62 protein-coding genes, 1 pseudogene and 2 other annotated features (1 of these 65 cut by a window edge) are annotated in these 57,671 nt (G+C 36.2%); of the genes and pseudogenes, 12 read left to right on the top strand and 51 right to left on the bottom strand.

Annotated elements, in window-relative coordinates; translation table 11 throughout:
* Positions 1-379 precede the first annotated feature (379 nt).
* From rplT to A6J74_RS21560, 17 genes are all read right to left on the bottom strand, one after another.
* Positions 380-736 (bottom strand): 50S ribosomal protein L20, encoded by a 357-nt coding sequence (gene rplT / locus A6J74_RS21650; protein WP_001138362.1) that lies wholly within the window; start codon positions 734-736, stop codon positions 380-382.
* 37 nt (positions 737-773) lie between these two features.
* Positions 774-974, bottom strand: a complete 201-nt coding sequence (rpmI, locus tag A6J74_RS21645) for a 50S ribosomal protein L35 (RefSeq protein ID WP_001125945.1) — start codon at positions 972-974, stop codon at positions 774-776.
* A 21-nt stretch (positions 975-995) separates the two neighbouring features.
* A complete protein-coding gene (gene infC / locus A6J74_RS21640) occupies positions 996-1,499 on the bottom strand; it encodes a translation initiation factor IF-3 (RefSeq protein WP_000973214.1) in 504 nt (167 codons plus the stop codon).
* Between the two features lie 62 nt (positions 1,500-1,561).
* Positions 1,562-1,682 (bottom strand) — a sequence feature (ribosomal protein L20 leader region).
* 210 nt (positions 1,683-1,892) lie between these two features.
* Complete coding sequence (gene thrS / locus A6J74_RS21635) at positions 1,893-3,830, bottom strand: threonine--tRNA ligase (RefSeq protein ID WP_000786076.1); 1,938 nt, start codon at positions 3,828-3,830, stop codon at positions 1,893-1,895.
* Positions 3,831-3,877: 47 nt separating this feature from the next.
* Positions 3,878-4,106: a binding site (T-box leader), on the bottom strand.
* Between the two features lie 31 nt (positions 4,107-4,137).
* Entirely contained in the window at positions 4,138-5,019 is an 882-nt protein-coding gene (gene ytxC / locus A6J74_RS21630; protein WP_000569605.1) for a putative sporulation protein YtxC, read from the bottom strand.
* A 276-nt stretch (positions 5,020-5,295) separates the two neighbouring features.
* Positions 5,296-6,234, bottom strand: a complete 939-nt coding sequence (gene dnaI / locus A6J74_RS21625) for a primosomal protein DnaI (RefSeq protein WP_000400118.1) — start codon at positions 6,232-6,234, stop codon at positions 5,296-5,298.
* 33 nt (positions 6,235-6,267) lie between these two features.
* Entirely contained in the window at positions 6,268-7,668 is a 1,401-nt protein-coding gene (locus A6J74_RS21620) for a replication initiation and membrane attachment family protein (protein ID WP_001171837.1), read from the bottom strand.
* 292 nt (positions 7,669-7,960) lie between these two features.
* Positions 7,961-8,422, bottom strand: a complete 462-nt coding sequence (nrdR, locus tag A6J74_RS21610) for a transcriptional regulator NrdR (protein ID WP_001203687.1) — start codon at positions 8,420-8,422, stop codon at positions 7,961-7,963.
* A 287-nt stretch (positions 8,423-8,709) separates the two neighbouring features.
* A complete protein-coding gene (speD, locus tag A6J74_RS21605) occupies positions 8,710-9,093 on the bottom strand; it encodes an adenosylmethionine decarboxylase (protein WP_002003660.1) in 384 nt (127 codons plus the stop codon).
* A gap of 388 nt (positions 9,094-9,481) precedes the next feature.
* Positions 9,482-10,510, bottom strand: coding sequence for a glyceraldehyde-3-phosphate dehydrogenase (locus tag A6J74_RS21595; RefSeq protein WP_000198973.1), 1,029 nt, complete (start codon positions 10,508-10,510; stop codon positions 9,482-9,484).
* 109 nt (positions 10,511-10,619) lie between these two features.
* Positions 10,620-11,222, bottom strand: coding sequence for a dephospho-CoA kinase (gene coaE, locus A6J74_RS21590; RefSeq protein ID WP_000219292.1), 603 nt, complete (start codon positions 11,220-11,222; stop codon positions 10,620-10,622).
* 54 nt (positions 11,223-11,276) lie between these two features.
* Complete coding sequence (ytaF, locus tag A6J74_RS21585; protein ID WP_000281731.1) at positions 11,277-11,909, bottom strand: sporulation membrane protein YtaF; 633 nt, start codon at positions 11,907-11,909, stop codon at positions 11,277-11,279.
* Positions 11,910-11,981: 72 nt separating this feature from the next.
* Positions 11,982-12,812, bottom strand: coding sequence for a DNA-formamidopyrimidine glycosylase (gene mutM, locus A6J74_RS21580; protein WP_001114490.1), 831 nt, complete (start codon positions 12,810-12,812; stop codon positions 11,982-11,984).
* Positions 12,813-12,824: 12 nt separating this feature from the next.
* Positions 12,825-15,458, bottom strand: a complete 2,634-nt coding sequence (gene polA, locus A6J74_RS21575; RefSeq protein WP_000412836.1) for a DNA polymerase I — start codon at positions 15,456-15,458, stop codon at positions 12,825-12,827.
* 281 nt (positions 15,459-15,739) lie between these two features.
* Positions 15,740-17,503, bottom strand: a complete 1,764-nt coding sequence (gene phoR / locus A6J74_RS21570; protein WP_001032137.1) for a sensory box histidine kinase PhoR — start codon at positions 17,501-17,503, stop codon at positions 15,740-15,742.
* Complete coding sequence (gene phoP / locus A6J74_RS21565; RefSeq protein ID WP_001065218.1) at positions 17,496-18,215, bottom strand: two-component system response regulator PhoP; 720 nt, start codon at positions 18,213-18,215, stop codon at positions 17,496-17,498. The genes phoR and phoP overlap by 8 nt, the downstream gene beginning before the upstream one ends.
* 159 nt (positions 18,216-18,374) lie before the next feature.
* Entirely contained in the window at positions 18,375-18,611 is a 237-nt protein-coding gene (locus A6J74_RS21560) for a hypothetical protein (RefSeq protein ID WP_001267375.1), read from the bottom strand.
* A gap of 100 nt (positions 18,612-18,711) precedes the next feature.
* Between A6J74_RS21560 and A6J74_RS30500 the strand changes: the two genes are divergently transcribed.
* Positions 18,712-18,843, top strand: coding sequence for a hypothetical protein (locus tag A6J74_RS30500; RefSeq protein WP_001241584.1), 132 nt, complete (start codon positions 18,712-18,714; stop codon positions 18,841-18,843).
* 56 nt (positions 18,844-18,899) lie between these two features.
* Here A6J74_RS30500 and A6J74_RS21550 read toward each other — a convergent pair whose 3' ends face one another.
* The 5 genes from A6J74_RS21550 to A6J74_RS21525 form a co-directional block, all read right to left on the bottom strand.
* Entirely contained in the window at positions 18,900-19,373 is a 474-nt protein-coding gene (locus A6J74_RS21550) for a MaoC family dehydratase (RefSeq protein ID WP_000914174.1), read from the bottom strand.
* A gap of 216 nt (positions 19,374-19,589) precedes the next feature.
* Positions 19,590-20,528, bottom strand: a complete 939-nt coding sequence (mdh, locus tag A6J74_RS21545; protein ID WP_000153227.1) for a malate dehydrogenase — start codon at positions 20,526-20,528, stop codon at positions 19,590-19,592.
* Between the two features lie 19 nt (positions 20,529-20,547).
* The gene (gene icd, locus A6J74_RS21540; protein WP_000206907.1) at positions 20,548-21,840 is read right to left on the bottom strand and encodes an NADP-dependent isocitrate dehydrogenase; all 1,293 of its coding nucleotides are present in this window, start codon (positions 21,838-21,840) and stop codon (positions 20,548-20,550) included.
* A 160-nt stretch (positions 21,841-22,000) separates the two neighbouring features.
* Positions 22,001-23,116: a citrate synthase gene (citZ, locus tag A6J74_RS21535; protein WP_000216096.1), complete on the bottom strand. Its 1,116-nt coding sequence runs from the start codon at positions 23,114-23,116 to the stop codon at positions 22,001-22,003.
* Between the two features lie 421 nt (positions 23,117-23,537).
* Positions 23,538-23,999, bottom strand: coding sequence for a DUF441 domain-containing protein (locus A6J74_RS21525; protein WP_000625507.1), 462 nt, complete (start codon positions 23,997-23,999; stop codon positions 23,538-23,540).
* Positions 24,000-24,432: 433 nt separating this feature from the next.
* Between A6J74_RS21525 and ytvI the strand changes: the two genes are divergently transcribed.
* Positions 24,433-25,557, top strand: coding sequence for a sporulation integral membrane protein YtvI (gene ytvI, locus A6J74_RS21520; protein WP_001081386.1), 1,125 nt, complete (start codon positions 24,433-24,435; stop codon positions 25,555-25,557).
* Between the two features lie 533 nt (positions 25,558-26,090).
* On the opposite strand, the gene A6J74_RS21515 is transcribed toward ytvI, so the two are convergent.
* The 8 genes from A6J74_RS21515 to dnaE all read right to left on the bottom strand — a co-directional run bounded on the left by A6J74_RS21515 (position 26,091) and on the right by dnaE (position 36,922).
* Positions 26,091-26,480 carry an FxsA family protein gene (locus A6J74_RS21515; RefSeq protein WP_000871649.1) on the bottom strand — a complete coding sequence of 130 codons (390 nt, stop codon included), beginning with the start codon at positions 26,478-26,480 and terminating at the stop codon, positions 26,091-26,093.
* 198 nt (positions 26,481-26,678) lie between these two features.
* Entirely contained in the window at positions 26,679-28,436 is a 1,758-nt protein-coding gene (gene pyk, locus A6J74_RS21510; protein ID WP_001232683.1) for a pyruvate kinase, read from the bottom strand.
* 53 nt (positions 28,437-28,489) lie between these two features.
* Complete coding sequence (pfkA, locus tag A6J74_RS21505) at positions 28,490-29,449, bottom strand: 6-phosphofructokinase (RefSeq protein ID WP_000821156.1); 960 nt, start codon at positions 29,447-29,449, stop codon at positions 28,490-28,492.
* A gap of 128 nt (positions 29,450-29,577) precedes the next feature.
* A complete protein-coding gene (accA, locus tag A6J74_RS21500; RefSeq protein ID WP_000818790.1) occupies positions 29,578-30,552 on the bottom strand; it encodes an acetyl-CoA carboxylase carboxyl transferase subunit alpha in 975 nt (324 codons plus the stop codon).
* Positions 30,540-31,409 carry an acetyl-CoA carboxylase, carboxyltransferase subunit beta gene (gene accD / locus A6J74_RS21495; protein ID WP_000942864.1) on the bottom strand — a complete coding sequence of 290 codons (870 nt, stop codon included), beginning with the start codon at positions 31,407-31,409 and terminating at the stop codon, positions 30,540-30,542. Before accD ends, accA begins: the two co-directional genes overlap by 13 nt.
* A 185-nt stretch (positions 31,410-31,594) precedes the next feature.
* The gene (locus A6J74_RS21490) at positions 31,595-32,239 is read right to left on the bottom strand and encodes a FadR/GntR family transcriptional regulator (protein ID WP_000204451.1); all 645 of its coding nucleotides are present in this window, start codon (positions 32,237-32,239) and stop codon (positions 31,595-31,597) included.
* A gap of 14 nt (positions 32,240-32,253) precedes the next feature.
* Positions 32,254-33,462: an NADP-dependent malic enzyme gene (gene ystJ, locus A6J74_RS21485; RefSeq protein WP_162148121.1), complete on the bottom strand. Its 1,209-nt coding sequence runs from the start codon at positions 33,460-33,462 to the stop codon at positions 32,254-32,256.
* Positions 33,463-33,595: 133 nt separating this feature from the next.
* Entirely contained in the window at positions 33,596-36,922 is a 3,327-nt protein-coding gene (dnaE, locus tag A6J74_RS21480) for a DNA polymerase III subunit alpha (protein WP_000673710.1), read from the bottom strand.
* Positions 36,923-36,964: 42 nt separating this feature from the next.
* On the opposite strand from dnaE, the gene A6J74_RS21475 reads away from it, so the two are divergent.
* Positions 36,965-37,378 (top strand): YtrH family sporulation protein, encoded by a 414-nt coding sequence (locus A6J74_RS21475; RefSeq protein ID WP_002034291.1) that lies wholly within the window; start codon positions 36,965-36,967, stop codon positions 37,376-37,378.
* Positions 37,375-37,878 (top strand): sporulation membrane protein YtrI, encoded by a 504-nt coding sequence (gene ytrI, locus A6J74_RS21470; RefSeq protein WP_001265738.1) that lies wholly within the window; start codon positions 37,375-37,377, stop codon positions 37,876-37,878. The genes A6J74_RS21475 and ytrI overlap by 4 nt, the downstream gene beginning before the upstream one ends.
* A gap of 51 nt (positions 37,879-37,929) precedes the next feature.
* Here ytrI and A6J74_RS21465 read toward each other — a convergent pair whose 3' ends face one another.
* On the bottom strand, positions 37,930-38,862 hold the full coding sequence (locus A6J74_RS21465) for a DHH family phosphoesterase (RefSeq protein ID WP_000545155.1): 933 nt from the start codon (positions 38,860-38,862) through the stop codon (positions 37,930-37,932).
* A gap of 159 nt (positions 38,863-39,021) precedes the next feature.
* On the opposite strand from A6J74_RS21465, the gene A6J74_RS21460 reads away from it, so the two are divergent.
* Positions 39,022-39,327: a YtpI family protein gene (locus A6J74_RS21460; RefSeq protein WP_001144779.1), complete on the top strand. Its 306-nt coding sequence runs from the start codon at positions 39,022-39,024 to the stop codon at positions 39,325-39,327.
* A 7-nt stretch (positions 39,328-39,334) separates the two neighbouring features.
* On the opposite strand, the gene A6J74_RS21455 is transcribed toward A6J74_RS21460, so the two are convergent.
* Both A6J74_RS21455 and A6J74_RS21450 read right to left on the bottom strand, forming a co-directional pair.
* On the bottom strand, positions 39,335-39,598 hold the full coding sequence (locus A6J74_RS21455; RefSeq protein ID WP_000093555.1) for a DUF3949 domain-containing protein: 264 nt from the start codon (positions 39,596-39,598) through the stop codon (positions 39,335-39,337).
* Positions 39,599-39,752: 154 nt separating this feature from the next.
* Positions 39,753-41,066, bottom strand: a complete 1,314-nt coding sequence (locus tag A6J74_RS21450; protein ID WP_000201581.1) for a DRTGG domain-containing protein — start codon at positions 41,064-41,066, stop codon at positions 39,753-39,755.
* 244 nt (positions 41,067-41,310) lie between these two features.
* Here A6J74_RS21450 and A6J74_RS30075 point away from each other — a divergent pair, with 244 nt between their 5' ends.
* On the top strand, positions 41,311-41,472 hold the full coding sequence (locus A6J74_RS30075) for a hypothetical protein (RefSeq protein ID WP_000976100.1): 162 nt from the start codon (positions 41,311-41,313) through the stop codon (positions 41,470-41,472).
* A gap of 40 nt (positions 41,473-41,512) precedes the next feature.
* On the opposite strand, the gene A6J74_RS21440 is transcribed toward A6J74_RS30075, so the two are convergent.
* Positions 41,513-42,196, bottom strand: a complete 684-nt coding sequence (locus tag A6J74_RS21440; RefSeq protein WP_000868935.1) for a metal-dependent hydrolase — start codon at positions 42,194-42,196, stop codon at positions 41,513-41,515.
* A gap of 149 nt (positions 42,197-42,345) precedes the next feature.
* On the opposite strand from A6J74_RS21440, the gene pepQ reads away from it, so the two are divergent.
* The gene (gene pepQ, locus A6J74_RS21435; RefSeq protein ID WP_000994035.1) at positions 42,346-43,443 is read left to right on the top strand and encodes a Xaa-Pro dipeptidase; all 1,098 of its coding nucleotides are present in this window, start codon (positions 42,346-42,348) and stop codon (positions 43,441-43,443) included.
* Between the two features lie 29 nt (positions 43,444-43,472).
* Here pepQ and A6J74_RS21430 read toward each other — a convergent pair whose 3' ends face one another.
* Both A6J74_RS21430 and A6J74_RS21425 read right to left on the bottom strand, forming a co-directional pair.
* Positions 43,473-43,835, bottom strand: a complete 363-nt coding sequence (locus A6J74_RS21430) for a DUF3221 domain-containing protein (RefSeq protein ID WP_000089306.1) — start codon at positions 43,833-43,835, stop codon at positions 43,473-43,475.
* A 23-nt stretch (positions 43,836-43,858) separates the two neighbouring features.
* A complete protein-coding gene (locus A6J74_RS21425; RefSeq protein ID WP_000831581.1) occupies positions 43,859-44,233 on the bottom strand; it encodes a hypothetical protein in 375 nt (124 codons plus the stop codon).
* A gap of 191 nt (positions 44,234-44,424) precedes the next feature.
* On the opposite strand from A6J74_RS21425, the gene A6J74_RS21420 reads away from it, so the two are divergent.
* The gene (locus tag A6J74_RS21420; protein WP_000941466.1) at positions 44,425-45,252 is read left to right on the top strand and encodes a DUF2785 domain-containing protein; all 828 of its coding nucleotides are present in this window, start codon (positions 44,425-44,427) and stop codon (positions 45,250-45,252) included.
* A gap of 13 nt (positions 45,253-45,265) precedes the next feature.
* Here A6J74_RS21420 and A6J74_RS21415 read toward each other — a convergent pair whose 3' ends face one another.
* The 8 genes and pseudogenes from A6J74_RS21415 to A6J74_RS21385 form a co-directional block, all read right to left on the bottom strand.
* Entirely contained in the window at positions 45,266-45,472 is a 207-nt protein-coding gene (locus tag A6J74_RS21415) for a hypothetical protein (RefSeq protein WP_001248905.1), read from the bottom strand.
* A 63-nt stretch (positions 45,473-45,535) separates the two neighbouring features.
* Positions 45,536-45,652 (bottom strand): annotated as a pseudogene (locus A6J74_RS30800) (anti sigma factor C-terminal domain-containing protein); the annotation flags it as partial.
* Positions 45,653-45,795: 143 nt separating this feature from the next.
* Positions 45,796-46,140 carry a DUF6176 family protein gene (locus A6J74_RS21410; RefSeq protein ID WP_002049183.1) on the bottom strand — a complete coding sequence of 115 codons (345 nt, stop codon included), beginning with the start codon at positions 46,138-46,140 and terminating at the stop codon, positions 45,796-45,798.
* A gap of 2 nt (positions 46,141-46,142) precedes the next feature.
* Positions 46,143-46,931: a GNAT family N-acetyltransferase gene (locus A6J74_RS21405; RefSeq protein WP_001208746.1), complete on the bottom strand. Its 789-nt coding sequence runs from the start codon at positions 46,929-46,931 to the stop codon at positions 46,143-46,145.
* Positions 46,928-47,260, bottom strand: coding sequence for a cupin domain-containing protein (locus A6J74_RS21400; protein WP_000411489.1), 333 nt, complete (start codon positions 47,258-47,260; stop codon positions 46,928-46,930). Before A6J74_RS21400 ends, A6J74_RS21405 begins: the two co-directional genes overlap by 4 nt.
* A gap of 152 nt (positions 47,261-47,412) precedes the next feature.
* A complete protein-coding gene (locus A6J74_RS21395; RefSeq protein ID WP_000540692.1) occupies positions 47,413-47,622 on the bottom strand; it encodes a hypothetical protein in 210 nt (69 codons plus the stop codon).
* A gap of 107 nt (positions 47,623-47,729) precedes the next feature.
* Positions 47,730-48,863 (bottom strand): alanine dehydrogenase, encoded by a 1,134-nt coding sequence (ald, locus tag A6J74_RS21390; protein ID WP_001219394.1) that lies wholly within the window; start codon positions 48,861-48,863, stop codon positions 47,730-47,732.
* Between the two features lie 214 nt (positions 48,864-49,077).
* Positions 49,078-49,869, bottom strand: coding sequence for an SDR family oxidoreductase (locus tag A6J74_RS21385; protein ID WP_002039744.1), 792 nt, complete (start codon positions 49,867-49,869; stop codon positions 49,078-49,080).
* A 147-nt stretch (positions 49,870-50,016) separates the two neighbouring features.
* On the opposite strand from A6J74_RS21385, the gene A6J74_RS21380 reads away from it, so the two are divergent.
* The gene (locus A6J74_RS21380; protein ID WP_001066671.1) at positions 50,017-50,475 is read left to right on the top strand and encodes a universal stress protein; all 459 of its coding nucleotides are present in this window, start codon (positions 50,017-50,019) and stop codon (positions 50,473-50,475) included.
* A 252-nt stretch (positions 50,476-50,727) separates the two neighbouring features.
* Here the strand turns inward: A6J74_RS21380 and A6J74_RS21375 are convergent, their stop codons facing one another.
* Positions 50,728-51,150 (bottom strand): VOC family protein, encoded by a 423-nt coding sequence (locus A6J74_RS21375; RefSeq protein WP_000250790.1) that lies wholly within the window; start codon positions 51,148-51,150, stop codon positions 50,728-50,730.
* A 98-nt stretch (positions 51,151-51,248) separates the two neighbouring features.
* Complete coding sequence (locus tag A6J74_RS21370) at positions 51,249-51,944, bottom strand: hypothetical protein (RefSeq protein WP_001252904.1); 696 nt, start codon at positions 51,942-51,944, stop codon at positions 51,249-51,251.
* Between the two features lie 95 nt (positions 51,945-52,039).
* On the opposite strand from A6J74_RS21370, the gene A6J74_RS21365 reads away from it, so the two are divergent.
* A complete protein-coding gene (locus A6J74_RS21365) occupies positions 52,040-52,219 on the top strand; it encodes a hypothetical protein (RefSeq protein ID WP_000342760.1) in 180 nt (59 codons plus the stop codon).
* 44 nt (positions 52,220-52,263) lie between these two features.
* Here the strand turns inward: A6J74_RS21365 and A6J74_RS21360 are convergent, their stop codons facing one another.
* The 3 genes from A6J74_RS21360 to A6J74_RS21350 form a co-directional block, all read right to left on the bottom strand.
* A complete protein-coding gene (locus tag A6J74_RS21360; RefSeq protein ID WP_000470005.1) occupies positions 52,264-52,605 on the bottom strand; it encodes a DUF3139 domain-containing protein in 342 nt (113 codons plus the stop codon).
* Positions 52,606-52,714: 109 nt separating this feature from the next.
* Positions 52,715-54,103, bottom strand: a complete 1,389-nt coding sequence (gene argH, locus A6J74_RS21355; RefSeq protein WP_000041284.1) for an argininosuccinate lyase — start codon at positions 54,101-54,103, stop codon at positions 52,715-52,717.
* The gene (locus A6J74_RS21350) at positions 54,100-55,305 is read right to left on the bottom strand and encodes an argininosuccinate synthase (protein ID WP_000412333.1); all 1,206 of its coding nucleotides are present in this window, start codon (positions 55,303-55,305) and stop codon (positions 54,100-54,102) included. The genes argH and A6J74_RS21350 overlap by 4 nt, the downstream gene beginning before the upstream one ends.
* 167 nt (positions 55,306-55,472) lie before the next feature.
* On the opposite strand from A6J74_RS21350, the gene A6J74_RS21345 reads away from it, so the two are divergent.
* Positions 55,473-55,790, top strand: coding sequence for a hypothetical protein (locus A6J74_RS21345; RefSeq protein WP_000417202.1), 318 nt, complete (start codon positions 55,473-55,475; stop codon positions 55,788-55,790).
* Between the two features lie 28 nt (positions 55,791-55,818).
* On the opposite strand, the gene A6J74_RS21340 is transcribed toward A6J74_RS21345, so the two are convergent.
* Positions 55,819-56,013: a hypothetical protein gene (locus tag A6J74_RS21340; RefSeq protein ID WP_000910296.1), complete on the bottom strand. Its 195-nt coding sequence runs from the start codon at positions 56,011-56,013 to the stop codon at positions 55,819-55,821.
* Between the two features lie 838 nt (positions 56,014-56,851).
* Between A6J74_RS21340 and A6J74_RS21335 the strand changes: the two genes are divergently transcribed.
* The gene (locus A6J74_RS21335) at positions 56,852-57,514 is read left to right on the top strand and encodes a YitT family protein (RefSeq protein WP_001244520.1); all 663 of its coding nucleotides are present in this window, start codon (positions 56,852-56,854) and stop codon (positions 57,512-57,514) included.
* Between the two features lie 31 nt (positions 57,515-57,545).
* Here A6J74_RS21335 and A6J74_RS21330 read toward each other — a convergent pair whose 3' ends face one another.
* Positions 57,546-57,671: the 3' portion of an EcsC family protein gene (locus A6J74_RS21330; protein WP_001256860.1), read on the bottom strand. It continues 708 nt past the right edge of the window; 126 of the gene's 834 nt are visible here — the last part of the coding sequence; the start codon falls outside the window, past its right edge; the stop codon is at positions 57,546-57,548.

Genomic DNA, 57,671 nt, shown 5'->3' with positions numbered 1-57,671 from the left:
ATTATGTTTCAGTTCTTATGAATAAGTCAGCTATCTACCTCTTTATAAAATAGCTTGTCCTTAATTTACAAATACGTTTCAGTCATCGCTCGTATATTGTTCATCTGATGAAAGTTCCATATCATCTTTCCATTATAGCAGTGTCGTTTCGGCTAGGAAAGATACTCTTCTTTCCAAACGAGCATAATTGAAAAAAGCCAGGAGAATTCTCCTGACTTCATATGCATATTCTTCTATATCGCTATAGTTTTTATGTTGATTTTGTCATATCGATAACGATGCGTCCATAAATCTTTAGAGCTTCATTCACTTCAAACTTCTCTTTGAAAACAAACAAAAAACCTTAGAAGAAAATTCTTCTAAGGTTTCAACTAATTAATTAGTTAATGTTGTTTTTTGCAACTGTTGCTAATTCAGCGAAAGCTTTTTCGTCATGAACAGCTAAGTCAGCAAGCATCTTGCGGTTAACTTCGATGCCAGCATTTTTTAAACCGTGCATTAAGCGGCTGTAAGAAAGACCATTCATACGAGCTGCTGCGTTGATACGTGTGATCCATAATTTACGGAAGTCACGTTTCTTTTGACGACGGTCACGGAATGCATACATTAGAGATTTCATAACCTGTTGGTTAGCAACCTTGAATAATGTATTTTTAGAACCGTAGTAACCTTTTGCTAATTTTATAACTTTTTTACGACGTTGACGAGTAACTGTACCACCTTTTACTCTTGGCATAATATTACCTCCTAATTGTTCTATATATCAGCCGAACTTATTTTAAGTTGTCAAGCATTTGACGAATGCGTTTGAAGTCACCAGCGCTTACTACACCAGCTTTACGTAGTTTACGTTTAGCTTTTGTAGATTTGTTAGCGAATAAATGGCTTGTGTAAGCGTGAGAACGTTTCAGTTTACCTGATCCAGTCTTTTTGAAACGCTTTGCAGCGCCGCGATGAGTTTTTTGTTTAGGCATAGGTATTTCCTCCTCTATCTATTACTTATCGTTTTTCGGTGCTAAAACTAAGAACATACTACGTCCTTCCATTTTAGGCTTAGATTCAATTGTACTAACTTCAGCACAAGCTTCTGAGAAGCGATCTAAAACACGTTGACCGATTTCTTTATGAGTAATGGCACGTCCTTTAAAGCGAATTGACGCTTTAACCTTGTCGCCTTTCTCTAAAAACTTGATAGCATTACGAAGTTTTGTGTTAAAGTCGTGTTCATCAATTGTTGGACTTAAACGAACTTCTTTCATGCTAATTACTTTTTGATTTTTGCGCTGTTCTTTTTCTTTCTTCTGTTGCTCAAAGCGGAATTTACCGTAGTCCATAATGCGGCATACTGGCGGTTTCGCATTTGGAGCAACTAATACTAAATCAAGATTAAGATTTGCAGCTAAGTCTAAAGCGTCATTACGAGACTTGATTCCAAGTTGATCGCCATTTGCGCCAACTAAACGTACTTCACGTGCACGAATTTGCTCGTTAATCATCATATCCTTGCTAATAGTAAGCCACCTCCAAGGTTTTCTCAGAACATATTTTGTAGTCATAGAACCCGACAAAAAAAGTGCGGGCATACGACACCCACACTTGTAAAATCTTAAGTAAGAAATACATTTACCTGCTAACTGCGAATGCGTCCATCAGGTGAGAAGCGGGTGCTTCTACTTGTTCCACAAAACAATATTCTATTATCCTTGATGAGTTTATCATAGGACATGACGTCTGTCAAGAAGACGCGATGTGTTTTACTAACAACAAGAAATATTGTAACAAACAACTAGCATACATGCAATACTTTTTTATGATAAGAGTTACATGGTTATTTTTTCTAGTTTTTCTCTTTTATATTAAAAAGAAAAGCCGCGGTATACCGCGGCTCTTTCTTATCTTTTTCCTTCTACTTTAATCATATCAACAAAAGCATCTAATGCGATTGTTTCTGATTTTTGTTCACCATATTTACGTACGTTTACGCCATTTTCAGTTACTTCATTGTCACCTACTACAAGCATGTACGGAATTTTTTGCATTTGTGCTTCACGGATTTTGTAACCAATTTTCTCTTCGCGAGTATCTAATTCAACACGAATACCAGCACGGCGCAATTCATCTTGTACTTTCTTCGCATAGTCTAAATGCACTTGCGGAGAAACTGGAATTACTTGCGCTTGAACTGGAGCTAACCAAGTTGGGAATGCACCTTTGTATTCTTCAATTAAGAATGCTACGAAACGTTCCATAGTTGATACAACACCACGGTGAATTACAACTGGACGATGTTGTTTTCCATCTTCACCAACGTAAGCTAATTCAAAGCGTTCTGGAAGTAAGAAGTCTAATTGTACAGTTGAAAGTGTTTCGTCTTTTCCAAGAGCAGTACGAACTTGAACGTCAAGTTTTGGACCGTAGAACGCCGCTTCACCTTCAGCTTCGTAGTAATCAAGACCCATTTCATCCATAGCTTCTTTTAACATACCTTGTGCTTTTTCCCACATCTCATCATCAGCATAGTACTTTTTAGTATCTGCTGGGTCACGATAAGATAGACGGAATGAATAGTTCTCTAAACCAAAATCTTTGTACACTTCTAGAGTTAAGTTTACAACACGTTTTAACTCTTCTTTAATTTGATCTGGGCGTACGAAAATGTGCGCATCGTTTAAAGTCATTCCGCGTACACGTTGTAATCCAGATAACGCACCTGACATTTCATAGCGGTGCATTGTTCCAAGTTCCGCAATACGGATTGGTAATTCACGGTAGCTGTGAATATCGTTTTTATAAACCATCATGTGGTGAGGGCAGTTCATTGGACGAAGAACTAACTCTTCATTATCCATTTCCATTGATGGGAACATACCATCACGGTAGTGATTCCAGTGACCAGAAGTTTCATATAGCTCTCTGCTTCCTAGTACTGGAGTGTATACGTGATCATAGCCTAAGCTTGCTTCTTTATCAACGATGTAACGCTCGATAATACGACGGATCGTTGCACCTTTTGGTAACCAAAGTGGTAAACCTTGTCCTACTTTTTGGCTATTAGTAAATAGTTTTAATTCTTTACCTAATTTACGGTGATCGCGCTCTTTCGCTTCTTCAAGCATACGTAAATGCTCATCTAATTCTGCTTTCTTAACAAATGCAGTACCGTAAATACGTTGTAGCATTTTATTATTGCTATCGCCGCGCCAGTAAGCACCTGCAACGCTTAATAATTTAAACACTTTAATTTTCCCTGTAGATGGAAGGTGAACACCGCGGCAAAGGTCGAAGAATTCGCCTTGCTCATAGATTGAAATAACTGCATCTTCTGGAAGATCGTTAATTAAATCTAATTTTAACTCATCGCCGATTTCTTCAAAGCGACGAAGTGCTTCTGCACGTGGTACTTCATGACGAACGATTTCTAAGTTCTCGTTCACGATTTTTTGCATTTCTTTTTCGATTTTCTTGAAGTCTTCAACTGTAATTGCTTCTTCCATATCAATATCGTAGTAGAAGCCATTTTCGATTACTGGGCCAATGCCAAGCTCAAGCTTAACATCTTTATATAAACGTTTTAACGCTTGTGCTAAAAGGTGGGCTGTTGAATGGCGTAAAATGTATAAGCCATCTTCAGAATCTAATGTAATAATAGAAACTGCACCATCTTCTTCGATTGGTGTAACAAGATCAATCATCTCATCGTTTAATTTTCCAGCCACAGCTTTTTTCTTTAAGCCTGGGCTAATAGAAGCTGCGATTTCTTCAGTTGTTACGCCTTTTGGAAACTCCTTCACAGCTCCATCAGGGAAAGTAATTTTAACTACATCTGCCATCACTGGTCACTCCTCTTTTTCTCAAAATAAAAAACACTCATCCCGTAAAAAGGGACGAGTGTTGAATTCGTGGTTCCACCCTTGTTCCAATTAACATGATTGTTAATTGCTCAAGTTCAACATAACGGTGTTGTCCGTTAGCAATTACTAAAAAAATCGTTCACTGCTAAAGTTTAGAGGTGGTAAGTAATAATCCCGTACTAGGAAGCTCACACCCTAAGGCTTCCCTCTCTGAAAATCGTAGAAAACTACTCATGTCCTCATCATGACATTTCAATATATTTCATTTATGTAGGTAATTATATGCTCAAAAACTTAGAAAATCAAGGGCGTTACCTTTATTTTTTAAATTTTTCACATTGCGTTCAAACTCATGTAATCCGTGTATTTGTATCCGTTCTTGAAATACGTTTCGCAAAGTAATAATCATATTATGGTCTTGTTCTTTCGTATACAAATAGATTTTTTTCGGTGAAATAGAAAGAAGTGGTGCAATTACTTTTGTATCAATATATACATCTTTTTGCTTTAGCAAATCTTCATCTATATATTGGACCAATTTCTCCTGTTTTAAACGTCTACCTTTATCATCATAGAAAATAAAACTTTCATCAAAAATAAGATGCATACAGGACAAACGTGACTTTCGATTACTAACTTGTTGCCGGAGCGTCTCAATGAACATTTGATATTCTTGTTCCATCTTATACTCATCAATTGCCACTTCAGTAAGCTTAGCTACCATTTCCCTATATGTACGAAGACGAAAACGAACATATGATGAAAACGAGAATGAGAGCGGATCACAAAGCCAATTATTTAAAGAAGACTTAATATACGATTCAAATGTGTAACGTGTTAACTCACGAGCAACCCCTTTTCTTCTTCCCTTTAAAACTTCTTGTGCTATATGCAATATTTGATGACACTCTTCTTGTTCTTCATAAAAAAACTTTTCTTTTAAAATTGTATAAATCCACTCATTTTGTTTCACATTCACAATGAAATATACCATGACTGGCAATAAAATCTTTTCAATATAGTGTGATTCACATACTGGTATGTGAATTACAACTTTTTGTTCCTGTAAATATACACTCGTTTCTTTATATAACACTTCCGCCCTTTTCAGTAGTTGTTTATATACGTGCATAGCATCATTTTTTTCTTCGAAGCAAATTTCAATCACTTTTGTCCCCCCTTTTATCCCCGCTCTAAAGGATTGTATCTATACGTTACAAATCCTATAAGAGTTTGGCCCGTGGAAGTTCACTCTTAGTAGAATTGCATTTCCTTTCGTTAGAAAATCCACTCGATATGGCTTGCTAATTTTATATATATTAAGGGAGGGAGAAAAAAATGATACAAGCTACTATGAATTTTCCATAAGAACTGTTCGTTTTACAATTCGACTACGCTGAAAAGCATTCAAAACAAAAAAAGAACAAGCTTCTCAGCTTGCTCTTTACTTATGACGGCGGTTTTTCCCACCGATTGTAATTGGTTTCGCTAAATATTTAATTCGTTCCATAATACGGGCCGCTTTCATTTCTTCTGCTTCACCGCGCTGTGTATACGTTAAGTGATGTTCCAACTGTTTGAAATCAAAATTAGACGTAAAGAACGTTGGTAAGTTTTCTAGCATACGGAATTGTAAGATTGCACCGAGTACATCGTCACGTACGAAACTAGACATCGCTTCCGCTCCGATATCATCTAACATTAAAACTTGTACCCGTTTAACCGCATCAATCTTTTCTCCAATTGAATTATCTTGAATCGAACTTTTAATTTCACGTAAAAATTCTGGGAAGTATACGAGCATGGAACTTATTTTCTTTCGAGCAAGCTCATTCGCAATCGCCCCTAAAAGATATGTTTTCCCTACACCAAATTTACCGTAAAGATATAGCCCCTGTACTTTTTTACCCGGTTCATATGTGCTTAAAAATTCATTCGCTGCACCAATTGCATCAATACGTGCATTTAACTCTGAAGGGTCTAAATTTTCCATAGTCGCCTGTAAAATATCCGTTGGCATATATACACTTTGAACGAGTTTTTCATATTTTTTTCTCTCATCATATGCTACTTTTCTAATGCAACGATCGTATTGAATATCAATCATCTTACCTTGGATAACGAGCTTCGGTTCATATCCTTGCAGCATATTTTTACATGTCCCTAGATCCGGACAATCTGAACAACCTACACATTGTCCAATATATTCATATAGCTTCACAAGACTGCGCTCAATCATAGAAGTCGTTACTTCGCCTTTATGCTCGTCTATAAATTCTTTCACACGCGGATGTGCCATCACTTCCGCCTTTAATACTTCATATCTGTTTTTAAAATTTTCATTTTCCATTAATTTTGTAAATGAATTTTGAATATGCTCCATTTTCTCACCTCAAAGAGCGTTCATTCTCTTCTATTAATCACGCTTATATTTTTTCAACACTTCTTCTAGTCGTTTTCGTTCATCTTCTAACGTACTTGTATCTTTTTCCGCACCTACATCATTTTTCACAGTTTCTTTTTCTTTCGGCTCTTCTTTCAACCAATCTGGTACCATTTCTTTTCGTACTGTTTTCTTCGCTGTACGACCTTTTTTCTTCGTCTCAGCCCATTCTTGGTATTGACGGTTTTCTTCTTTTGCTAGCGCCATTGCTTCAGCTACTGTACCGACCTTTTTACGAGCCCAATGCCCAGCAATCTTCTCCACATACGTTTTCGCAAGTTTCATATCTGAGCGTAGCATAACGTAATAAATAAGTACATTCACAACTCCTGGCGTTAATTTTTGATTGATCATAACATCCTCAACAATTTGCAAGTCCGCTTTCGTCGCCTCTGCACCACCAGAAATCTCTTTCAATAGTTGTTTTGGTGAGATTTCTTCTAATTGTTTTATAAGCATCTCTTCTTGCGATGAAGGCTCTTTCTCTTTCATCGTACGTGCAGCGTGTGGCTGTACTCTTTCACTTAATATTGGTAACGCTTGACCATTTTCGAATTGGTACCAATCGCGCGCTCCTTTTCTAAGCCTTTCCATATCAATTGTTTGCATCTCTGTCACCGCACCAAGAACGATATTTTGCATCGATAACACATCCACACCATACACGTAAGCAAGTGTAATGACACATTCTCGCACTTGATCTGTAATCGCCTTTTTAGGAACAAGAGCGGACAATCCGTCTACAAATAAGGAGAAATCAAAGAAATCGTTCCAAACTTTAGGAGCATCTCCCTTTTCATTATTTGGCATCATTGTCGCTTTTGGAATACGGAGTTCTTCTTGCGCATGCTCAAGCTGTCCTGGATTAAACGAATCAAACACCTCATTAAAAGAACGTGTAATATTTTCATAAGAAGCAAAATCAAATTCTTCTTCTAAGAAATATTGTTTTACTTGATTATATTTTGTCCGACTCAATCGATTGTATAAAAAGATACTTAAAACAATATCATCAAAAAACTGCTTTGGAGATAAAGGTGGTTGCAATTCGTATATAAACATTCGAATATCTTTTTCTTTCTTAATATATACCTTTAAAAGCCCAATTGCCTCTAGCTTTACTCGTTCCTCATATATTTCGGGAAGTTGCATTTGCATGGTCACCATAAGGGAATGATGTGTATTCTCTTTTCCAAATACACGATCTTGCTCTAATGCCCCCCATAGCGTCATGTACAAGCTAAAAGCTCTACTACCTATTAACGGCTGATACAACATCGTTAACACTTTTCGGTCGTAATTATGTAGTAGTCCTTTCGTACTTACTTTATAACGATCAATCGGCAATAGCTCCATCCATGACTGTTTTTGCATTCTTGCTTTTCCTTTCTCTCATCCAATCTATCCTCTAATTCATTCGTTCTATCTTCATTATATATTTTATCTCGCTATTTGCGGGCAGTAAGACTCCCGCATCAAAATTCGGCGAATGCACGGAAGTTTGGCAGGAGATACCTTCCCGTAAATGCCCGATTGGTGAAGGCTAATAATCATTTTGGGATGAACAAAATCCCCAATGATTATTAGCGAAAAAGAGCTATTAGCTTACGCTTCTAGCTCTCTTACCTCATTACTTACAGTATGTAAAGAGAATTGAATACAGCTTCTATTCTCTTTCTTTTTGCAGTATATCTTTTAATTCTTCAATAAATACATTTAAATCTTTAAATTGACGATATACAGAAGCAAAGCGTACGTAAGCAACATCATCGATATCACGAAGTTCTTCCATAACAATTTCACCAATCATATCACTTTTCACTTCTGATATACCTAAATTACGAAGTTCACGTTCCACACTTTGTGTTACTTCCTCTAATTGTCTTAAAGATACTGGTCTTTTCTCACATGCTTTAATTAAACCGCGTAAAATCTTTTCTTTATTAAACTCTTCTCGTGTGCCTTCTTTTTTAACAACGATCAGAGGTGACTCTTCTACTCTTTCAAATGTCGTAAAGCGACTTAAACAACTTTCACACTCTCTCCTTCTTCGAATAGAGCGCCCTTCGTCTACCGGACGCGAATCTAACACTCTTGTGCCATTATGAGAACAGGATGGACAACGCAATTCATTCACTCCCTTACAATTTGATTTTTATTTTTCTCTACTTCATTCACGTAAAAATATATATACAATATTATATAACTCATTCTAATGCTCTTACCACTCTAAGTTTAAATACATGATTTCATCATCTATTTTCCCAACAAAATAAGATGGTAGATGTAGCACTAACTTATGTGTGAGAGCTCCATTTAACTAACTAATGAACACGTTATGTTTTTCCTTTTTTATAAACTAAAAAAGAGGTGCATTATACACCTCTTTACATTTTAAATCAATTATGTTCTTTTTTAAAGAGCTTTTGTTTCTCTCTGCTTAATTTCGAAGCTACCAGTGCCTCGAGGAAGCTCGATACTCTCACGCGTTTTCGCGTTTAAACCTTCTGCAATATATTCTGCAGCAACATTTGGATCAATACGATCCCCACAAGTATAAACATCAATACTTGCGTAACCGTGCTCCGGAAAGCTATGAATTGTTAAATGTGATTCCGAGATAATTACTACTCCACTTACACCTTGTGGTGCAAATTTATGGAAAGCAACCTCACGCACTTCAGCACCAGCTCTTAGTGCTGCATCCACAAATAATTGTTCAATATACGGCATGTCATTAAGCTTGTCGAAATCGCAATCCCAAAGTTCAGCGATCACGTGACGACCCATCGTATCCATAGTATCCATTCTACAGTTCCCCCTTGTAAATTTATTCTAACTGTTCGAATTGAAAACTAATTTGCAATTTGGCTTGCTCCACTACCACGGGGGAAAGTTAGTCCAGAGAGGTCCTAACCCTTTAAGTAGTGACTACGTACCTCAGCTCTTAAGTTTACGAGTGTTAGTATACTTTGTTTATTTTCATTTTGCAACAACAGTTTTTTCGATTTTCTGTCATATTTTCCTCTTTACTTTTCCCTAAAAAAAAGAAATGATTCACAAATACAGTAATAACAACGCTTCGTGGTATGTCCACTTTCCAAAATATACTCATATAATTTTTTTCCTTTTCAGAAAAAAATAAAAAAAGAGAGGGCAATATTCACTTGCCCTCTCCCTTATTCACTTAAATATGTTGCACATTTTTTTGTTTCGCTAATTCGTCAACCACTAACGTTACAAGATCTACAACACGACGAGAGTAGCCCCACTCGTTATCATACCAAGCAAGTACTTTTACTTTACGATCACCCATTACCATTGTAGATAAGCCATCAATAATAGCTGAGTGTGTATTTGTATTAAAGTCAATAGATACTAAAGGCTCTTCGCTAAATTCTACAATACCTTTTAACGCACCGTTTGCTACAGTTTTGAATGCATCGTTAATAGCTTCAACTGTCACATCACGTTTTACATCTACTACTAAGTCAACAAGAGACACGTTTGGTGTTGGTACACGAAGTGCCATACCATGAAGTTTTCCGTTTAAATGCGGAAGAACTTTTGCTAGCGCTTTCGCAGCACCCGTCGTTGTCGGAATGATTGATTGTCCGCAAGCACGTGCTCTTCTTAAATCTTTATGTGGATTATCAATATTTTTTTGGTCATTTGTATAAGCGTGAACAGTCGTCATTAAACCGTTTTCAATTCCAAACTGCTCATCTAACACCTTCACAACAGGCGCTAAACAGTTTGTTGTACAAGATGCATTTGAAATAACGGTATGTTTTGTAATATCTAATTGGTCTTCGTTCACACCAACTACAATTGTTACATCTTCATTTTTACCAGGCGCCGTTAAAATAACTTTTTTCGCTCCAGCTTCAACGTGAAGAATTGCTTTTTCTTTTGAATTAAATTTACCAGTTGCTTCAATTACAACTTCAACACCTAGATCTGTCCAAGGCAATTCCTTTGGATCGCGGTTGTTTAAAAGGCGAATCATTTTCCCATCAACTAATAAGTGATCTTCAAATGCTTCTACTGTTCCGTCAAACTTGCCGTGAACTGTATCATATTTAATTAAATGTGCTAACGTTTCAGATGGATAGCTTGCATTGATTGCTACAATTTCGAATGCGCTTTCTTTTATTGCCTGACGAAATACCATTCTCCCAATACGTCCAAATCCATTAATTGCCACACGAGTCATAATATGTTATCCCCCTTGAATGCGTTATACTATTTATCTCCAATCCCAATAATAGTATAACACAAAAAGGGGATATGTCACTAAGCATTTTCATTAATTTCACAATTTTTTAGTCAATAATGTTCCATTTCTTTAAAATTCCCTGTAATTGTGTTTTCGTTCCCATAATTGTGCCATCATTATTTATTACTTCATCCGCATGCTTCACTTTTTCTTCTAACGGCATTTGCGATTGTATACGTGCTTTTGCTTCTTCTTCCGAAAAATTATTTCGCTCCATTAAACGTTTTAATTGCGTATCAGGCGTGACAGCTACAACTAAAACGCGTTCAACGAGACTTGTTAATTTACTTTCAAACAAAAGAGGGATATCTAACACAACCGCTTGCATACTTTCTTTTATGTACATTTCCTTTTGTGCATTCATTTCCTCACGTACTGCAGGATGAACAATTTTATTTAACTGCAATCGTTTTTCTTCATTATAGAAAACAACATTTCCTAATTTCGGCCGATCCAGTTCTCCATCTTTTTGTAACACTTCCGTTCCAAATACTTCTACTATTTTGTTATATGCTGGTTTTCCTCGTTCTACAACTTCTCTTGCAATAACATCTGCGTCAATAACCGGTATACTTAGCCCACGAAACATTTCTGATACCGTACTTTTTCCGCTTGCAATTCCTCCCGTTAATCCAATTACCACTGTCATAATACTTCTCCTCCTCATAATAAAAGGCGCGAAACTAATGTTCCACGCCCATACTTACATTTTCCAAATTCCAATAATAATGAGTAATACCCCAGGCAGGAATGTAAATTTTTGTAACCATTTCATATTCGATAAAACTGTACCCAGCTTCATTCCAATAAACAAAAATAAAGAACTCATAACTGCAACTAATATTGCCATCATAGCGGGTGCATAACCTAATAAAGATGCACCAATTCCAGCACCAAACGAATCCACGGAAAGTGCGATACCAAGAAGTAGCGCTTCTCCTGCAGAAATAGTTCCCGATTTATCAAAATCTGCAACAGTCGGTTTCCGTAAAATTTGAATTACTAACCCAAGTGAAGCAATTTCTAGTTTCCAAACCTTCTCTTCTTGCTTCGGTTCTTCCTTTTTATCACTCCGAAAAAATTGATATAATACCCAAATCCCTATTCCAATAAGAACAAGCCCACCGATACGCGTTGCGATAACAGGTGAAAATATTTTCGCAATCATATGTCCAATTCCCATTGAAACAAGCATAACAGCCGCTGAACAGATTCCGATAATTATAATTGATCTTAGTGGAATTCTTACGCTTCTCAAACCATATGTCAGCCCTACACTACAGCTATCTAAGCTTAATGTAAAAGCTAATAAAATAAGAGATAAATAAAGGTACATCGGTAAGCTCCTCCCTTATACATAGCTCTGCTGTATGTATATGACAAATGCCTATCCGATGTTATCTCTTTTCTATATTCTAGGCTGACAAATTGGGCAATAATGCGTCCCTCTTCCGCCAACAACTGTTTTTTCTAATATCGTGCCACAAGTTACACATGGTTCTCCCTTTTTCCCATATACATTTAAAAGTTCTTGGAATGAACCAATTTGCCCTTGCGAATTCATATACGTTCTAATTGTGCTTCCGCCTCGCTTCACTGCTTCGCCTAGCGTTGTAACAATTGCTTCGTAAATTCTTTCGATTTCTTCTTCCGTTAAAGATGCAGCTTCTCGCTCTGGATGGATATGAGAACGGAATAAAACTTCATCTACATATATATTTCCAAGCCCTACTAAAAGACGCTGATCTAATAATACGACTTTTATTTTACGATTTGTCTTTTGCAATTTTCCTTGTAAATACTGTGGTGTCAATTCAGCATCAAATGGCTCTGGACCTAAGTCAGCAAGAGGCATTTGATTCAACTCTTCACCTTTTTTAAAGAGATGCATCGTACCAAACTTTCTCACATCTTTATAATGTAATTCAGTTCCATCTGTAAATAAGAAACGGACGTGCGTATGCTTATCAATTGGCTCATCCTCTTGATGCAGTAAAAACTTTCCTTCCATACGCAAATGTGAAACGATAACATAATTCGTTACATATAAAAGCAAAAACTTACCTCTTCGCTTTATCGTTTCAATTTTCTCGCCTCTGAGCATTTCTTTAAAGATTTCCGCATCATCTGGTCGTTTTACTATTTTTGGATACGTAACAATAACATCTTCAATCGTTTTTCCTGTTACAAGATTTTCGAGTGTCCGTCTGACATTTTCAACCTCTGGTAATTCAGGCATTTCATCACTTCCTTATTTTGCGTCGTACCAAGTTGGACCGTAAGAATAATCAACTTTCAGTGGAACTGCGAGTTCAATTGCATGCTCCATTACTTCTGGTACAAGCTTCTCTAATTTTTCAATTTCTTCTTTTGGTGCTTCAAAGATTAATTCATCGTGTACTTGCAGAAGAAGACGCGCTTGTAATCCTTCTTCTTCTAAACGATCTGCCATAATAATCATAGCTATCTTTATAATATCTGCAGCACTACCTTGAATTGGTGTATTCATAGCTGTACGCTCAGCAAAGCTACGTAAATTGAAATTACGACTCGTAATTTCCGGAATGTAACGGCGACGATTTAATAAGGTAGCCACATACCCTTTTTGTTTCGCATCTTTTACGATGTCATCCATATATTCTTGTACACCAGGGAAACTTTCTAAATACTTTTCAATAAATTCCGCTGCTGCTTTTCTTGTAATTCCTAAGTTTTGTGAAAGACCGTAATCACTAATACCATACACAATTCCGAAGTTAACAGCTTTCGCTTGTCGTCTCATATTCGAAGTTACTTCATCTTTTCCAACACCGAATACGTCCATAGCTGTTTTCGTATGAATATCCATATCATGTTGGAACGCTTCAACTAGCCCTTTATCATTTGCAATATGAGCTAATACACGAAGTTCAATTTGTGAATAATCGGCCGCATACATAATCCATCCTTCTTCTGATGGAACAAATGCCTGACGAATCTTTCTTCCTTCTTCTAATCGAATCGGTATATTTTGCAAGTTCGGATCTGTTGAACTTAATCGACCTGTTTGTGTTAAAACTTGATTAAAGCGAGTATGAATTTTCGATGAATCTTCATGTACAACTTTTAGTAAACCTTCAATGTAAGTTGAATTTAATTTCCCTAACTGACGATAATGTAAAATGTTTGGAATAATTTCATGATGATTCATAAGTTTATCTAGTACATCAGCTGACGTAGAATAACCTGTTTTCGTCTTTTTAATAACTGGTAAGTTTAAATTCTCAAACAGAATAACCCCAAGTTGCTTCGGTGAATTAATATTAAATTCTGTTCCCGCAAGCTTATAAATTTCCTGTTCCATTTCCTTTAATCTACCCGCAAGTTCTTCTCCCATATTACGAAGGCGCTCCGTATCAACTTTTACACCTTTTACTTCCATATCAGCTAGTACACGTGCAAGTGGTAATTCTAACTCTGTAAACAATTCATATTGCTCGTTCTTTTTTAATTCTTCCAAGAACGTTTGCTTTACATCATATAATACATGCACTTTTCGAGCTACATGCTCCGCTACTACTTCTAGCTCTGGAACAGCACGCTTCGCACCTTTTCCATAAACTTCTTCATCCGATTTCACGGCATGCGTTTCTTTCATTTTCGCTACAGTACGGAAATCTTTATCCGTATCAGCTGGATCAAGTAAATAAGCAGCAATTAATAAATCAAAGTCGATTCCTTGAATATCTATACCCTTCCATTTGAGTGCAACGATAGCTCGCTTCGCATCAAATGTATGCTTTCTCATTTCTCCATTTGCAAGCCATGCTTTGAAAGCCTCGGATGCAAGAGCTATGTCTGTCTGAATAAAGTAGCAACCATTTTCATTTTGAATACCAAAACCTTGAATGTCCGCTTTATGATAGTTATCTTCTTGTACTTCTACAATAAGTGCACTATCTTGCTGAAGTATTTCTTCTGTAACTTCTTCCACAATATCAAATGTAATATCATCTAATTCAGCTGGAGCTGTTTCTTCTGGCGTAACACCTAATTTATTCAAAAGAGATGTAAATCCTAAATTCTCGAACATTGGAATCACATCACTTGCTTCATATCCTTTATACTCCATATCATCCACATGCACTGTAATCGGCGCATCTGTAATAATAGTTGCAAGATCTTTACTCATAAGAGCTTGTTCTTTATTCGCTTCTAGTTTTTCTTTTAATTTCTTCCCGCTTACTTGATCGATATTTTCATACACTGCTTCAACCGTTTCAAATTGCGTTAACAATTTAATTGCAGTTTTTTCACCAACTCCTGGTACACCCGGAATATTATCTGACTGGTCCCCCATTAAACCTTTCATATCGATAATTTGCTTTGGTGATAAACTGTATTTCTCAAATAAAGCTTCTTTCGTATATTCATCTACTTCTGTAATCCCTTTTCGAGGTATACATACAAGCGTATTATCAGAAACAAGTTGAAGTAAATCTTTATCTCCTGAAATAACCTTAACATGAAACCCTTGCTCACTCGCTTCTTTCGCTAACGTCCCCATAATGTCATCCGCTTCATAATTTTCTAGTTCATAACGCGGTACATTAAATGCATCAAGCATCTCACGAATAAACGGGAATTGTTCTGATAACTCAGGTGGAGTCTTTTGACGTCCTCCTTTATACTCGCTATACGTTTTATGACGGAATGTCGTTTTTCCTGCATCAAACGCAACAAGCATATGCGTTGGCTTTTCTTCCTCTAATATTCTCATTAACATCATTGTAAAACCGTAAATTGCGTTCGTATGTATACCTTTGTCGTTATTTAAAAGCGGTAGTGCAAAGAAAGCACGATACGCGATATTATTACCATCTACTAATACGACTTTTTTTTCCACAATAGAAACCTCCCCATACAAATTTGAAACGATTCTCACATAGAAAAAAACCGTTCCTTTCCTCTCTCTATATTAACATGACTAATAGAGAGAAGAAAAATAACGGTTTTTTCTTTCATATATATCAAACTTATATTGGCATAAAGGGAAGTGACGAGAACAGCATAACTATTCTCGTCCAAAATTACTCCTTGGATGAAGGGGTTTTCATGTATTATATTAACAGAGCTTTATTAATATTTAATTAAGCCATTGTTAATATATTGTAAATATCCTTCATCCTATTTTTCAGTTGCCGATTTCGGTAAAACAACTGTAAATGTTGTCCCTTCCCCAACTTCACTATCCACAGTAATTGTACCGTGATGTGCCTCAACTAAATGCTTTACAATCGATAATCCAAGACCTGTACCACCAGTATTTCTACTTCTCGCTTTATCCACTCGGTAAAAACGTTCAAAAATACGTGGGATTTCATCTTTACTAATGCCAATTCCAGTATCAGATACTTTTATATAAGCATTGTATTTATCTTCTGCTAATTCAACAGAAACAACGCCTCCAGCCGGTGTATATACGATTGCATTATTAATTAAATTAATAAAGATTTGTTTCAAACGACCAGGATCTCCAATGACAGAGACACGTTTTAATACATTCACTTGTAAAGAGATTTCTTTTTCGCCTGCTTTATTGTCAAGCACCATATGAATATCTTCAAGAATTCCCTTCATATCAACGGTTTCCATATTTAATTTAAACCCTTGTTGCTCGATCTTTGACAAATCTAATAAATCTTCAATTAACCCTTGCATGCGTTCACTTTCTTTTAAAATAATGTGTAAGAAATGTTCGCAGAATTTCTTATTATCCATCGCTCCATCCAAGAGCGTTTCTGAAAAACCTTTAATAGAAGTAATTGGCGTCTTTAGTTCATGAGAAACATTGGCTAAAAAGTCTTTTCTCATTTGTTCTAATCTCTTTAACTCTGTTATGTCATGGAATACGAGAACAATCCCTTTCCATTCATGGTTCGTCCCGATAATCGGCGCTCCATATACTTCGAAATGCTTTCGCTCAATTCCAAGTGGCAATAGCATTTGTTTACGCACTTTCACTTCTGTCATAAAGATTTCTTCCACAAGCTCAATAATTTCTGTATGATGGAACGATTCATAATATAAGCGATCTAAATACTCTTCATCTGTTACGTGGAAAGTCTCTTTATAAGAACGGTTTACAAGGTTTATATAACCGCGGCTATCAATTAAAATCATTCCACTTCCCATATTTTCGATTAACGTATGCAGACGATCTTGTTGCATTTCTTGTTCGAGTGTCATCTCTTGTAAATTACGAGCTAAAATATTAATCGCTTTACTCAGCATTCCTGTTTCATCCGAATGACTTTCATAAGCACGTGCTTTATAATTTCCCTTCGCTAATTCAATCGCAACTTTCGTAACTGATTCAATTGGCCTAATATATTGCCCTGTAATTTTCATACCTAAAAACACGACTACAAGACAAGCGATAACAAATCCGATAATTAATAATCCCCACGTTTTTTGATGAACATCTTTCAAAGGCTCAATTGTACTTTTCACCAAAATGTATCCTTGTTTCCCTGTTACATCTTGAACGAACACCGCATGATAAAATTCATTCTTCTGATCCGTTTCTTTCGTAATGACTTTATTTCGTTGTTTCGCTGTTTCGGCAGAAAGTTCTTTAATCATCTCTTGACTAAATGCAGATTGTTGCCCTTTGCCATATTGAACTTTCTTTTTTTCATCTACAAATATAATAGAAGCTGGTATTTTTTCTTCTAACTTTTCAAATACATACGGCCTTTTTAAAACATCCTCAAAACCTTGTTCTTCTGCTAATACCGCAACATATCCTGTTTCTTTTACCATTCTCTCTTTCGCATGATCTATATAATAGTTTTCAAACACGGTTTCTAACAGTAAACCTAGTCCAACTAAAATAAACACAATAAGAGAAACAAATGTAAAAAGAAGCCTGGAACGAAATTTATTCATCCCCTTTTGGCTCCTCTAATTTATATCCTAAACCACGTATCGTTTTAATGTACGTCGGTTTTTTCGTATTTTTTTCAATTTTATCGCGCAAGTGGCTAATATGAACATCAACAATTCGTGTATCACCAGCAAAATCATAATTCCATACAGCACTTAATAATTGATCACGCGTCAACACGCGACTTTTATTTTTCGCAAGATAAACAAGTAGTTCAAATTCTTTTGGGGTTAATTCAAGCTTTCTTCCTTGGAAATAAGCCTCATAAAACTCCGGTAAAATTTTAAGGTCTGCAATTAGGATGCTATCTTCATCTGGCGCTTCTGCAACTTGCTCTTCTTGCTGTAATTTCGTACGACGTAAAATCGCCTTCACACGAGCAACAACTTCCCTTGGACTAAATGGCTTCGTCATATAATCATCCGCCCCAAGTTCAAGACCTAGCACCTTATCAAATTCATCATCTTTTGCTGTTAACATTAAAATCGGCGTCATAACACGCTGCAATCGTAATTCTTTACAAACTTCCATACCATCCATTTTTGGAAGCATTAAATCTAATATAATTAAATCCGGACGTTCTGTTGTCGCTTTTTGAAGCGCCATTTCTCCATCCATCGCTGTTATAACTTCAAAACCAGCTTGTTGTAAATTAAATTCAATTAAAGTTAAGATAAATTCCTCATCATCAACTACTAAAATACGATTGTTCATTCTTTTCCTCCAAGTTATAGACTTGAAACCTTCTTCATCCTAGTATTTTCCCCGTTATTCTCATCATACTAGAAAACAGGTCCCCCCTCAATATAATTGTCTATTCATGGATTCAGATTATGCCCTCGTTATCTCTAAAAACAATTACACTCGGCTCAATTAACGTGTTACTATCCACACTTTATACAATTCTATATTCTCATTACATTCTACTTCCGTATGAACATTGAATTCTCGATTTTGTGCTAAGAAAAAAGATAGAACATACGCTATTTTATAGTCCGGTGTTTCATATCCATCAAATACCCTTCCGTATATTTCATTCGCGATCCCGTCTGCCCACACTTCAGCTTCTCTTATCGTTTCAAAAATAACGTCTTCCCTTTTCCATCTCACTTAAAAAATCCCTCCTTCAATTGACTTCAGTTATTAAAGTATGTGATAATTTCATATAATAATTAATATATATGAATGTTATATATACGGAGGTTCTATTATGCGACTAGTACTACCTATTCTAACTTTAGTAGTAACATGTATTCTTACTTTTAACGCTCCAAGCTGGGATACGATTAAAACGGGTTGTTCAGATTTTGCTGCAGGGTTCGCTGAAGGATTCTTCAACTAAAAATAGCGCTAGCTCCCTTATTAAAGGTATGCTAGCGCTATTCATATTTTCATGTTTTAAAAATTATCTAATGCTTTTTCCATAATGGAAACAGATTTAAAAGGTGGCGTTACCGTTAATGAACCTTTAACAACCGTTTCTCCTTTTTCATCATGAGCAGATACAAGCATATCAATTGTATGTGCCTCCTCAGAAACAGCCACAACTTCAAAGTGGATTTGTAACGTTTCATAATGGTGAACATGCTTCACGAACGTAAGGTCCTTCCTAATAATATGACTACCTGGACCTGGTAAATATTTCGTAACCGCCGTTGTAATCATTCCCGTTAGCATAATGCTTGGTACAATCGGCTTTTCATACGGAGTTTGGGATGCGTAATCATGCTGAATATATAATGGATTGGCATCATTCGTTAGCCCTAAATACAATAACAAATCTTTATCCTCAATTTTTTCAGTGATAGATAGTTTCTCTCCTACTGTAATTTCATCCATTTTACGACCAATTTGAACTTTTTTCTTTAACATGTTACAACCCCCTCCGATTTTTTCACCTTATTATCCTACTAAAAGCGATACCTTATCCGAAATTTACTATGATGAGGGCAATGTATAGTATAAATCTACAGTTTCATTATAGGATACTACAAATGATAGCGTTTTCATATTATTCCAAAAAAACATTTCATTAAATAGTAGAAAAAGATTCGGGGCCCCGAATCTTTTTCCGCTTATATTTAATTATTAAACAAGAACTTTCATAACGTTACGTACAGATTCTACAGAGCGATCTAACGCTTCTTTTTCCTCTGCAAGAAGTTCTAATTCAATAATTTTTTCAATTCCGTTACCACCTAGAATTACTGGTACCCCTAAGTAAAGGTCACTATAACCATATTCACCTTCAAGATACGCAATAGCCGGTAATACACGGCGTTGATCTTTTAAGATTGCTTCTGTCATTTCAACTAAAGAAGCCGCTGGTGCGTAATATGCACTACCGTTTCCTAATAAGCCTACAATCTCTCCGCCACCCTTACGTGTACGTTCTACAATTGCCTCTAAACGCTCTTTCGGAATTAACGTTTCTAACGGAATGCCACCCGCATAGGAATAACGTACAAGAGGTACCATGTCGTCACCGTGTCCACCAAGAACAAATCCTGTAATGTCTTTCACAGAAAAATTTAATTCTTGTGCAATGAATGTACGGAAACGAGCTGTATCTAATACGCCCGATTGCCCGATAACACGCTCTTTCGGGAATCCTGCTTCTTTAAATACAGAATATGTCATTGCATCAACTGGATTTGTTAATACAACAATAATCGCATTTGGTGAATGTTTTGCAATGTCGCGCGTAATACTTTTCATAATTTTAGAGTTTGTTGCTACTAAGTCATCACGGCTCATACCAGGCTTACGTGCAATACCTGCTGTAATAACGACAACGTCAGAATCAGCAGTATCTGCGTAATCAGATGTTCCAATAATGTTAGCATCAAAACCTTGTACTGGGCTCGCTTCTAACATATCTAACGCTTTCCCTTTTGTTGGATTTTCCAGTTGTGGAATGTCCACTAATACAACATCTGCAAGTTCTTTTTGTGCTAATAAGAATGCTGTTGTTGCTCCTGTAAATCCTGCACCGATGACTGAAACTTTCTTGCGTTTGATTGTCATAATTTACCCCCCACTTTAATTATGCGTTTTTGATTATCGCTACATCCATGTTTTTAATAAGCTCATTAGCAAATTCAGAACATTTCACTTCTGTTGCGCCTTCCATTAGACGAGCGAAGTCGTATGTTACTACTTTTGATGCAATTGTTTTCTCAACTGAATCAGTTACTAATTTCGCAGCTTCATTCCATCCTAAATGTTCTAGTAATAATACACCAGAAAGAAGAACAGAAGATGGGTTTACTTTGTCTAAACCTGCATATTTTGGAGCTGTACCATGTGTAGCTTCAAAGATAGCATGTCCAGTCACATAGTTAATGTTTGCACCAGGTGCAATACCAATTCCACCTACTTGTGCAGCAAGTGCATCAGAGATATAGTCACCATTTAAGTTCATTGTTGCAACAACATCGAACTCACGTGGACGAGTTAAAATTTGTTGTAAGAAGATATCTGCAATAGAATCTTTTACGATGATTTTTCCAGCCACTTCTGCGTCTGCCATCGCTTTATTCGCTGCATCTTTGCCATCTTTTTCAACGATGCGATCATATTCAGCCCAAGTAAATACTTTATCGCCAAATTCTTGTTCCGCAACTTCATAACCCCAGTTTTTGAAAGCACCTTCTGTAAATTTCATAATGTTTCCTTTATGAACTAATGTAACAGAAGAGCGTTTTTCGTTAATTGCATATTGAATTGCAGCACGAACAAGACGCTTTGTCCCTTCTTCTGAAATTGGTTTAATACCAATACCAGATGTTTCTGGGAAGCGGATTTTATTAACACCCATTGCTTCTTTTAAGAAAGCAAGAACTTTTTCTGCTTCTGGAGATCCTTGTGCATATTCAATTCCAGCATAGATGTCTTCTGTATTTTCACGGAAAATAACCATATCAGTATCTTCCGGACGTTTTACAGGTGAAGGAACACCTTCAAAATAACGAACTGGACGTAGACATACGTATAAATCTAATTCTTGACGAAGCGCTACGTTTAGAGAACGAATACCACCGCCAACTGGAGTTGTAAGTGGACCTTTAATTGCGATTAAATATTCACGGATTAAATTTAAAGTCTCTTCTGGTAACCACTCGCCTGTTTGGTTGAATGCTTTTTCCCCTGCAAGCACTTCTTTCCAAACGATTTTCTTCTCACCATCATAAGCTTTTTCTACTGCTGCTTCTAGTACGCGAGATGCAGCTTCCCAAATATCAGGACCAATTCCATCTCCTTCGATAAATGGAATAATCGGATTGTTTGGTACATTCATAACACCATTAGTTACAGTAATTTTTTCACCTGTCGTCAATGTGATAACCCCCATGTTTGAAATTTCATATGTATGAAACTGAGGGAATAACCCCTCAGTTCAAACCGTTAGTCAAATTAAAATATTCTAATCATTACATCTTCCCAAAAAAATCAGACTTTTGAAAGCGTATTTTTACTATCGAAATAGTGTTTTTCGCTTATCGTTGTGCAATTGGAACATATACTTGATGTGTTGGTCCATTATAATCAGCACGCGGACGGATTAAACGGTTGTTTTCATATTGTTCTAGAATATGAGCTAACCAGCCTGACATACGGCTAATTGCAAAGATAGGTGTAAATAAGTCATGGTCAATTCCTAAACAATGGTATACAGAAGCTGAATAGAAATCAACATTTGGTGGAAGACCTTTTTCTTTTGTTACAATGTCTTCAATTTTGATAGACATATTATACCATTTCTCTTCTCCTAAAAGCACGCATAATCTCTTAGACATTTCACGTAAATGTTTTGCACGTGGATCACCTTGCTCATACACACGATGACCAAAGCCCATGATTTTCACTTTATTTTGAAGAGCATTATGAATATATGATTCTACATTTTCTTCTTCGCCAATTTCAGTTAACATCTTCATTACATTTTCATTTGCCCCGCCGTGAAGAGGACCTTTTAACGCACCGATTGCTGCAGTAATACCAGAATATACATCTGAAAGTGTAGCTACGCAAACACGTGCAGTAAATGTAGAAGCGTTTAACTCATGATCTGCATGAAGTACAAGCGCCTTATCAAAAGCTTCAATTTCAACTTCATTTGGCTCACGATCATTTAACATGTACAAGAAGTTTGCAGCTAATGATAAATCTTTTCTCGGTTCAACAATATCTAAACCTTTACGGATTCTTGCATAAGCGGCAATTAAAGTTCCCACTTGAGCTTGTAATTTAACCGCTTTCAAATAATTGGACTTTTCATCCATAATTTCAGCGCTCTCATCGTATAATGATAGCATGGAAATTGAAGTTCGTAAAACAGACATAGGATGTGCGATCTTTAAATCTACTTGTTTCAAATATGTTAAAATTTCACCTGGCACTTTATAGTATTCTGATACAGTTTCATTAAATTCCGCTAGTTCTTGTTCGTTAGGAAGCTTACGGTGCCATAATAAGTACACTACTTCTTCAAATGTAGCATTCTCAGCTAAATCATCAATATTATACCCAACATAAGTTAATGTATCATCAATAATAGAGCTCACAGATGATGTTGTTGCTACTACCCCTTCTAAACCTCGAATAACAGTCATGACATTCTCTCCTTTTCCTGAAAAATTCTCCCAACCTTGCTCCTTATATCTATTTGCTCCCCTTATGAATTATGAACGCCCGTTCACTCTTTAGGCAAGCAAAATGCACGATCATGCACATTTGTTGCGATGTTCCCCTCTTAATGTCCATTGCTTACATGGAAAGCATGAGCGTGAATGTCTCCCCGAATCCTCACGCTCAGAACAACAAGTTAGTGAGGAAAATGAATTCCGAAGAGTTTTATGATAAAAACAACATAAAACAATATCATTATAAAATTGTTTTATGTTGTTTTTATTTTATCTGGTGTAAAGTCTCTGCTGTTATGTAACTTTTCAAAGTTTCTAATTCTATTATAAACAATTATCTGACTTTTGTGAACAGAAAGAATTCAAAAATTTTATATTACTATAAAATTCCTTATTTAAACATTTGTATAATACTCATAACTGCATAGGCAATTCCAGCCCCAATTAACGGGCCTACAGCCACCCCATTAAATAAGGCAACCGCTATAATCGTCCCAAAAACAAGCGCAGTTGTAATATGAGGGTCCGTCGTCAATAATTGTACGCCGCCTTTCGCTAACAAAGCGACCGCCACACCTGAGGCTAAAGCAATCCATGCATAATATGATTTCGCTGCTTCTCCGAGTTGTTTAAAGCCTATTTCCCCTGTCGCAATCGGTACGAGCACTGCTATTGTAATGACTGTTACACCAAGGTTAATCCCTTTCGTTTGTAAATAAGGAAAGACTTTATCTCCTAAAAACGTAAACTTCAATAAGAATAACACTCCAATGGCTACAGTAAGCGATTGGTTTTTAGCAATAAGTCCTATAATAAGTAGTATGAATAAAAATAACGTTGACTGACTAATCATGTTTGCACTTCCTTTCTGAAAATAATGAACTCGCTTCCAAACAAAAATACCTTTAAACCTATCGTTATACATGTCATATCGATGTCTATTTGCCAATGAGAATAAGCCAACAATTTCATTTTTGTATGCATTTTTAACTTACAAAACGAGACTGTAACCCCAAAAAATCAAAGCATATATACATTTTTGAAAACGATGGTCTCTCCTTTCTTTTCTAACAAGAAACAGGTAAAATAAAAAGAAGAGAAAATGAAGTTTTTACCATATAGTAGAAGCATCATCAACAAGCTTTTACAGTCGTTCATGTACTGAAAAAGCAGGGAAAATCCATCATTCCACTATAACATAAAAGTGAAACTTTAATCAGTGAATGCTACTCGTTATAAGTTGAACGAATTAGGCTAATACAAATTGGAATGGGAGGTATACATCTTTGAACCGAAACTTACTATATATGATATTGCGACTCATATTTGTCATTGTAGCAACGGTAGCTGGGTTCTATGTATTACTATACATGTCAGGACTTATCTATCCTTTTATTATCGCTTTTGCATTTGCTTATTTGATTAATCCTGTCGTCAATTTCCTTAATCAAAAACTACAATTCCCTCGCGCACTAGCAGTACTCGTTAGCTTAATTCTCGTATTCGGAGCTATCGTCGGGCTTGTTACATACCTTGTAACAGAAGCAATATCTGCCACAACATACTTACTACAACTTGTTACAGTAAAGTTTCCGGATATCGTTAAATTCGCAGAGCAATTTGCACTTAATCATATTATGCCTCTCTATGACGATTTAATTTCTAAATTTAATCATCTTGGAGAACCGCAGCGTTATACAATTACACAAAACATCCAAAACTTAGGAACTGAAGCAACAACACAAATGAAAGAACTTTTAACAGCTATTATAAGTGGATTAACAAATTTCATTAGTGCATTACCAACAACTCTAACTGTTCTTGTATTCATTTTATTAGCCACTTTCTTCATTAGTTACGATTGGCACCGTCTTGCTCAAAAAGCAAGAAAACTTCTACCGAATCGTGTACATGGCTACGGAAAAACTATTTTTGTCGATTTAAGAAAAGCTTTGTTCGGTTTTGTTAAAGCGCAACTTACACTCGTATCTATGACAACCGTTATTGTACTAATCGGACTTTTAATATTACGCGTACCATACGCCATTACTATCGCGATTATTACAGGTGTTGTAGATTTACTCCCATACTTAGGGACAGGAGCCGTCTTCGTCCCTTGGGTTATATACGTATTTTTCACTGGCGACACCGCATTCGCCATCGGTCTTCTCATTCTATACATCGTCGTGATTGTCCAAAGACAAATTATGGAACCTAAAGTGCTTTCATCTAATATTGGTCTTGATCCATTAGCGACACTAGTCGCTCTATTTATCGGCTTTAAGCTCTTCGGTTTCTTAGGATTAATCATCGGTCCAGTCACATTAGTACTACTTAATACATTACACAAAGCTCATGTCTTCCATGACTTGTGGAAATACATTAAAGGTTCACCCTCTTCAAAACAATAATTTCTAATTCACACAAAAAACTTAAGGAATAATGAGTGCAATTTCCCACTCATTATTCCTTGTACTTCTTTTTCATACTAACTACATGCAAAAAGAGAATTGCCCAAAAAAGGATAATTCTCTTGTTTTTTTGCATATAAAAACGGATTTTTCAACCTAAAATACATTTTTATTCTATTTATTTTATAATTATTACTTACATTTATTACTTTTTATGTAAATGAATAAATATACAAATCAGTATAAGATAAGGCTTCAACTAACGATTCCCCTGCTTTTATCAGATTTCATTACGTTCCTCGATCCTTCATACACAAAAATAAAACTTCAATATAGCGGATTTTTTCTACATCCTATTCATTAAGAACAAATAGTATCCAATTTACATGTTCAATCAGAAATATATATCCTACACAATAAAGTGAAACTTTAATCAATCAGGTTTTGTTCATCCCCCACTAATTATTAACCCGTACCAATCAGGCTTTTTGCAGAATAAAAAAAGTAGTGCTTAGATCGCTATAATCTAAGCACTACTTCTGAATAATAATAGTAGATCTCTTTCTAAACTTCCATTCCATCCACTTCATAACAAGCGGCTTCAATAAAGCCCTAGTAAAAGGGACAACAAAAATAAACCCCATTACATCCGTCACATATCCAGGAAGCACTAAAAGAATACCTCCTACAAATACAAAAATACCATCTAGTACTGCCTCGCCTGGCATTTCTCCTCTATTCAACTTAGATTGAATCTCTCTAAGCACTTTAAACCCTTGCCTTTTCGCCAAATATACACCTACAACACCAGTAAATACAATCATAGCGAACGTAGACCATAACCCTATTACATGACTCGACCCAATTAATACCGTAATCTCAACCGCCGGTATTAAAATCAACAAGAATAACAACCATTTCACAGTTCTGCACCCCTTTCACAAATCGCTTTAAAGACCCCTAAAACGCTCATATAGACTAAACAGAAGTAAGACATCCATTCACATTAAACTTCATAACAAGCAGCTTGTAAAAGCAAATTTAGACGTTTTAAAATAGCTCTATCATGTTTTTGTGTAAAAAAAAGAGAAGGACTCCGCTCCTTCTCTCCGTATTACTTCTTATAGCACTTCCGCATGTCCATTATAAACAATTCCGCGTGCCGCATCAACTGTTACTTCTTGGCCATTTTTTAAAGTTGCTGTTACGCCGTTTACACCAACGATAACAGGAATACCGATTGATACGCCTACAACAGCTGCATGGCTAGTTAAGCCACCTTCTTCTACAACTAAAGCAGCAGCTTTTTCGATTGCAGAAATCATATCTTTATCAGTGCTTGTTGTAACAAGGATATCACCTTCGTTTACGTTCGCTACAGCTTCAGCAGCTGTTTTCGCTACAACTACTTTACCTTTTGCAGCTTTACGACCGATTCCTTGTCCTTTAGCAACTTCTTCACCAACAACATGGATTTTCATTAAGTTTGTTGTACCAGTTTCAGCAACTGGAACACCCGCAGTGATTACTACAGTGTCTCCAAGTCCGATTAGACCTGCATCCATACCTGTTTGAATCGCAGTATCTAACATTTCGTCAGTAGACGCTGCACGTTTCCCAGCCATAAATGCTTGTACACCCCAAACAAGTGCAAGACGACGTCCTACTTGCTCGTCAGATGTTACAGCTACGATTGGAGATTTCGGACGATATTTAGAGATCATTTTCGCAGTATGTCCACTTTCTGTTGGAGCTACGATCGCAGCTACATCAAGAGCAAGTGCTGTATGCGCAACAGATTGGCTAATTGCATCTGTAATTGTTGGAGTGAACTCTTTAATACGTTTTTTGAACATATCTTCGTATTGTAATGATTTTTCAACACGTACTGCAATGTTAGCCATCATTGTTACCGCTTCTACTGGATATTGACCAGCAGCAGTTTCACCTGAAAGCATGATTGCATCCGTACCATCGAAGATTGCGTTAGCTACGTCACTTGCTTCCGCACGAGTTGGACGTGGGTTACGTTGCATAGAATCTAACATTTGCGTTGCAGTAATAACTGGTTTACCTAATACGTTACATTTTTTGATTAAACGTTTTTGCACTAAAGGTACTTCTTCTGGTGGAATTTCCACACCCATATCACCACGAGCTACCATTAAACCGTCAGAAACTTCTAAGATTGAATCGATATTGTCGATACCTTCTTGGTTTTCGATTTTCGGTACGATTTGGATGTATTGAGCATTATGCTCTTCTAGTAATTCACGGATTTCTAATACGTCAGATGCTTTACGAACGAAAGATGCTGCGATGAAATCAACTTTTTGCTCGATACCAAAGATGATATCTTTTACGTCTTTTTCAGTGATACCAGGAAGCTTAATGCTTACGTTTGGTACGTTAACACCTTTTTTATTTTTTACAGTTCCACTGTTTAAAACTTTTGTACGGATATTCCCGTCAGCTTTTTCGATTACTTCTAGCTCGATAAGACCGTCATCGATTAGAATGCGAGAACCTGGGTCTACATCATCATAAAGACCAGCATAAGATACAGAGAACTTCTCTGCAGTACCTAATACTTGTTCAGTAGAAAGAACTACTTCTGCACCTGTTACAAGTTCAGCTTGTCCGTCTACGAAGTCGTGAGTACGGATTTCTGGACCTTTTGTATCAAGTAAGATACCAACTGTTTTACCAGTTTTCTTTGAAGCTTCACGAATGTTTTTAATACGAGCGCCGTGCTCTTCATGGCTACCATGAGAGAAGTTTAAACGAGCAACGTTCATACCCGCTTCCATTAATTGTTCTAATTTCTCAATACTTTCACTAGCAGGACCTATTGTACATACAATTTTAGTTTTACGCATATTGCACCTCCGAAAATTATGAAACCGTTCCCAAATATCCGACATTACGCCGATTAGATGGATAATTCTTTAGATAATTGATACATATCTTTATCGATTGTATGCTTTTGAGCTAACGCTTCGATAATGTCATGATCAACAAGTTTATTATCTTGAATACCTACACAGCGTCCACCTTTACCAGCAATTAACAACTCAACTGCTCTTGCGCCAAGACGACTTGCTAATACACGGTCTTGTGCACTTGGTGATCCACCACGTTGTACGTGACCTAATACAGTTACACGAGTATCAAAGTTTGTTGCTTCTTCAATATGCTTACCGATGTCAATTGCACTTCCAACACCTTCAGCTACAATGATAATACTGTGTTTTTTCCCACGTTCGCTACCGCGTTTTAGACGAGCGATTACATCATCCATGTCATACTCTTCTTCTGGAATTAAGATCGTTTCTGCACCATCAGCTAAACCAGCCCATAATGCGATGTCTCCAGCATGACGTCCCATTACTTCGATAACATATGTACGTTCATGAGATGTAGCTGTGTCACGGATTTTATCAATTGCATCAATAACAGTATTTAAAGCTGTATCGAAACCAATTGTGAAGTCTGTTCCAGGAATATCATTGTCGATTGTACCTGGTACACCAACACATGGGAATCCTTGTTCAGTTAATTTTTTAGCACCTTGGTAAGAGCCATCTCCACCAATAACAACAAGTCCTTCGATACCGTGTTTCTTTAATTGCTCGATACCTTTTAGTCGTACTTCTGGGTCTTTAAACTCAGGACATCTTGCTGTATATAATTTCGTACCACCGCGGTGGATAATATCGCCAACAGAACCAAGTTCTAATTTTTCAATGTGACCAGAAATTAATCCAGCGTATCCATGGTAAATACCATATACTTCAATATCATGGAAAATCGCTTTACGAACAACTGCACGAATGGCAGCATTCATACCAGGTGAATCTCCACCACTTGTTAATACACCAATACGTTTCATTTGTACTCACCTCATAAAGATTATTTGCCTTATAATAAAATAACACGAAAAAATATAAAAACACAATGGAGAAGATGTGTCTTTTCATAATAAAAACGTGCATTCGCGAAGAGGAACGCACGCTTTTCTTATTTTATCCCAATGGAAGCGTTTGAAAACGAAACTTGCCCAATTTTCATATATTTTTCATAACGTTTTTCGATTAATTCATCTTTCGAAATTCCGTTTAATTGTTCAAAAGTTTTTCTAATCATTAAGTCTATATTTTCTGACTGTTTTAAAAGATTACGGTGAGCTCCACCTTTTGCCTCTGGAATAATTTCATCAATTACACCTAATTCTTTCAAATCTGCTGCTGTAATTTTCATTGCTTCTGCAGCTTCCTTCGCTTTTCCTGCATCTTTCCAAAGAATTGCCGCTGCACCCTCTGGTGTAATAACAGAATAAGTGGAATTTTCTAGCATATGAATGTAATCTCCTACTCCAAGACCTAGCGCACCACCACTACCGCCTTCACCGATAACGATACAAATAACTGGTACCGTTAAACCTGCCATCTCAAATAGATTGCGGGCAATAGCTTCACTTTGTCCACGTTCTTCAGCTGCTTTACCAGGATAAGCTCCCTTCGTATCGATGAAACAAATAATAGGACGATTAAACTTTTCCGCTTGTTTCATGAGACGCAGTGCTTTTCGATATCCTTCTGGATGAGGCATCCCAAAATTACGACGAATATTTTCTTTCGTATCTTTTCCGCGCTGATGCCCAATTACAGTTACAGGCATCCCCTTATATTTCGCAATGCCGCCGACAATCGCTGCATCATCGCCAAATAGGCGATCTCCATGACATTCAAAAAAATCAGTAAATAAGTGCTCAATATAATCGAGCGTTGTCGGTCGTTCTGCATGACGAGCAATTTGCACACGGTCCCATACTTTCATATTGCCGTATATATCTTCCTCTAAATTTTCTAGCTTGTCTTCCAAAATACGAATCTCCTCACTGAAGTCCATCTGGCTGTTTTTCGTATAGTCTTTCAGTTCACGGATCTTATTTCTTAGCTCAACAACTGGTTTTTCAAATTCTAGCTCTGCCATACAGCCATTTCCCCTCCTTGATGAACTTCTAAAATCTTACGAAGTGATTCTTTCATATCATCACGATGCACAACCGCATCTAATTGACCATGGTCTAGTAAAAATTCTGCCGTTTGGAAATCTTCCGGTAGTTTCTCACGCACTGTTTGTTCAATTACACGTCTACCAGCAAATCCGATAAGTGCACCTGGCTCTGCAAGATTATAATCACCAAGTGAAGCAAAACTCGCTGAAACCCCGCCCGTCGTTGGGTGAGTCATAACAGAAATAAATAACCCTCCTGCATTACTATGCTTTTTCAAAGCTACGCTTGTTTTTGCCATTTGCATTAAACTTAATATACCTTCTTGCATACGGGCACCACCCGAAGCAGTAAAGATAATAAATGGAACTTGTAAGTCGTATGCCTTTTCAACCGCACGGGCAATTTTTTCTCCTACAACAGAGCCCATGCTCCCCATTCGAAAACGAGAATCCATTACTGCAACAACAACAAGCATGTCATCAATTGTTCCTTCACCAGTTACAACCGCTTCATTCAATTCAGTCTTCTTACGATCGTTCTCTAATTTCTCTTCATATCCCGGAAACTCGAGTGGATTTAATGAAACCATTTCTTTGTCATACTCACGGAATGACCCTTCGTCCAATATACTATCAAGGCGCTCCCATGCATTCATAGGATGATGATATCCACAGTTCACACATACTTTTAAATTTTTCAGAAGTTCTTTCGTATACATGATTTTTTTACATTTCGGACATTTTGTCATAACGCCATCTGGTACATCTTTTCGTACTTGTTCTGAAGGTATTGCAGCATACTTTTTCTTTTTCACGAATAAATCTCTTAGCACAATTTGACCCCCTTCGTTGAGAGCTAAGGTTAGCGTAAGAAGAAAATGGGGCTAACACCAATGTTTGATGTTAGCCTTATCTTCTCAATCTGTCTAATAACCTCTCTCTTTACGTTTAACTTTAACCGCTATGCGGTAGAATGTTTGTCATAACGTGTCATGGTCATTTCGACAAATTTTATACATTACGAGTGAAACTGTATATTCTCTACTAATTCATCGTAAATTTTTAGTGCATCATTTTCTTGTTTTTCTTCCAAAGTAGCATAAAGCTTTCTATACATATCGATAGAATCTCCTGAAACTTTACAAGAAAGAGTTGCTACGTAATCATTTACGATCATCCAAATGCGATATAGTAAATAATTATCGACTTGTTCAATTAGTGTTTTAAAGAACGTTTGGTGAAGCATTGGAATCGAACTTTCATTTTCTTCAAGCACTTTCTGTAATCTACTTAGCACTTTAGAAAATGTTTCTTTCGGTAAATTACATACAATTCGAATCATATCTTTCTCAAGCAATCGTTTTGTTTGTAATAAATCACGAATTGTTTTCTCATCTTGCAATAGAAACGGCGCAATTAGTTGTACAAGACCGTTATCGTAAAAGTTTCGAATAAACGTCCCTTCACCCCGTCTCGTTTCAATTAACCCTACCAGTTCTAAAGCACGCAATGCTTCTCTTACAGATGAGCGTCCTACGTTTAAGCGTGAACTTAGCTCCCGCTCAGACGGCAAACGATCCCCTGCTACCAATCCATCCTCTTCCATAATGGAACGGATTTTTTTTACAATTTCGAGATATACTTTTGTATTTGATGATGTCAATGGAAATTCCTCGCTTATTCTTTACCAATCAGCGCTAATTGTTTTGTTTTCTCAGCAACTTCATTTGGATCTACTTGACGACGAGCTACTCCTGTCTCCATTGCTGCTTTCGCAACGTAAGCTGCCACTCGAGGCGCTACACGCGCGTCAAACGGTGCCGGAATGATATAGTCTGCATTCAACTCATCTTCTGCTACAAGCTCAGCAATAGCCTGTACAGCTGCCATCTTCATTTCTTCGTTAATTTGTGTCGCATGTACGTCAAGTGCACCGCGGAAAATACCAGGGAACGCTAGTACATTATTTACTTGGTTCGGGAAGTCAGAACGACCTGTTCCAACAACAGCTGCGCCCGCTGCTTTTGCCAATTCTGGCATAATTTCCGGAACCGGATTCGCCATTGCAAAAATAATCGCATTGTCATTCATTGTACGAACCATCTCTTCTGTTAATGCACCTTCTGCAGATACACCAATGAATACGTCCGCACCTTGTACAACATCAGCTAAAGAACCTTCTATACGATTCTTATTTGTATATTTTGCAACTTCATCTTTCACTGGATTCATACCAGTAGGACGACCATCATAGATTGCACCTTTACGGTCACACATAATAATGTCGCGTACTCCATAGCGATATAAAAGTTTAATAATTGCAATACCTGCTGCACCTGCGCCATTTGCGACAACTTTAATGTCAGACATTTTCTTTCCAACTAATTTCAGCGCATTCACAAGGCCCGCTACTGTTACGATAGCTGTTCCGTGTTGATCATCATGGAAGATAGGAATATTTGTTTCTTTCTTCAAACGTTCTTCAATAATGAAGCAGTTTGGTGCTGCGATATCTTCTAAGTTAACGCCGCCAAAAGTTGGCTCCATTAATTTTACAGTTTCAACAATTTTATCTACATCGTTTGTATTTAAGGCGATTGGGAATGCATCTACACCAGCAAAGCTCTTGAATAATACAGCTTTACCTTCCATTACTGGAAGAGATGCTTCAGGTCCAATGTTACCAAGACCAAGTACAGCCGTTCCATCCGTCACAACTGCTACCATATTTCCCTTCATCGTATATTCATATACCTTACTTTTATCGTCATAAATTTCTTTACAAGGCTCTGCAACCCCTGGAGAATATGCAAGACTTAAATCTTTTGCATTTTCTACTTTTACTTTTGATACAGTTTCTAATTTTCCTTGATGCACTTTATGCATGTGAAGTGCTTCTTCACGAAGTGTTGACAAACTATCCACTCTCCTCAAATTATTCTAGCTGGTATCAATTTCTCCAAGTGGTCTGACCACGAACACTACTACTATAATAATCGAAGTGTAGGGAAATTGTCCATTATATTTTCACAACTACATTCTCTTCCCCGACAATTTCACGAAGTGTTCCTAAGCATTTTTCACTTGGATGAATCGATAAACTTCGAGATAATTGTACCATTTTATGTTCCTTTTCATAATAAATTAGTACTTTCGCAAAACCCGAATAGTCAAACAATATTTTTGTAACCTGATTCAAAAGCTTTTTTTCATACTGAGACGGCAATTTCACGTAAACAGATGCATCTTTCTTTTCTTCATAAACATCCATTTCTTCTAACGGATATAGTCCGTTTACAATCCATTGCAGCTTATGATTTCTTAGCTCAATCGTACCGTCAACTAAAACAATTGCCCCTTCTTGTAACTTGTCTGAGAAATGTATATACGTGTCCGGGAAAACAACCGCTTCCATTTCATCATTTTGATCACAGAATGTAATAAACGCCATCTTTTGCAATTTTTTCGTACGAATGACTCTCACACTTGTTATATACACGATAGCCCTTTGTACTTTTTTCTTATTTCGCATCGCCTGAGCGAGAGATGGAATTTCTAATTCTTTTGCTAACTTCACATACTGCGCTGTCGGATAGCTTGATAAATAAAAGCCAAGTGCTTCCTTTTCTTTATTTAACTGTTCAATAAAAGAGAGCTCTTCTCCTTGTACATATTTTGATTTTGGAACAGCATCCCCTAAATCACGGGCAAGATTTGCGTACTCTAACGCTCCTTTAAGGCTTTTCCATAAATTCGTTCTCGAAATACCAAAATCGTCAAAACATCCCGACCAGACGAACGCCTCTAAATTTCGTTCTGTTACAAACTTCGCTGGCATACGAAGACAAAATTCAAATAAATCCTCAAACATTTTGCTCTCTCGTTCTTCTAACAATGCCGTCACTGTAGCCATTCCGATATTTCGAATTGAAAGTAAGCTGTAACGTATCGCATTCCCTTCTATTTGGAAGTTGTAACCACTCTTCTGAAGTGACGGTGGCAAAACGTGGAAACCTTTCCGCTTCGTTTCTCGTATATACTGCACAATCTTATCTTCATTTCCAATTGCACTTGATAATAATGCTGTCATAAATTCCAACGTATAATTCGCTTTTAAGTAGGCAAGCTGATATCCGATCATACTGTAAGCTACAGCGTGACTTCGGTTAAAACCGTAATTCGCAAATCTTACAATCAAATCGTAAATTTTATCTGCTGATGTCTCATCGTATCCGTTTCGCAAACAACCTTGCACGAAATGCTGACGTTCCTGATCTAAAATATCACGATTTTTTTTACTCACTGCTCGGCGTAATAAATCCGCTTCTCCGAGCGAAAATCCTGCTAACTTCGATGCAATTTGCATAATTTGTTCTTGGTATACAATTACACCGTATGTTCTTTCTAAAATCGGCTTTAAATCCGGATGTAAATATTCAATTTTTCTTTTTCCGTGCTTCGATTCAATAAAGGTTGGGATTTGCTCCATCGGTCCTGGTCTGTATAACGAGTTAACAGCGACAATGTCTTCAAACTCATTCGGTTTTAATCCGCGAAGTACATTTCGCATACCACCTGATTCAAGCTGGAATACCCCCGTTGTATCCCCTCTCCCTAGCAATTGGAACGTCTTTTCATCTTGGAGAGGTAAATTCCTTATATCAATTTCTTTCCCCGTTTTTTTCACAATAAACTTTATAATATTTTCAAGTAACGTTAAATTACGTAAGCCTAAAAAGTCCATCTTGAGCAACCCGAGTTCTTCTAATGCATCAGCAGGATATTGCGTAACATAAACATCGTTATGTCCTTCTTGAATTGCTACACTACCCGTTAACGGTTCTTGACTCATAATAACGCCAGCGGCATGAATAGACGTATGACGAGGTAAGCCTTCTACACGTTTTGCAATTTCAAACACACGCTCATGAAGAAGATTCCCTTGTATAAACTCACGGAGTGATTGTGATTCTTCATATGCATCTTTTAACGTTATACCAAGCTTTGATGGAATAAGTTTTGAAAATATGTCAATGTCTCGCGGCGGAAGTCCCATTACACGAGCAATATCTCTAATTGCTGCTTTCGCTGCAAGCGTCCCAAACGTTACAATTTGCGCCACGCGGAGCTGACCATACTTATCTTTCACATATCGGATCATCTCATCACGTCTTATATCTGGAAAATCGATATCAATGTCCGGAAGGGTCACACGTTCGGGATTTAAAAATCTTTCAAATAACAAATCGTATTCAATCGGATCAATATCTGTAATTTCTAATACGTACGAAACGAGTGAGCCAGCTGCCGATCCACGGCCTGGTCCTGTTAAAATATGATTTTCATGTGCATACTTCATAAAGTCCCATACGATGAGAAAATAATCACTAAATCCCATACTAGAAATGACGTTTAGTTCATGATTCAAACGCTTTATATGCACTTCTTTTGGCGTACCATAACGTTTATGCAAGCCTTCTTCACAAGCACGGCGTAAGTAAGTATCATTCGTCTCGTTAGATGGAACAGGAAATTTCGGTAATTGATTTACATGAAACGGTATTTCTACTTTACAACGTTCTGCAATTTTTACAGTGTTGTAAATCGCCTCTTCCGTGTGAGAAAATAGTGCTTCCATTTCATCCGATGACTTTAAATAATATTGATCCGTTTTGAGCCTCGGCCTGTCTGGATCAGTCATTTTCGTTCCACTTTCAACTGATAGTAAACATTCGTGAACGAGCGCGTCACTTTGATTGATATAGCGCACATCATTTGTTGCAACGACTGGGACATTTACCTTACTAATAAATTCAGGTAATTTTTCTTGCAGGAGCAGTTCATCTTGAATCGCATGATGCTGCAAACTCATATAAAAATTATCGAACATATTTTGATATGTACAAGCTACTTCTTCCGCCTGATCCTCTTTGTCTTCTAATAATAATTGTTCAATTTCCCCATCTTTACCTGGTGAAATAGCAATTAATCCTTTCGCATAATGCGCAAGCCACTTCTTCGGAATACCCTCTTTTGACTTCGTCATAATGCTACTAGAAATCTTTAATAAATTTTGATAGCCTATTTCATCTTCAGCAAGTAAGACGAGCGGATAAGACTTCTCTTCTTCTTCACTAAAAATAGAAGCTGTTAAGCCGATAATAGGCTGTATACCATGTTTCTTACATGCTTTATAAAACGGAATAACGCCATACATAACATTTTCATCCGTAATAGCCAACGATGAAAAACCAAGCTCTTTCGCCCTGACTACAAGCTCATCAATTTTACAAGCACTTTTTAATAAACTAAAAACGGTTTGACATTGTAAATGCACAAACTTCACTGTTGTACCCTCTCTTTACCTATTTGACTACTTTCATTATAGGTGATGAGGAAAGCGGAAATCAAAACATACTTCTCATACTTTGTCCATATATATGAAGAAGAAAGGGGAATGACGATGGATGTAAGAGAACATACTTTTTTCTCTCTGCTTATTATTAGTTATTTTATTGCCTTTGGGGTTATACTTGGCGGTTCATTAATTGGTGGATTTGGTGCGTTTCTTATCGGAAAACCAGCTCTAACTTACATTAATCAATTCGCCCAAAATTTAAGAATTTGGGCACTCGTTGCAGCAATCGGCGGAACATTTGATACCTTTTATAGCTTTGAAAGAAGCTTCTTTGGCGGAGATATGAAAGATATCGTAAAACAAATTCTCCTTATTTTTTTCGCAACTGGCGGTATGCAAACAGGTCTTATTATTATTAAATGGCTAACGCAGGAACATGTATGAGAGTGCCAAGTGCCAATACAGCAAAAAGATGGTACTTAGTTTTAGCTGGCGCTGCTGTTGGAGGCGTGTTGAGCTGGTTTATTTTTTTGTACATATACGGTGTTTTTCAAGAAGAACAATCTAGTAAAATAGCAGAGCAACGAGAAATTATAGAAAAACAAGAAGCAAAGCTCCACGTCCTTCTCGAAGATCAAGAAAAGTTGAACACAGAAAATAAACGTCTCTTAACAATTCAAGAGATTAAAATAAAAATAATAAATCGAGAAAAATATGATTTAGACAATCTAACACTCGAAAATATGACCACTTCTATCCATAATGACCTCCAACATCTTTTAACGAAAAACATTCAAAGTATCGCAAAAAATAAAGACCTACTCAAAAAAGCAATCGAAAACAAAACGTACAAACATTACGATCGTATATACCGCTTTAAAGTCGATACAATTTCTTTTGATACTGTACTTGAAATTAGTATTGATATAGAGAAAGAAAAATAAAGAAGGAGGGCTTAAGTGCCGCTCCTTCTTTTCGTTTTAACATATACTCTCTTATTTACAAATATCACGTAAATCAGCAAACAGACGATCCGCTTCTTCCCAAGAAGATGCCTTTGCACCAGAAGCCATCGGATGTCCTCCGCCGTTATATTGCATTGCTAATTTATTTATAACTGGCCCTTTTGAACGAAGGCGAACACGAATTACATCGTCTTCCTCTAAAAATAGAACCCATGCCTTTAATCCGTCAATATTACCAAGCGCTCCAACAACACCAGATGCTTCAGAAGGAAGTACATCAAATTCTTCTAATACTTCTTTCGTTAATTTAATGTAAGCTGCTCCTTCTTCTACCATCGTAAAGTTTTGTAAAATATAACCGTTTAAACGAGCGATTTTTTCTTTTGTCTTATACATTTCATTGTATAAATCTGTGAATTTCACACCCATATCAACAAGCTCACTTACGTAAAGGAGTGTTTTTGCTGTTGTATTCGGGAATAAGAAACGACCTGTATCTCCAACAATCCCTGCTAAAATAAGGCGAGCTGCTTCTTTTGTTATTTTTAATCCTTTATCTTTTCCATAGTTATAAAACTCATAAATCATTTCACTTGTAGAACTTGCTGTCGTATCTACCCACGTAATATCTCCGTACGGATCTTCATTTGGATGATGATCAATTTTGATTAACATCTTCCCTTTTGTATAGCGTTGATCGTCAACACGTTCTTGGTTCGCAGTATCACAAACGATAACAAGTGCATTTTCGTATACGCTATCTTCAATATTATCCATTACTCGTAAGTATGCTAGTGACGGTTCATTGTACCCAACCGTATAAATATTTTTCTCTGGAAACGATTCTTGCAAAATCGCACCAAGACCGCCTTGTGAACCTAACGCATCTGGATCCGGACGCACATGACGATGAATAATAATTGTCTCAAATTCTTTAATTACTCCTAAAATTTGCTCATGCATATGTATAATCTCCTTTTTATTCAACTTCTTCACTTTATCCTCCATTATAACGGAAAGTATTTCATACATGCGAACAATTGCTTTATAATAAAAATTAGAAAGTTTAGATATTTCTTTTTTCTTCACTATAATTTTCACAAAGCGATGGGAGTGTGCATTATGCCAGTATTAGTCTTCTGTATTATCGTCTCATTTATGTTGTACCTCTTCTACAAAACAAAATACTTTCGTACAAACCGCCCAATGGAAAAAGGTTGGCTCTCAGGAAAATCCGCAATGGCACTCGGTTCATTCGTCTTATTCTTCGGGATAAACCAATTCTTTTTAGAACTTTCAACCGCTCGTATGATCGTCGGTGTTTTATTCGTTCTATTTGGTAGTGCGAGTGCATTTAATGGATTTCGCCAATATAAACATTTCTTTCCATTAGCAGTTAAAGAAGCAGAAGCATATGAAGCAACGTAAAAAAGCATCACCATTGTGATGCTTTTTTACGTCCTCTACTTTTTAAAATCATATATGCAACAAACGCAGAAGGTATATTAAATAGGTTGCCTTGCACATGAAAATGTAATTGTTCCTCTTCAAAAGACATTTTTTCATATAGTTCTCGCTGAGATAATCCTGTACGTTTCCTTTTTTCATGTAAACCTTGTAAATATAAATATTGGATCGGTATCATTACAAGAAAGTAAAATAGTGCGATACCACCAAAGAAGATTATTTCTGATGACATATTGCATACCGCCTCCTCAAAATCCATTTTCTTACAATATAATTGTAACATAGTCTACCATCTAAATAAATTAATATTCTGTCATTTAATATTATATAAATCACTCTCTACATAAAAAAAGATGGAACAAATCAAAACGATTTGTTCCATCTTTTTATTTATCAATCAATTGCACCATAAGTAATGCTTTTCCAACAACATTACCTTCATGGTGTACTTCTACATCAACCTTACCAAATTTACGGCCAATTTCTAATACTTTCGGATGAACGGATACAACATTATCAATCTGAACCGGCTTTACAAAATAAATTGTTAAGTTCTCAACAATTGAATCACTCTTCTTCTGAGCACGAATGACACGGTTTGTTGCTTCTGTCACAATTGTTGTAAATACACCGTAAGATAATGTTCCGATTGAATTCGTCATTTGTGGTGTCACTGAAAATTGATACAAATGCTCATTTTTTGCTTCTTTCGGCGTCATAAATTGATTCGTTACAATATCATCAATCGTTTCACCAACTTGTGGTTGACGCTGAATCATCTGTAATGCCTGAAGTACATCTTGACGACTAATGATACCTTGCAATTTATTTCCATCTTCCACAACAGGAAGTAATTCAATACCTTCCCATACCATCATACGCGCTGCAGCTGCGACAGACATCTTTCCATTTACCGTAATAGGGTGTTTCGTCATCACTTTATCAATTGGTGTATCTTTCGCAACACCAATCATATCTTTCGAAGTTACGATACCTAACACCTTTTTATTTTCATCCACAATTGGATAACGTCCATGCATCGTCTCTTCATTGTACTCATGCCATTTCTGCACGATATCACTAGGCTTTAAATATAGTGTTTCTTCAATCGGTGTTAAAATATCTTCAACGAGTACAATTTCTTTCTTAATAAGTTGATCATAAATCGCGCGGTTAATTAACGTTGCGACCGTAAATGTATCATAGCTACTGGAAATAATCGGCAACTTCAATTCGTCTGCTAACTTTTTCACATGCTCTTCTGTATCAAATCCACCTGTAATTAATACAGCGGCCCCTGTTTCTAATGCTAATTGATGTGCATTCGTACGGTTCCCGATGATAAGCAAGTTCCCCGCTTCTGTATAGCGCATCATCGCTTCTAATTTCATAGCCCCGATTACGAATTTATTTAATGTTTTATGTAGTCCTTCTCTGCCTCCAAGTACTTGACCATCAACAATGTTAACGACTTCTGCATATGTTAGTTTTTCGATATTCTCTTTCTTCTTTTGTTCAATTCGAATTGTTCCGACACGTTCAATTGTACTAACATATCCTTTATTTTCTGCATCTTTAATCGCACGGTAAGCTGTCCCTTCACTTACACTCAAATCTTTCGCAATTTGCCTTACAGAAATTTTATGCCCTACCGGTAGGCTATTAATATGTTCTAAAATTTGATTATGTTTGGTAGCCAAATGGTTTCACCATACTTTCTTTTCCCTAAATTCTTCATGTGTTGTATTCCCAGTATACTATATTTTCAAAACTGTTACACTCTCTCTTTGTATATCTGTACTATTTTTTTTATAACAAAATGACCCTTGCATTCCACTAGTCATTCCATTACAACAATGTAATGCTATTGTCATCTCGTTCGATAGTTCGTCCACACACTTCCATATACAATTAAGACAAGAAATGAAACAAAGGAGCGAATACATGATGAAAAAAATTTTAGAGGTTATAGGCGCAGTATTTTTAGCTTGTGTAGATGGGAAAAAAGTTGCAATGGATTTGAATGAAACTCCTGAACAGCCGCGTTCAAAAAGAGAAGAGTCAACTAAACAAATACAGACTTTAAAAGCTGTACTACACGCATAAAAAGCCCTTCACTTGTCTTTTCAAATGAAGGGTATCTGTTTTATAGCGTAATACTTTCTCCAACTTCTAATACTTTCCCTGTACAATTTTGTAGTTTTTCTACAAATTGATATGGATCCTGTTCAATAACTGGGAACGTATTGTAATGCATCGGTACAACAGTTTTCGCATGAATCCATTTTGCTGCTAAAACAGCATCTTCTGGTCCCATTGTGAAATTATCACCAATTGGTAAAAACGCTATATCTATATCATTCAGTTCCCCAATTAACTTCATATCAGAGAATAGAGCCGTATCCCCTGCATGGTAAACCGTTTTCTCTTCTGCTGTAAATAAAATACCCGCTGGCATACCTGTATATGTAATCGTCTTATTTTCTTCATCAATATAACTAGAGCCGTGGAATGCTTGTGTAAACTTCACTTTTCCGAAGTCAAATTCATGTGAACCACCAATATGCATCGGATGTGTTTCTACACCTTGCCAACTTAAAAATGTCGCTAGTTCAAATGGCGCCACAACAACTGCATTATTTTTCTTCGCAAGCTCTACTGTATCTCCAACATGATCACCATGACCGTGCGATAAAAGAATTGCATCTACTTTTACATCTTCAGCCTTTAAATCTGTTTTCGGATTTCCCGTTAAAAATGGATCAATTAAAATCACTTTTCCATTCGTTTCAATCTTTACAACTGAATGCCCATGATAAGATACTTTCATTATTACATTCCTCCCCTATTCACATTCTCACTTTTTATTCTACATGATTTTTCAATTCCCTGTCTTTTCTAACATCTATTTACTTGTCATAACGCTTTCTTCCGAGGTAAAGTTATATTTGTAATTAAATATCTCGGGGGTGCCAATCGATGAATGCTAGATTAGAAAATTTAATGCAATGGCTAAAAGAAAAAAACGTAGAAGCCGCGTTCTTAACTTCTACACCAAACGTTTTCTACATGACAAACTTCCACTGTGAACCACACGAAAGACTACTTGGTATGTTTGTATTCCAAGAAAAAGAGCCTATTTTAATTTGCCCTAAAATGGAAGAAGGCCAAGCACGTAACGCTGGATGGGCACATGAAATTATCGGATTCACTGATACTGACAGACCATGGGATATGATTGCAAAAGCAATTAAAGACCGTGGCATCAATGCAAATGCAGTTGCAATTGAAAAAGAACATTTAAACGTAGAACGTTACGAAGAATTAACAAAATTATTCCCAAATGCAGCTTTCAAATCAGCAGAGGAAAAAGTTCGCGAGCTTCGTTTAATTAAGGATGAAAAAGAACTTTCTATTTTACGTGAAGCAGCTAAAATGGCAGACTATGCTGTTGAAGTTGGGGTAAATGCAATTAAAGAAAACCGCAGCGAACTAGAAGTATTAGCAATTATTGAACACGAATTAAAAACAAAAGGCATACATAAAATGTCATTCGATACAATGGTATTAGCAGGTGCTAACTCTGCTCTTCCACACGGTATTCCAGGTGCTAACAAAATGAAGCGCGGCGATTTCGTACTATTTGATTTAGGCGTAATTATTGACGGTTATTGCTCTGATATTACACGTACAGTAGCATTCGGTGAACTTTCTGAAGAACAAACTCGCATTTACAACACTGTACTTGCTGGACAACTACAAGCAGTTGAAGCATGTAAACCAGGCGTTACACTTGGCGCAATTGATAATGCTGCTCGTTCTGTTATCGCGGATGCAGGTTACGGAGACTTCTTCCCGCACCGACTTGGTCACGGACTTGGAATTAGCGTTCACGAATATCCAGATGTAAAAGAAGGCAACGATTCTCTATTAAAAGAAGGTATGGTCTTCACAATCGAACCAGGTATTTACGTACCAAACGTAGGTGGCGTTCGTATTGAAGATGATATTTACATCACAAAAGACGGATCAGAAATTTTAACGAAATTCCCGAAAGAATTACAATTTGTAAAATAAGAAAAAGGCAGCTTAATTGCTGCCTTTTTCTATTTTTCTACTACTTTAAATTTCTCTACAATCATTTGTCCTGGGTAACTTTCAAGTATGTGAGAAGACCATACTTTTATTTTATCTCCTGTTTTTAATCGATTAGATGCGTTTTTCTCCTTAAAGCTCAACACTATATCTGATGGATGTTCTTTATTCATTTGTTGTTCTATATAATGTTGCAACTCTACTTTTGTATTAAACGTTTTATCACCGACAAAAAATACCGCATCATTTCTTACTATGACATACCCTTCTTCAGGTACTTTTTTTACCTCTACTTGTTTTGTAGTACACGCTGATAATATGATTAGAAATACACTAAAAAATATATACATAGAAACTCTCATATTCCTACTCATTTTTATCCCTCACTCTATGTTTGCTATTTCCGCTTTAAAACCATCTTCTCTTCATACTTATCATCCCATTTAATCACAATCTCTATCGGTTCATCTTTAGATAGAGGCGCACAACTTACACAAAAAGATTTCATTTCAATCCTTGCTCCTTTATGAACTTCTGACGTTTCTGTCATTGTACTAAAGGTCCCATGAATAGAAATCTCCAAATTTTTAAATTCTGTATTTCCATCTCCGCCCTTATACTGAAACGTAAATATTCCATCTTCACTGTCATCCTTAATATGCCCTTTATATTGCCCCGTCCAACTTTTGCTCTCGCTAGAAAAAGTAACATACGAAATCGAACAACTTCCTAAAAAGAAAATACTTATAAAAAAGAATAATGTTCTCTTCATAATGCCCTCCATTCAAAAGCACTTATTTATCCCGCAGTAACGGGCAGTAAGACCCCAACCTCAAAATTCGGTGAAAGCAAAGAAGTTAGTTGGGGGATGAACCCCCCACTGATTAAAGCTTCACTTTATTGTCTATTTCTTCCTTTTATTATATTATTAAAATGCAGAATTTTCTAAAATAGGAGGTTTATATGTTACAACAACAGTTAGAAGAAATTCGTAATAATAATTACATACTGGACAACACAATTCATATTGATTCTTTAAGTTCCAATATGCTTGAACATATCGGTGTTACTGATAGTTATTTAAGGGATAAACTTATTTACTCTACTTTTTATCATCTCATCAAGAAGGGCTATATTTCACACTCACACTTGCAGAAACTATTATTAGAAAGCATCAGTGATAAATATTTATTGTATAAGATTCATTCGGATGACGAAGATGCGGTATTTACCCGTGCATTTACGACATTATTAATTGCGCTCATTATTGATGCGGATACAAATCATAATTTCTTATCACAGACTGATATATTAAATGTAAAAGATCAATTAATTTTATATATGAACAAAGAGCACGACTTACGAGGCTATGTCCAAGAACGTGGCTGGGCGCATAGTGTCGCTCATGCTTCCGATACATTTGAAGCGCTTGTGAATAGTCCTAAACTGGAAAATTTATATTACGAAGAAATATTACAAACTTTATTAAACAAAGTTTGTGTTCATTCCATCTATTACAAATACGAAGAAGATGAGCGTCTCGTTTATCCAATTGTCGCAATGCTGCAAAATGGCCTAAAGGAAGAAGTACTCATATTAGCCCTTCGTGATTTAGCAACTCAATTACAAGTTCAAAAATCAACACTACATATTGAATCATACGAATTTCTATACGGAAATATAAAAGCTTTCTTACGTAGCTTATTTTTCAGATTACGTACAATATCTATATGTAAGGAAACTGAATACGAAATTGAAAAATTACTACAAGGACTTCGCCAATATTACTAAAAAAGAAGGCCCTTTAAAAAGTGCCTTCTTCTATTTCACTAATATTTAATTGAAATTTTACGATCCAAACTGAGAAAAGGTGGACAAGAAGCGCAAACGCCATACATGCTCCGCTTAAAAAAGTTAGTATAGGATGCGAATACACGTGCCCCAATCCATAGGATATCGCCACGAAAAACATTGTTATGTAAATATAAATTGCTCCATGTATTTGCCTCATATAAACCTCCTTTTCCCATATTATAACATAAATTTTCTGATTATTCACATTAATTACTCGTAATCAATATTTCTCAACTGTTACACCTCTAACAGCAACCTTAATATACGGTAACCCTTGTAAACTTTGTAAATCCTCTATTTTTCCTGTTACGACTACACCGTATATTGGTAGGTCTTTTCATTATAGTTTGTCCTAAAATGCTCTTGAAATCCCCCTTTATTTTCACTTAAAAATATCTAAATACAGCTTTTCTTTTTTAAAATTTTGCATAATAAAAAGCACATCTATTTTAATGTGCTTCTCCAAAAAACACTATTCTATTATTTAATCGCTTCCTTCACAACATCTTGAATCATAACAACTTCTGTTTTCATATCAACAGACGGTGCTTCTTCATCAATACACTCATACCAAAACGCTACATGCTTTTTATCAATTTCATGATGAGAATTTTCGACAAGAGCCCCGCCTTCTCCTTGCACAGAATACCAATATAAGTATTCTTCTCCATCTCTTATTTCCCGGAAAATTGTCTCTACGTACATTTTCTCGTCGTTTAGTGTCAACAGCACTTCTTTCATATTGTCATTAAGAAGCTGCATCCATTCATCTACACGATGACTTTTACCTTGTTTCACTTTAAATCTCGTTAACTCCACATTCATTTTCATTCCCCCATTCTCTTACGTACAAACAAACCATATTCTATTGGATGATGAAAACTTAATTTACTAGCTAATTTTTGCGAAGGAATATTGTCTACATAACAATCCCAACACGGTGTAATATCATTTTGTATACAATGTTCAATGAAACGTGTTGCGACAGCTTGAGCTAACCCTTTCCCTTGATACGCTTCATGCGTCACGATATCAATTTCAGCAAATCCATTCCCACTAAATATCGAAACACATTCCGCTACAGTCATCCCATTTTGTTCTATACAAAATCCAAAACCATCATTCAAAAATGCTTCATTTGATCCCCAATATTCTTTATAATACGCCTGTGTAAATTCATTACTTCGTTCTATATCTCTTCTATCAATACGCTTCACTTCATATGTATTTTTGTTACAATCTCGCTTTCTCTCTTCAAAGGTTACTCTTTGAAATTTCATTCGCGGGATTTTCCGAAGCACATTACTAAAACGCTCTTCTAACATCATTTCCCACTCTTCACTCGAAGTGAACAATGTAAATCTCTTCTCTGTTTTTTCAATGGCCGTTTTTATATACGAAAATACATCTTCGTTATAACTTTCATCTTGCGTATTACCAAATAAATAATGAATGCCATTAGCTGTGATAATTAGTCCTGCTGTTAACTCCTCGTTTGCAAAAACCCTACCATCTATCGTTTGATCACATACTGCATAAGCAAAAGTTGTGGTTCTTGTATTACTTTCTAAAATCGAAAGTATTTTTCTATACTGGGCTACAGATAATTCCCTCATAATTGCTCCACTATAATCGTATCAGCCTCTATATTTTCAAAACAAAGATTTACAGTTCTCTTGAATGCTCTCGTTCTATGAATCGTACATGCTGGAATTAAGATAGAATCATTCGGCTTTAAAACCGCTGTTTCTCCGTCTTGAAAATCGATAAGTAATTCTCCCTCTAATACAATAAATAACTCATCCGAATTAGAATGATAGTGCCAATCATATTCACCAGTAAATACAGCGATTCGTAAGCAATGACTATTTACATTTGAAACGACGAAGTTTTTATGTTGATCTTTTATATCTTTTGTTAAATCTATTAAATTTATCTTTTCCATAGAATCCCCCTCTTTACACCCCTTTATATACTTATCTTTAAATTAGCATAAGAGGCATTTTACTAACAAGAAAAAAATTCCATATGGAAAATTCAAATAAAAAATGACCTCCAATCTCTCCTAACTATAAGAGAAATTAAAGATCATCCTTTCTATTTTATCGGAAATGCACTATCTCCAGCAGAAAGTACACCTTCCATGTAACCTTTTGCAAAATCTGGTAATCCAATGATAAGTACTGCAGTTACAATCCCAATACCAATCCCTCTTAATTTCAGATCATTTTTCTTTTTGCCTACAACCATTGTAATAATTCCTGCTATAAGCAAACCCACTGACAAAATATCATAAATATACCCCATATTGCCCCTCCTATTTACATCTTTATTTCTTTTTATTTTAATTGTACAATGTTCTCCCCTTAAATAAAAGCCCTCCTAATAAAAGGAAGGCTCTACATATATTTCTATTATGATAAAGCAGGAGCTTTTTCAAGAAGCTCTTTTGCATCAGCGTATTGTAAGCCGTGTGCTTCTGCAACTGCTTCGAATGTTACATATCCATCTAATGTGTTAATACCTTTTAGTAATGCAGAATTGCCTAAGCAAGCGTCTTTATAGCCTTTGTTAGCAATTTGTAATGCATATGGTACTGTTACGTTTGTTAATGCAAGAGTTGATGTACGTGGAACCGCACCTGGCATATTTGCAACTGCATAATGAACAACGCCATGTTTTTCGTAAGTTGGGTTGTCATGAGTTGTAATACGGTCAGTTGTTTCGAAAATACCACCTTGGTCAATCGCAATATCTACAACGACAGAACCTGGTTCCATTGATTGAATCATTTCTTCTGTTACAAGTTTTGGCGCTTTTGCACCTGGAATTAATACCGCACCAATAACAAGATCAGATTCTCTTACTGCTTCTGCAATGTTGTAAGGATTAGACATTAACGTTTTTACTTGGTTACCGAAAATGTCATCTAATTGACGAAGACGTTCTGCACTTAAGTCGATGATTGTTACATCTGCACCTAAACCTACTGCAATCTTCGCTGCGTTTGTACCAGCTTGACCACCACCGATAACTGTTACTTTGCCGCGTTTCACCCCTGGAACGCCTGCAAGTAAAATACCTTTACCACCTTTGTTTTTCTCAAGGAACTGTGCACCGATTTGTGCAGACATACGACCAGCTACTTCACTCATAGGTGCAAGTAATGGTAAAGAACGATTGTCTAATTGTACTGTTTCGTATGCAATTGATACCACTTTGTTATCAATTAATGCTTTCGTTAATTCTGGTTCTGGAGCTAAGTGTAAGTATGTGAATAAAATTAAACCTTCGCGGAAATTACCGTATTCACTTGCAACTGGCTCTTTTACCTTCATAACCATATCTTGGTTCCATGCTTCTTCAGCAGTTTCAACAAGTTTCGCACCAGCTTGTACATATTCTTCATCTGTAAAGCCAGATCCTAAACCTGCTCCTTTTTGAACAAAAACTTCATGACCATTTTGTACTAAATGTACTGCTCCCGCTGGCGTCATTGCCACACGGTTTTCATTGTTTTTAATTTCTGTTGGAATACCGATACGCATTATTAGTTCCCCCTTGAGTTATGAAATGACCCCTGAATCATTTTTTAAAGCGCTTTCTACGCCCTTATATTCTAACATAATATCTCAATATTTGACAAAAAAATAACACAAGTTTTCCGATAGATTTAATATTACATGAAAGGACAGTATTATCCGCATCTCTCAGTATGAAGGATAAACTGTCCAATTATTTAAAACTCCATTTTATTTTGTTCTATCGATGTCTATGAATAACATCCACTGCACCAGTCACTTCAATAATTGTACCGGTAATCATATCGGAATCGTCCTCACATAAAAACGAAATCGTTCTTGCGATATCTTCACCTGTTCCAGATCTACCAATTGGTGTGTTATGACTTTTCAGCTGGCGTGCTTCTTGAATTGTCGCCTCTTTCATTTCACCAATAATATCACCAGGACATACCATGTTCGCAGTAATACCGTATTCCGCTTCTTCGTAAGCAACTGTTTTCGTTAATGAAACAAGTCCTACTTTTGCTGCCGCGAAAGCTGAGCGATAAATCCATCCCGGTGCACTATCTGCCCCTTGAAATCCGTAATTAATAATACGGCCAAAGTTCTGTTTTCTCATGACCGGAACGACAAGTTTTAATAAATGAAATACCGCTGTTAAATTGCCCTGAATCATTTCATTCCATTCTTCTTCTTCATAATCGACTAACTTTTTCCGTTCAAATACATATGGACCAGCATTATTAATTAAAAAGTCAATTTTGCCAAAACGGCTCATCGCTTCTTCTACTATTTTATGTAAATCTTCCTTTTTCGTGACATCCGCTTGCACGAATTGTAGACGCTCTTCCATATTTTTATATGTTTCTTTCATCGTTTCCATAGCCGTTATATCGCTATGATATGTTACTGTTACTGAATAGCCTTTAGCCAATAATTTTTCTGTTACTTGCTTTCCTAAACCTTTCGTACCGGCTGTAATGAGCGCATGTCTCACAAAACTGCCCCCTTTTAAATTGCTATAGTTCATATGTAACAAGTTCTCGCACCAATTACAACTAAAATGAATTAAAACAAAGTTTTCAAAATTCTGTAACGTTTCCGACAAGCACATTACCAAAATTTGTTTTATAATAAAGTTGTAAAAGGTAATAAAAATGATTGGGAGGAATTTACTATGAATAATACATATACAAATATTTTAATCGCGGTGGACGGTTCTAAAGAAGCAGAAAAAGCCTTTAAAAAAGCAATTCAAGTCGCAAAACGAAACAATGCAAAATTAACAATTGCTCATATCGTTGATGTAAAAGCATACTCAGCAGTAGAAGCTTATAGCCGCGCAATTGCTGAACGTGCAAATCTATTTGCAGAAGACTTATTAGAAGACTACAAAAAAACTGCGCTTGAAGCTGGCCTTGAAAAAATTGAAACTGTATTAGAATTTGGTAATCCTAAATCTAAAATTTCAAAAGAAATCGCTCCAAACCATAAAGTAGATTTAATTATGTGTGGTGCGACTGGTTTAAATGCTGTTGAGCGTTTCTTAATCGGTAGCGTCTCTGAACATATTATTCGCTATGCGAAATGCGATGTCCTTGTTGTTCGTGGTGATGAGGAGCAAGGTGATCTTTAATTCATAAATAAAACACCGAGTCCACATGTTTTACCGAAGGATACGGAAAATTAAGTTCGAGGCCCGAATGAACAATAAATACATGTTGTTAAACAATGATAATAAACGAAAAAGGAGTGGGTAATCCACTCCTTTTTTTCACGACATGCCTTTATTCATAGGAATAAGTCTGCTCTGTTTTTTCTCTATTCTTGCATGGATTTTAAAATCCTCATTTTTCAATTGATTGTTTAATCAAGTTTACACTGTATTCTACTTAATTCTTTGAACAATTGGATGGTCGTCTTTTAGTTGCAACAAATCCCATAAATTCCCGTATAAATCCTTGAATACTGCAACTATTCCATATTCTTGCTCTTTCGGCTCTCTTACAAATTCTATTCCTCTTGAAATCATTTCATTATAATCTCTCCAAAAATCGTCAGTATTTAAGAAAAGAAAAACTCTGCCGCCTGACTGGTTACCAATAAAAGAATCTTGCTCCGGTTTAGATGCTCTAGCCAGTAATATTGTGGTGCCGACTGAACCAGGAGGTGATACCACTACCCATCTCTTGTTTTGCTCTGGCTGATATATATCTTGGACTAGTGTGAAATTTAGTTTCTTTGTATAGAACTCTATTGCCTCATCGTAGTCTTTTACTACTAATGCGATATGAACTATTGATTGAACCATTATTATCCCTCCTATTATTACTGAATAAGCAAATTATAGTATAACATTTCTTACTTTAATCTATCTGTTAGTTTAATAACATAGGCTCTTGTTTTTCTTCATTTCACATACTTCACTATAAATACAAGACAAACAACCACTACAACAGCTACTGCCAACACATAAGGCGGAAGAAACTTCAAAGACCATAACGCCATCATGATTGTCGCAATCGTTAAGTACGCTTGCTTTGCATCTTCTGTCATTTTTTTACGAAGTAAGAAAACGTACAAATAGCCAATTGGCGGCGTAATAAAGCAAAGAACGTATATGATTTTTGATTTTAAATACCACTTTTGTTCTCCAAGTTTCTTTATATCCCCTTCAATTTTCTTACTCTCTTGTTCTCTCACTTCTTCTACAAGCGGGACTTCCTCTTCTCCTCGCTTTTCTTTCATATAAGGAAGAAAGTGCATAAAAAAATAATATGCGAATACGAACGCTCCAAATCCAATATTTAATCTTTCTAATGGAATATGTTCACTAAAAAAAGCAGCAGTAAGCACTAAAGACAAACAGTACGTCATCATCCAAAATGAACGTTTTCTCTTTTTCCGTTCCATTTCTTTTTTGCCTTGTATATCTTTTCTTTTCGAAAGCCATATAGAAATAAAGCAATCTACTACAAATAGAGCAAAAATAAATATCACAACGTGTACTGTTTCTACATCCTCAAATGAAAAGATATTTGGGAATGCAACATGTAATACAATTAATGTGTACAAAATTAGCCCTATAAAATAAATACGTCTCATTTTCCATCCCTTTCTTATTTCCTAACATTACGTTAACATACATTTTTTAGAAATAGACGGATAAAATATATATGTTGAAAAAAGGAGGATGCTATATGGATGATTCTGAACGCATTATTTTAGACGTGAACGGCAAAGAAATTGAAATGCTAGATACGATTCGCACTCATTTTAAAGAGAAACACGGCGTTGAACTAAGTAATGGTGCATTACTTCGTGATTTGATGGATATTGAGTATATTCGAATTACAGAAGATCGACATAAGTATGATTAAAAGAAAAACGACTGCAGGCGAATGCCATCAGTCGTTTTCTTTCTTTATTTAAGCTCTTGATGCTTCCCGCCCATACCACCTGGCTCATTGCTATCTTGGTGTACAGTTAGTTTATTTGTTTTCGCATCTTTTAAAACTCTATATGTATATGATTCATTTGGTTCATCTTTAAACTGCACATTCATACCATACGAATCCATTTTGCTATAAAAGGCCGGTTTTATATATAAAATATCACTTTCTTTATATCCTTTATCTTGCAAATGCCACATCATTGCGATAATTGCTTCTTCTCGCTTTTCTTTTTCACCAACATACATATATTTGTCCAAAAGAAACACTTTAGCATTTGCAATTAAGCTAATTAACAATACAATGATAAACACTATTTCTTCATAGATTTCCCCTAAATTGTTATTTTTTACTACATTGTAACTTAAATGCTAGTAAAAAATAAAGTACGCCAGACTTTAATAGACTGGCGTACTTCCCAACTCAATTCTTAATAACTTCTTTCGTTAACCCCTTCGCCTTCTCCAAAGCGTTTTTGATTTGCTCAAACCCTGTCCCACCAGCACTATTACGGCGCTTTACAGCCGCATATGGTGAAAGAACTTCATACAAATCTTCTTCAAATAAAGAGCTCATTTCTTTATATGTTTCAAGTGGGACATCTAATAAATAAATTCCTTTTTGTGTGCAATGTAGAACTAACTTCCCAACAATTTCATGAGCTTGACGGAATGGTAGTCCTTTGTTCGCTAAGTAGTCCGCAATTTCTGTTGCGTTAGAGAAATCTTGGGTCACAGCTTGCCCCATTTTTTCTTTATTTACAGTCATCGTTTCCAGCATGCCTGCCATAATATGAAGGCATCCTTCTACTGTTTTTACTGTATCAAACATTCCTTCTTTATCTTCTTGTAAGTCTTTATTGTACGCGAGCGGTAATCCTTTCATTACTGTAAGTAAACTGAATAAATTACCGTATACTCTGCCTGTTTTACCGCGGATTAGTTCCGCCATATCTGGATTTTTCTTTTGCGGCATAATGCTGCTTCCCGTTGCGTATTGATCGCTCATTTCAATAAATTGAAACTCTTGGCTACTCCATAAAATAAGTTCTTCGCAAAAGCGTGATAAGTGCATCATGAGCATAGATGAGTTACTTAGGAACTCCAATATGAAATCACGATCGCTTACTGCATCTAAACTATTTTCATAGATTCCATTAAATCCAAGAAGCTCCGCACTATATTCACGATCAATCGGGAATGTTGTCCCAGCTAACGCTCCTGCTCCTAATGGCGAAATGTTAATACGCTTTAACGAATCTTCATAACGATTCACATCACGCTCTAACATCCAAAAGTAAGCAAGAATATGATGTGCAAATGATATAGGCTGCGCACGTTGCAAGTGCGTATAGCCAGGCATAATTGTTTCAATATTATTTTCTGCTTGATGAACAAGAACAGTTTGCAATTGTTTTGTAGCTTTTATAATATCTTCTACCTTTTCTTTTATATACAAATGCATATCTGTTGCCACTTGGTCGTTACGGCTTCGGCCTGTATGAAGTTTCCCTCCCACTTCACCGATTTTTTCAATTAACATCTTTTCAATGTTTAAATGAATGTCCTCAGCTTCAACTGAGAAATGTAACTTATTTTGTTTCGCTTCTTCTAATAAATATTGAAGACCTAGCTTTATTTTCTCGGCTTCTTCTTTCGTAACGATCCCTTGCTTTGCTAGCATCGTTACGTGTGCAATACTCCCATTTATATCTTGATTGACTAATTGTTGATCGAAGGAGATGGACGCTCCAAACTCTTCAACCCACGCTTCCGCTTCTTCTGTAAAACGTCCGCCCCAAAGTTTGCTCACGCTTCCACCTTCTTTTGATTCACTTGACTGTATACTTTCGTCGGTAAACCGAATAATGAAATGAATCCAACTGCTGCATCATGATTAAATTCATCCTGGGCAGTATACGTAGCTAATTTCTCATCATATAACGAGTATTCAGATTTACGCCCTTCTACAATCGCATGACCTTTAAATAATTTCACACGCACTGTACCTGTTACATGCTTTTGCGTTTCTTGTAAAAATGCATGAAGCGCTTGTTTTAAAGGAGAGAACCATAAGCCATTATAAATAAGTTCCGTTATTTTCTGTTCAATCACCGGTTTAAAATGTGCTACTTCTTTCACGTGTGTTAAATCTTCCAACTCTTTATGCGCTGTAATTAACGTCATTGCTGCTGGGCATTCGTATACTTCACGAGATTTAATACCGACAAGACGATTTTCTACGTGATCGATACGTCCAACGCCATGTTTTCCAGCAAGGGCATTTAACGTTTTAATTAGTTCTGACAGTAAATATGAAGTGCCATTTAAAGTCGTCGGTACTCCTGCTTCAAATCCAATTTCTACAAACTCTGGTTTATTCGGTGTATCTTCTAATGCTAATGTCATTTCGTATGCATCTTCTGGCGGCGCTGCCCATGGATCTTCTAAAATTCCACATTCGTTGCTGCGTCCCCATAAGTTTTGATCGATTGAGAATGGGCTATCTAAATTAATTGGAATTGGTACATCGTTTTCTTTTGCATATGCAATTTCTTCTTCACGTGACCACTTCCATTCACGTACAGGCGCAATCACTTCTAAATATGGATTCAATGCTTGAATAGAAACTTCAAAACGAACTTGGTCATTCCCTTTCCCTGTACATCCGTGTGCAACTGCAGTTGCGCCTTCTTGTACTGCGATTTCTACTAATTTTTTCGCAATAAGTGGACGAGATAATGCAGAGACAAGAGGATATTTCCCTTCGTATAACGTGTGTGCTTGCATCGCCATCAATGCATATTCATTCGCGAATTCTTCTTGAACATCAATCATATACGATTTAATTGCACCTACTGAAAGTGCTTTTTCTTTTACAAACGCTAAGTCTTTTCCTTCCCCTAAATCTAAACAAAGCGCGATAATATCATAATTCTTCTCTTGTAACCATTTAATTGCAACGGAAGTATCAAGACCTCCGGAATATGCTAATACAACTTTTTTCTTCTCCATTTTACATCCCCCTAAAGAATAAATATTCATTATTTCTTATAATAATTCAAACTTTAACACCTTTCATAAAATGAATCAAGGGGAATTCATAATTTTTTTTCAAACAATTTCGTCGAATTTCTTTCTTTTTTTATGTAAAATAGAGGCAGGAAATTGGAGGTGTGTCTATGGAAAAGTATTTTATATACAATGAACATCTAGGAATTGCAGTGCCAAACATACAAGAAGAATGGGAAGACATCTCTGAAAAAACACAGCATGGTATTTTATTAAAATGGGAGCAAATTCGCGGAAAAATACCTGATCGTATAAAAGAGCTTGAACATTACATTAATCAAAAACAACATCGTTTAAATAACGAAGATAATTTTGAAATTTCCTGTAGGCTTAATTCTGAAATAGCTGATTTAGCCTCTATTATTAACGACCTTTGGCTTTGGTATCGCCTCACCCAAAATGTATCTGAGGGAAAAGCACACCAATGAAAAAAGCATGCCCCTCATTCACTTTGGGTCATGCTTTTTTGTCGTAACAAGCTTTGCAATATATTTCTTGCGCCGTTTTTGCTAAACATACATCAAACGGACCTACTAATATACTTCTTTCTTTCGGCAACTTCACAAAAGCAACTAGCTCTTCTTCATATTCAATCTTTTTCTGACATGAAACGCATTTTAATTCTCTTCTTTTAAACATGTCTTTTAGCATATCTCCACTCTCCCTTTCATCTATCTATATTAATATAATATGTAAAAAAATGACACATTACAAAGTAAGATATTCATATACTATGTACAAAAGGAGGCCTCAAAATGATGCGAGCTTTCATTATTATCGCTTTAACATTTTTAAGTGTGATTAGCTGGGATGCATTTTTTAAAGATAAAGGTGACGAAAACAATACAACTGAATAAAAAACCATCTTTGCTTACTTATTGGACAAACTTCTAAAAACTGTCCAATCCTACAAAATAACTTAGGCTTTTCTACAAAAATATTTAAACATAACAATTTTTGTAGATTCCCTCCGTTTATTGTCGGTTTCCATCCGCATACATTTTTTGAAAGTATGATATAATAATATAAATCTTGAAGGAAGGGATTTTGATATCATGATCGCTCGAAGGAGCATGTGGCATCGTATTGACGAATCATACACGTAGCGTATTTTTCAGCTCAGATACTTTAGTCTAGCGAAAAAAATACGAGAGTGGGGAAATTATGATTGCCCGAAGGATAATTTGGCAAAAAAAAGACTCTTCTTACACGTAGCGTTTTGTTTAGGACTTAATTGTTATTAGCTAAACAAAACAAAGAAGAGCAGGATTGCTAAATGACGAATCCTACTCCACGTTTTGTTTAGTCGTTTTAAGACTTAAACTAAAACGAAGGTAGGGAGAATTGATGGACGAGAGGATTATTCGTTATTTCTTCAGCGACATATAGCGTAGTTAGTTTTTTCGTAAACTAACTGAAAGCTACATGTGAGCTCGTAGTTAGTTTACAACACAAAAAGGACTACTAACTACGGAAAGAAGGAATAACGATGAGGAACATCCAAAGTCGACAAATTATTAAAGAAGTTTTTATGGTTTTAATCGGTTCATTTATTTTAGCGGCAGCGCTATATCACATTCACTTCCAAAACCACTTAACAGAAGGTGGATTTGTAGGTATTGCACTATTCATCCAAAATTTTTATGATATTTCACCATCTATTTCAACTGTAATAATGGATATCCCAATTATTTTACTGTGCGCTTCATTTTTAGGTAAAAAAATGGTTGGCTATTCATTTTTAGGTTCAATTTCATTCGGAGTATTTTATTCCCTTATGGAAAATTATTCTCCATTTACGGTAGATTTATCAAACAATTTATTTATAGCTGCAATAGTTGGCGGTGCTTTAGCTGGTATTGGACTCGGTTTTATATTGCGATTTGGCGGTGCAACCGGTGGAGACGATATTTTAACAATTGTATTAAGTAAACGAACTCGTTTTACAATTGGGCAAATTTTCTTCGTCTTTGACGCGATTGTTCTTGCGCTTTCATTATATTATTTAAATTGGACAGAAATTGCTTTTACTATTCTTTCAATTGCCGTACAGGCAAAAACATTGGATTTAATTTATTATCCAAAAGCAGAAAAAGCAGCAGAAAAGCAACCAGTATCTATTCCAATGACCAAAAAACATGCAACAAATTAAAAAAGCGAAAGGCTTCGGCCTCTCGCTTTTTTTATGATTTTTTTTCTTTCTCCATTATGTGGCGCACTTGATAAAATCGATTGGCAAATTCAGTAACATTTCTTGTTAAACGATAATTTACTGTAGATCCGATTGCCATTCCGATGACTGGGATACC

It is taken from the genome of Bacillus sp. FDAARGOS_235 (assembly GCF_002073415.2).
GTDB lineage: Bacteria > Bacillota > Bacilli > Bacillales > Bacillaceae_G > Bacillus_A > Bacillus_A toyonensis.
This window is presented reverse-complemented; position numbering and strand designations above follow the sequence as displayed.

What these genes read in the sequence shown, in the direction of transcription:
- rplT (WP_001138362.1), bottom strand. Translation starts at nt 736, where the DNA reads ATGCCAAGAGTAAAAGGTGGTACAGTTACTCGTCAACGTCGTAAAAAA.
- rpmI (WP_001125945.1), bottom strand. Translation starts at nt 974, where the DNA reads ATGCCTAAACAAAAAACTCATCGCGGCGCTGCAAAGCGTTTCAAAAAG.
- infC (WP_000973214.1), bottom strand. Translation starts at nt 1,499, where the DNA reads ATGATGATTAACGAGCAAATTCGTGCACGTGAAGTACGTTTAGTTGGC.
- thrS (WP_000786076.1), bottom strand. Translation starts at nt 3,830, where the DNA reads ATGGCAGATGTAGTTAAAATTACTTTCCCTGATGGAGCTGTGAAGGAG.
- dnaI (WP_000400118.1), bottom strand. Translation starts at nt 6,234, where the DNA reads ATGGAGCATATTCAAAATTCATTTACAAAATTAATGGAAAATGAAAAT.
- A6J74_RS21620 (WP_001171837.1), bottom strand. Translation starts at nt 7,668, where the DNA reads ATGCAAAAACAGTCATGGATGGAGCTATTGCCGATTGATCGTTATAAA.
- speD (WP_002003660.1), bottom strand. Translation starts at nt 9,093, where the DNA reads ATGGATACGATGGGTCGTCACGTGATCGCTGAACTTTGGGATTGCGAT.
- A6J74_RS21595 (WP_000198973.1), bottom strand. Translation starts at nt 10,510, where the DNA reads ATGACTCGTGTGGCAATTAATGGATTTGGACGTATTGGGAGAATGGTA.
- coaE (WP_000219292.1), bottom strand. Translation starts at nt 11,222, where the DNA reads ATGACAGTGGTAATTGGATTAACGGGAGGAATTGCAAGCGGAAAAAGT.
- ytaF (WP_000281731.1), bottom strand. Translation starts at nt 11,909, where the DNA reads ATGTACCTTTATTTATCTCTTATTTTATTAGCTTTTACATTAAGCTTA.
- mutM (WP_001114490.1), bottom strand. Translation starts at nt 12,812, where the DNA reads ATGCCTGAATTACCAGAGGTTGAAAATGTCAGACGGACACTCGAAAAT.
- phoR (WP_001032137.1), bottom strand. Translation starts at nt 17,503, where the DNA reads ATGAATAAATTTCGTTCCAGGCTTCTTTTTACATTTGTTTCTCTTATT.
- phoP (WP_001065218.1), bottom strand. Translation starts at nt 18,215, where the DNA reads ATGAACAATCGTATTTTAGTAGTTGATGATGAGGAATTTATCTTAACT.
- A6J74_RS30500 (WP_001241584.1), top strand. Translation starts at nt 18,712, where the DNA reads ATGCGACTAGTACTACCTATTCTAACTTTAGTAGTAACATGTATTCTT.
- A6J74_RS21550 (WP_000914174.1), bottom strand. Translation starts at nt 19,373, where the DNA reads ATGTTAAAGAAAAAAGTTCAAATTGGTCGTAAAATGGATGAAATTACA.
- mdh (WP_000153227.1), bottom strand. Translation starts at nt 20,528, where the DNA reads ATGACAATCAAACGCAAGAAAGTTTCAGTCATCGGTGCAGGATTTACA.
- citZ (WP_000216096.1), bottom strand. Translation starts at nt 23,116, where the DNA reads ATGACTGTTATTCGAGGTTTAGAAGGGGTAGTAGCAACAACATCATCT.
- A6J74_RS21525 (WP_000625507.1), bottom strand. Translation starts at nt 23,999, where the DNA reads ATGATTAGTCAGTCAACGTTATTTTTATTCATACTACTTATTATAGGA.
- pyk (WP_001232683.1), bottom strand. Translation starts at nt 28,436, where the DNA reads ATGCGTAAAACTAAAATTGTATGTACAATAGGTCCTGCTAGTGAAAGT.
- pfkA (WP_000821156.1), bottom strand. Translation starts at nt 29,449, where the DNA reads ATGAAACGTATTGGTGTATTAACAAGTGGTGGAGATTCACCTGGTATG.
- accA (WP_000818790.1), bottom strand. Translation starts at nt 30,552, where the DNA reads ATGGCAGAGCTAGAATTTGAAAAACCAGTTGTTGAGCTAAGAAATAAG.
- ystJ (WP_162148121.1), bottom strand. Translation starts at nt 33,462, where the DNA reads ATGCATAAAGTGCATCAAGGAAAATTAGAAACTGTATCAAAAGTAAAA.
- ytrI (WP_001265738.1), top strand. Translation starts at nt 37,375, where the DNA reads ATGAGAGTGCCAAGTGCCAATACAGCAAAAAGATGGTACTTAGTTTTA.
- A6J74_RS21465 (WP_000545155.1), bottom strand. Translation starts at nt 38,862, where the DNA reads ATGCATGAGCAAATTTTAGGAGTAATTAAAGAATTTGAGACAATTATT.
- A6J74_RS21460 (WP_001144779.1), top strand. Translation starts at nt 39,022, where the DNA reads ATGCCAGTATTAGTCTTCTGTATTATCGTCTCATTTATGTTGTACCTC.
- A6J74_RS21455 (WP_000093555.1), bottom strand. Translation starts at nt 39,598, where the DNA reads ATGTCATCAGAAATAATCTTCTTTGGTGGTATCGCACTATTTTACTTT.
- A6J74_RS30075 (WP_000976100.1), top strand. Translation starts at nt 41,311, where the DNA reads ATGATGAAAAAAATTTTAGAGGTTATAGGCGCAGTATTTTTAGCTTGT.
- A6J74_RS21440 (WP_000868935.1), bottom strand. Translation starts at nt 42,196, where the DNA reads ATGAAAGTATCTTATCATGGGCATTCAGTTGTAAAGATTGAAACGAAT.
- pepQ (WP_000994035.1), top strand. Translation starts at nt 42,346, where the DNA reads ATGAATGCTAGATTAGAAAATTTAATGCAATGGCTAAAAGAAAAAAAC.
- A6J74_RS21430 (WP_000089306.1), bottom strand. Translation starts at nt 43,835, where the DNA reads ATGAGTAGGAATATGAGAGTTTCTATGTATATATTTTTTAGTGTATTT.
- A6J74_RS21425 (WP_000831581.1), bottom strand. Translation starts at nt 44,233, where the DNA reads ATGAAGAGAACATTATTCTTTTTTATAAGTATTTTCTTTTTAGGAAGT.
- A6J74_RS21420 (WP_000941466.1), top strand. Translation starts at nt 44,425, where the DNA reads ATGTTACAACAACAGTTAGAAGAAATTCGTAATAATAATTACATACTG.
- A6J74_RS21415 (WP_001248905.1), bottom strand. Translation starts at nt 45,472, where the DNA reads ATGAGGCAAATACATGGAGCAATTTATATTTACATAACAATGTTTTTC.
- A6J74_RS21410 (WP_002049183.1), bottom strand. Translation starts at nt 46,140, where the DNA reads ATGAATGTGGAGTTAACGAGATTTAAAGTGAAACAAGGTAAAAGTCAT.
- A6J74_RS21405 (WP_001208746.1), bottom strand. Translation starts at nt 46,931, where the DNA reads ATGAGGGAATTATCTGTAGCCCAGTATAGAAAAATACTTTCGATTTTA.
- A6J74_RS21400 (WP_000411489.1), bottom strand. Translation starts at nt 47,260, where the DNA reads ATGGAAAAGATAAATTTAATAGATTTAACAAAAGATATAAAAGATCAA.
- A6J74_RS21395 (WP_000540692.1), bottom strand. Translation starts at nt 47,622, where the DNA reads ATGGGGTATATTTATGATATTTTGTCAGTGGGTTTGCTTATAGCAGGA.
- ald (WP_001219394.1), bottom strand. Translation starts at nt 48,863, where the DNA reads ATGCGTATCGGTATTCCAACAGAAATTAAAAACAATGAAAACCGTGTG.
- A6J74_RS21385 (WP_002039744.1), bottom strand. Translation starts at nt 49,869, where the DNA reads ATGAACTATAGCAATTTAAAAGGGGGCAGTTTTGTGAGACATGCGCTC.
- A6J74_RS21380 (WP_001066671.1), top strand. Translation starts at nt 50,017, where the DNA reads ATGAATAATACATATACAAATATTTTAATCGCGGTGGACGGTTCTAAA.
- A6J74_RS21375 (WP_000250790.1), bottom strand. Translation starts at nt 51,150, where the DNA reads ATGGTTCAATCAATAGTTCATATCGCATTAGTAGTAAAAGACTACGAT.
- A6J74_RS21370 (WP_001252904.1), bottom strand. Translation starts at nt 51,944, where the DNA reads ATGAGACGTATTTATTTTATAGGGCTAATTTTGTACACATTAATTGTA.
- A6J74_RS21365 (WP_000342760.1), top strand. Translation starts at nt 52,040, where the DNA reads ATGGATGATTCTGAACGCATTATTTTAGACGTGAACGGCAAAGAAATT.
- A6J74_RS21350 (WP_000412333.1), bottom strand. Translation starts at nt 55,305, where the DNA reads ATGGAGAAGAAAAAAGTTGTATTAGCATATTCCGGAGGTCTTGATACT.
- A6J74_RS21345 (WP_000417202.1), top strand. Translation starts at nt 55,473, where the DNA reads ATGGAAAAGTATTTTATATACAATGAACATCTAGGAATTGCAGTGCCA.
- A6J74_RS21340 (WP_000910296.1), bottom strand. Translation starts at nt 56,013, where the DNA reads ATGCTAAAAGACATGTTTAAAAGAAGAGAATTAAAATGCGTTTCATGT.
- A6J74_RS21335 (WP_001244520.1), top strand. Translation starts at nt 56,852, where the DNA reads ATGAGGAACATCCAAAGTCGACAAATTATTAAAGAAGTTTTTATGGTT.